Genomic DNA, 57,671 nt, shown 5'->3' on the forward strand with positions numbered 1-57,671 from the left:
ATTTTGCTGAGGCCTCATATATTTTCTGAAAAGAACTTCGAGATACACCAATATTTATCGCATCCGTAATACCATAAACAAAGTTGATTCTGGTTACGGCATCGTCAAGTCCAAAAAAGGTATCAAATCCGTTTTCTATGCTCCCAAACCTATGGGCGACAATGAGTGTTAATTCCTTTTTAGCAACAAGTTTGGTAGATTCAAAATTGACGATTTTTAAGCCTTTAAATGCTGCTGTAGCATATTGCTCTCCAACAGAATCTGTGTCAATCTCGCTTAACAGATCGTCTTCCTGAGCACTTAAAATTAGGCATACAAATAGCATTAGAAATAGTTGTATATATCTCATTTCTTTAAAAATTATTAGATGTCGTGGTATTTATTCTCTTATACTAGAGCAGCTGTTTATTGCTTTATAAACCGTTTGGTTTCTTCACCATTATCTGAAGAAATCTTCACTAAATAGAGACCGTTATTCCAAGTAGAAACATCAATTTTAGACACTTCACTAAGCGATATGGATTGTACTAGAACTTGCTTGCCAAGCATGTCGTAGACTTGTAATGTTCCGTTTGAGTTTTGGCCTTGTAACTGAATATTTAGAGTAGTATTTGATGGATTGGGGTAGAGCTCAAATCGATTTTGTTGCTCAAAACTATTGATACTCAAGGTGCTCCAAAAAGCGACGCCGTCTTGTGAACCGTTTCCGGTATACTCAAAAGGAGGCGCTACATTTATAAAAGTACCGCTATCCCATATGCCTTTGGCCACTGCCACGGACTCTCTCTGATGATTAGCACTTCCCCATTGTATATAGTCTTCCATAGCCGTTGCAGACCCAAAACTATTAGTGTTATACAATCCGAATTCACCGTCGGCCACAGCAAAGTTTATGGAGCTACTGATATTAATTTCCTCGCCTGGTGCTAGGCTTGTAGTAGTGGTCATAGAACTTACCTGTGCATAAGCTGGGAAATTGCAAAACCAATAGTTAGAGATAGGCACCGTTGTAGAACTATAATTTTTAAGTGAAACTGAGTTTGTGGCTGGGTCTAGCTTAGAGATTCTAACACTTCGGAATGTAATCCATTGGTCAGCGCCGTTTTGAGACCCTGTTCCGCTGTAGGCAAAAGGTGGTGCTAAATCAATAAACGTATTTGCGACCCAAATCCCTTTGGCTACAGCTACAGATTCTCTTTGATGATTGGCACTTCCCCATTGCATGTAATCTTCCATAGCAGCAGATGATCCAAAACTGTTAGTGTTGTAAAGTCCAAACTCACCATCTGCTACTGCAAAATTTATGGAACTGGCAATATTTACCTCTTCGCCTGGATCTAAACTCGCTACAGAAGTCATAGAACTTACCTGCGCATAAGCCGGGAAATTACAAAACCAGTATCCTGAAATTGGAACGTTGGACGTGCCATAGTTTTTGAGTGTTACAGAATTAGACGCTGGATCCAATTTTGCAATTCTCACTTGGGCATTTAGACTGCTCAAACAAATTAAAGCTAATGCTAATAATGCGGTTGTTTTTAATTGGTAATTCTTTTTCATGATGTTTTATAGTTTTTGATGTTATTTTTGGTTAGTAATAATACATTGGTCGAGTTTTACCTGTTCTAATAAGTCATCGTACCCAATAACTCGCCCTTTTATTTTAACGTTATCGTTTTTGTCTAGCGCTGTTTCTATCTGCTCAGAGAATTGGCAAAATACCTTGTCATCAATGGTAATAGTATTGGTATTTATGTCTGAAATTAGTCCGCTAACTTCAATGGTTTTATTTAAGAACTTTTGTTCTGCCGTTATTGAATTATCAGCGAATAGTTCTGAGATTTCTGAAGATAACACAGTAAATTCAGCTGTTTCACGCTCAATATCCCTATGATCTTGATAGATATAGTTGTAGCCAATAATCACAGCAATTATTAAGACAATTAAAAAGCCAATCCATTTACGCATAGTTCTAAAATTTAGTTGCAGCCATTTATATATTGTAACCTGTCGTCGTTGCCGACGATGAGATTTATTTCGGTATCATCACTACAGTTTTTAATTTCCTGTAGTATCCAATTATTGTTGCATAATGGCAATGCAGGTACATCAATGATTATTTCTAAATTATTTCCTGTCCCACTCGCTGTCCAAGTGCCGAATACTGTTGTTGTATTCCAGAACACGGACATGGTACCATCAGAAAAGAAATTAAAATCGTAACCCTCATAAGCATCATCATAATCTGTAGCATCGCGCTTTAATCGGTTGACATTCCAGTCCGTGCAATCAATTAAAAGGGCTTCTATTTCTGAAGTTGTACAGTTATCACAATCATCATCACTAAAATCATAATCATCATCTTCATCACACAGGTTAATCGCATTTATGATAGCGGTTTCAAGCTCATTAAAGTTGTTGATATTGGTTTCAGAATTGTCTGCGCGAATTACAGTAATAGGAAAGTCAATAGTGACAATGGTATTCTCATTGATATTCTGGACAAAATCAAAGAGTTGATTGTCATTTTCAAGAATTATGGTTTCTAACAACTCATTATCAGGATTAAAAATTGGTGCTTCAATAGGATACTGAAAATCGACACACTCAATATCATCATCTTCAATATTTTCACCATTACAGGTATTGGCGATATCATTAAACTCTGTTAAGCTGTTGATAAGGACTTCTGAAAAATCCGCCAAAACAATGGTGATTGGAAAATCAATGCTTAAAGTATCGGTATCAGAATCCGACGCATCAAACACACATTCAATTACAGCATAATCCTCTTGAGAAGTTACGGTTATTTCTACGCCATTAACGTTAACCGTATATGGAAAAGCAACATCAAAACAATTGGCTTTATCTACAATATTATCAAGTGAACCGTCATTGGACGTTGTTCGTTCTATTAAGTCAGCGATATTAGAATTAGGACTTAAGACTTCATCTTCAGGGGTCTCAATCAATTCCGTTTCTTCTTCCCGACAAGATGAGAAAACGATAGTGCTAATAATAAATAATAAAATTGCTGTTTTTAGTTTCATGATGGCTATTTTTTTAGTGCCATTTAATATATAACAACTCACTTTTAAAAACTACTGAAACTTTTTTAAAAAAAATATTTCAATACCTTTATCAAAACGATTGACTCTTGCCTAAAAACCTAACTGAGAATATCTGTGAAGAAGTTGTATTTGAGCGTATTTATAATAAATACTCAGATGATGTGCATAATTTTTTATATTACAAATACGGTGCACAATTTAATCCTAGGGATAAGGCTCAGGAGGCCTTCATAAAATTATGGGATAATTGCAAGCAGATTACTTTCACCAAAGCCAAATCATTCCTATTTACTGTAGCTAATAATATGATGTTGAATGAAATTAAACATCAGAAGGTCGTTTTAAATCATCAGAAGACTAAGGCCAAGCATTACACTAACGAAACGCCAGAATTTATTTTGGAGCAAGACCAATATTTAGAGAAGTATAACAAGGTGCTGTCTGGCTTAAAGGAAGAACAGCGCGTGGCCTTTTTATTAAATAAGGTCGAAGGGAAAAAGCATAGTGAAATAGCTGATATGCTAGGAGTGACACAAAAGGTTGTGGAGTACAGAGTTTATAGTGCTTTTAATATTTTGAAAAAAGAACTTGAAAATTTTAAAATAAAATAATCAGGAGAAATACCACTTAAGTTGTTTTATAATTAAGGAGATAGTTTATGGCAGAAGATGATTTATTAAAAAAATGGTTAAATGACGAACTTACAGATGCTGAGAAAGAGGCGTTTCGTAAGCGGGAAGACTATGCTTTAAACCAAGAGATTATAGAGAAGGCCAAACACTTTAAGGCCTCTCAATTTTCGAGGGTTGATGATTTTGAAAGCTTTAAAAGCAAGTATCAAGAAAGCAGGACATCAAAGTCTACCAACTGGATAAAACCATTGTTAAGAATTGCTGCTGTTATCGTAGTTTCTTTAGGTATTTATGCTACATTTTTTAATAATGACTTAGTGGAAGAACGAACCTTGGCAAGTGAGAAAACTAGTATTAGTTTGCCAGATTTATCCCAAGTTACGTTAAATGCAGAAACCCAAATTACTTATAATGCGGACGATTGGAGCTCTAAGAGGCAACTCAACTTAAAAGGCGAAGCTTATTTTAAGGTCGCCAAGGGGAAGACGTTCGATGTCATTACTGAAAAAGGAACAGTAACTGTTGTAGGTACTGAATTTAATGTAAAGGCAAGAGTCAATTATTTTGAGGTCATTTGCTACGAAGGTATTGTAAAAGTGTCTTCAGATTCTATTACGAGGCAGCTATTGGCTGGTGATACGTATCGGATTATGAATGATGTGTTTAGTGAAGATAAAACCAATGCTGTTGCACCACAGTGGACCAATAATAGAAGTCGCTTCAAGTCGGTTCCGTTAAAAGAAGTTATCCATGAGTTAGAACGTCAGTTTAATATTAAAGTTACCTTCAAAGATGTCAATACAGCGCGTTTATTCACAGGTAGTTTTTCGCATAGTCATCTCGAAAATGCGCTCGCTGCCATCACCCAACCTATGAATTTAAATTACAACATTAGTTCATCCAACCAAGTGCTAATTCATGGCAAAACAGATTAAGCGGTATAGTATCGCATTACTTTTTAGTTTCATGTTTTCATTTCAGGCACAATCACAAGAAACTGGGAACAAAAAACCACTGTCTGAAATTCTGAGTACTATAGAGAAGCGTTTTAACATTCAGTTTAATTATGCTGAGGATGTAATTTCCAACATTATCATAACGGTGCCATCCGAATCTTTATCCCTAGAAGAAACCCTTAATTATTTGGAGTTAGAAACTGAGCTTTTATTTAGGATTACAGAAGATAATATGGTTTTGGTTATTACCGATGATTCTCAAATTAGCTTACAGCAATTGTCAGAAGTCATGGTATCTGGCTATATTGTTAAAGGGATTAATAAGTTAAGTAATGGATCGTTCGAAATCGATGTTTCTGACTTTGATATCCTTCCGGGTTTAATCGATACAGATGTCCTGCAGGCCGTACAGGCCTTTCCGGGAATTCAAAGCATCAATGAAACCGTTTCAAACATCAATATAAGAGGAGGCTCTCATGACCAAAATTTAATACTTTGGGACAATATTAAAATGTACCAATCGGGACATTTTTTCGGATTGATTTCGATGTTTAATCCTCAGATTACACAACGTGTTTCTTTAACTAAAAATGGTTCAGCAACAGAATTCACAGATGGCGTTTCTGGGACCATTTCCATGGAAACTGAAAAGGATATTAATAAAACGTTTAATGGGAATATTGGCCTGGACTTTATTGATGCAAACGGTTTTGTAGATGTACCAATTGGTGAAAAATCATCTTTGCAGGTTGCTGCCAGAACCTCAATAAGTGATTTTACCGAAACCCCTACTTATAACAACTTTTTTGAACGTATTTCTCAGGACACAGAAGTAGAGAGTAACACCATGAGCATTGTAAATTCGGATAAAGCTTTTGACTTTTATGATGCTTCTTTACGATGGATTTATCAAATCAATGATAATGAAGAACTGCGTGTTAATTTTATAAATGTCGCCAACGAACTGGTATTTAATGAAAGTACAACGACTAATGCCTTTGAAGATTCAAGGGAAAGTAGTTTAACTCAAAATAGTATTGCAGGAGCCATTGCATACTCTAGAATTTGGAGCGATAAATGGCAAACGATTTTTGAAGGCTATGAAACAGATTATAAGTTAAAATCCATAAATGCCAATATTTTGGATGCGCAACGATTTTTGCAAGAAAACAAAGTATCGGAAACGAGTTTAAAACTAAAAGCTAATTATAGAATCAATAGCAGATTGCAGCTACTTAGCGGGTATCATTTTGTTGAGACCGAGGTGACCAACCTCGATGATGTAGATGTACCTCGTTTTAGACTGTTGGTTTCTGAAGTGGTGCGCACCCATGGCGTTTTTTCACAAATATCCTTTAGGTCTAAAGATAGAAATACGAGGATGTCATCAGGATTGCGATACAATTACATTGATAAATTTAGTAAGCATCTTTTAGAACCTAGATTGAGTTTTTACCATAAATTTTTGAATTATTTTTCTTTGGAAGTCTTGGGTGAATTTAAACATCAAAATACCTCCCAGGTTATTAATTTTCAAAACGATTTTTTGGGAATTGAAAAGCGGAGATGGCAGTTATCTAACGATAGCGATATTCCCGTTATACGAAGTCGCCAAGTATCGATGGGTTTATCGTATAATAAAAGTGGATGGTTGATTAGTGCAGAAGGCTATTACAAAAAAATAAAAGGGATAACGACCCAAAGTCAAGGATTTCAGAATCAATACGAGTTTGCAAGGACAAGCGGATCCAATGAGGTTAAAGGGATAGACTTTATAATCAGAAAACGTTTAAAAAACTTCAATTCATGGCTGAGCTACTCTTATATGAATAGCGATTATGCGTTTGAGGATTTACCAGAGACCAACTTTCCCAGTAATTTTGATATCACACATTCTATGAACTTTGGTATTAATTATACTTCGGATAGACTAAAAGTTTCAACTGGACTAAATTGGAATTCTGGTAGACCGGTAACACGACCTGTTGAAGGTAACGAAATAGTTGATGGGGACATCAATTATGAAGCAACAAATGCTTCCGAACTTAGAGATTATTTTAGAGTAGACATTTCTGCTTTGTACGATTTTAAAATTGGTGCTAAAACGAATGCCAACATAGGGCTTTCGGTATGGAATCTTTTAGATCGGGATAATGTTATCAATAGCTTTTATCGTATTAATAATGCCACGGTAACAGAAGTAGAACAGGGTTCGCTGGGTATAACACCGAATATGGTATTTAGGGTTAATTTTTAAGTTCAAAAGAAAATCTCTTGTGCTAAGCGAAAGGTGTTGGCATGAGCATTGACGATTGTTTTAATGTCTGGGGAATAGCCTCCTCCCATGCTACACATTACAGGGATGTCGGCATTTTTACAAGTTTGTAGCACAAAGCGGTCGCGTTCTTTACAGCCTTCTATAGTCATGCCCAGTTTTCCTAATTTATCGGAGGAAATGACATCGACACCACACAAATAATAAATAAAATCGGGTTGTTGCGCATTGATGAGTTTTGGTAGGGTCTTCTTTAGAATATTAAGGTAAGTTTTGTCTGTGGTATCATTCTCTAAGGGAATATCTAAATCACTTTTTTCTTTTTTAAAGGGATAGTTACTCTTGCCATGCATGGAAAAGGTAAATACAGAGGGGTCATTTTGAAAAATTTCGGCCGTCCCATTACCTTGATGTACATCTAAATCTACAATAAGTAGTTTTTTGGCTAAACCGTTATTTTGAAGATAACGGGTGCCGATGGCTTGGTCATTCAATAAACAAAAAGCTTCTCCGCGATTGGTATAGGCATGATGCGTGCCTCCAGCAATATTCATAGCAATACCATATTTTAGAGCAAATTCAGAGGCCTTCATGGTGCCATCGGCGATGATTACCTCACGCTCTACTAAAACTTCACTCAAAGGAAACCCTATTTTACGAGCAGCACGCTGATCTAAGGTAATATTCACCAAATCGTAATAATATTCGGGTTCATGAACGGCTAATACGTATTTGTCATTGGGCTTTTCTGGTTCAAAAAAATTAGTAGCCGTACAAGTACCTTCGTGACGCAGTTGTTGTGGTAATAGCTCGTACTTCTCCATCGGAAAACGATGGCCTTCTGGAAGCGGATGTTTATAAATAGGATGGTATGCTATTTTGAGCATTTAATTTAAGAAAAGGATATACTTATGCGATCCACGATACAAAAATATCCAATATTGCTAGACAAAAGCTCATATTTTTTATAATTAAAAATATGAGCTTTGCGTAAGAGTGTAGTTTCTAGATAGCGTAAATAGCTATTCTTATGTTTCGTTAGATGATGTGATCTAATTCGTAGCTATTGATTTTTCTTCAAAAATAAATGCACCATTATTGGCAATACCTTCAATAAATAAGGTGATTGGGACTTCTGGTTTTTCAATTTTTAAAGACACAAAGCCATTGGCATCCACTTTAAGATTTGGTCTCCAGTCTATGGTGCCATAATGCTTATAAAAATCATCATTATAATACCTGTATTTTGGTGTATAGAACTTTTTTTGCTCACTAAAGGTCAATGGAAACTCGTAAGCTCTTGATTTTTTACCCAAAAAGCGAGGATGATCAGGGCTTTTGGTGTAAATTTTTATAACGCCTTGTTGCGGTAAAAAGCCACCACCGAGATTGCCTCCGCCAAAATTGAATCTTTCACCAATACCAAATCTATTAATTACAATGTAATCGATATTACCCATAAGGAATCGCGTTAGCGGCGTGGTATCAAATAATAACATGTCATCTAAGACGAATACCGCACTACCTCCACCATTGGTGTTAGGAAATCGCGCTCTAAGTCCCTGAAAGTCATCACCTACAATTAAGCCTTGCTGTGCTAAAAAGTTACTTAAAAATGTATATGAATTTTCTACACTTTGATCAACCACATAGACTCTGCCGTTTGTTCTCGTACTTAATTCGTTTCGTCGTTGCATTGTGGGGCTAAGTCGTGATTTTACAATGACTTCTTCCAACATTTCAATGTTTCTTGAGGGTTTAATCATCACATTGCCGTCCATAGTCATTGGAGCTTCTTCCTTAGCCGTGTTTTCATCATAAGGCATCCCTTGGTCAGTATTGCGCAATGATGGGATATTACTAGGAAAGAACTGTAAATACAAAGAAGCTGGTCGAAGCCTTTTTCTATTATTATTAATGATGTTCGACATTTTCAGTGTATTATCCTCTTCAGGGAATAGGTTTTCTAACCAGTAATTGGTTTTGCCTTTTTCTGACTCTGAAACCTTGAAATGATCATTTCTATCTAAATAATACATGACGTAGTTGGGCTCTCCATTATCATTAAGCTCTTTCGAGGTAAAGTTGGCCTTGACGCTAATACCTTTTTCAAACGGATAAGCATAGGTGTTCGAATTATTAAAGATATTGTTCCAGTCATAGCTACTCCAGCCTTGAGTGATAAGCAGGTTGTCGAGTTCCAATTTTTTGTCTTCGTTGACTTCTGTAAAGTAATACCGCGCCTGTTCTATATATCCTTTAACATAGGGCTGAAGTAAGGTTTGCGATATTATGTTTTGATGACTGTTGTAAGATTTTGTGTCTTGCGGCAATACCGATACACTTAAATTATTAAACTCATAGGGAGCAATATCCTTATAATTAAACTTCAATTTAATAGAATCCTTTTGCTGCTGCACAACAACATTTCGAGATTTTAATATATCTAAGCCTTGGTAATTGAAAAACAAGCGTTCAACGATTGGCTGATTGGTTTCATTAAATAATGTAAAAACATTCATGCCAGATGGAAGTGCGCTTAATTCAAAGGCCTTTATCACTGTCGTTTCAGAATCAAATACAACATCGATAACGTCAATTTTTTTTCCGTTGTGTATGGCCAAGGAATAGGGTTTCGTTTTTATTTGTGCCAAACTTTCGGCATTTGTGACCAAGGCTACAATGGCCTTGTTTCTATGCTTTACTACAGATAGGGTTACACCAATAGGCTCCACAGTTTCATTGAGTCTAAAGTTGTACGCTTTATCCAAATGATTAATTTTAATAGTGTAGTTATTATTGGATTTGGCTTTTAGCAAAAATCGGCCGATACCAAGATGGTTGACTTGAAACTCGGTGATGAGCTGGTTGTTTTTGTCAAAAACTTGGCCTTTAGCCTCAGGAATACCAAGGCCATTGTAATCTTTAATGACAACACCGACACTATTGACTACATTATTTAGAAGATGACCTCCTTCGGGCAAGAATTGGGCATCTATACCGTCTGACATCACTACTGATTTCACAGACTGATTAGCGTTTGGATCAATCACTTTTATGGATTCTATGTGATAACCCCGTTCATTAAAATTACGCATCCAATTCGTGTAAGCCTTAAATGTGTATTGCCCTGAAGAAAAGGTAGAATCTAGTGGGAAGACATTTGATGCCACACCATTCTCAACCTTTAATAGTGCTTTTTTAATGCTTTTTTTGTTTCCGTCTTCAATCGTTACATAGAGATTCGACGTGTACTTGGACGGTTTTTTACTTTGTTTGTCAAATACATAAGCCGTAAAACCAATATCTTCTCCTTTAATGTAAGTGGATTTGTTGAGATGGACATACACCACTTCCCGTGGCGCTTCGGTGTAATCTTCGTAGGCACTGTAAATTTTAGAATCTTCCTGAGCATTGAGGAGGAACAAATTGCACAGTAAAACAACGAAAATAATTTTTGGATTGCGAAAAATAAAATGTGTATTCATAGCGATGGATTTTTCTTTAAGATACAAAAAAGCCATGCTATATCTAAGGACTTTAACTTTAGTTTAAGTCAAAAGTCCTCTCCTCAAAAACAAAAGCGCCATCATTAGCAATACCTTCAATAAATAAAGTAATAGGGACTTTTGGTTTTGCGATTTTTATGGTTGCAATTCCATTTGGGTCAACCGATAGATTAGGTTTCCAATCGACAACGCCATAGTGTTTATAGAAATCATCATCATTATATCTATATTTTGGGGCATAGTAGGTTTTTTGCTTGCTAAATGTTAAAGGAAAGGCATAGGGCTTAGAGGTTTTTCCTGAAGTGCGGAATGGACTTGAATATTTGGTATATATTTTAATCACACCCGCAGGACTGCGCATACCATCACCCAGACCAAATCTATTGATCTCTATATAGTCTACATTAGATAGAAATAGTTCCTCAATTCGAGAAAAATCTATAACAAGTATATCATTTAGATAATAATTGACCCCTGCAATTACAGTTTCTGCCAAAAAAGGATCTGTTATGAGCTCTGCAGTAGCAACGCCAGCGACTCCTGTAGACGTCGTATTTGGGCCGCTCGTACTTCTTCGAAGGTTCCAAGCATGAAATTTCAGATAGTTTAATAGGGTCACATATGAGTTTTCATCCGCTTCACTAACCACCCTTATTTTGCTAAATTTTTGATTACCCAATTTGCTTTGACGTTCTCTTCTTTTGAGGGATGAACTGGCTTTTACAATGACTTCACCCAATCGTTGTTCGCCGTCTAAGGGTTCAATCATTACATTACTATAGCTGTTCATATTTTCTAAATCTTCACTTGTACTTGGGGCTGTTATTAAATCAGAAACGGAGGGAGTGCTCATGCGCAATTTCGGAATTTTTCGGGGGAAAAATTGAAGATAGAGTTGCGCAGGTCTTAGCACATTCTTGCTTGTAATTTCTGATAACTTAATGGTGTAATTTTCCTCAGGGAATAAACGTTTTATGACATAACTCTTTTGATCTACATTGGCTTCCGCTACTAAAAAGCCTTCGTCGTTGAAATGGTACATGATATTATTAGGACGCCCTTTATCGTTAAGGTTATTGGCAGAATAGTTAGCTTTTATTATAATGCCCTTCTCAAAATTATAAGACAGCTCAGGAGCCCCCTTAAATATCATTCCCCAATCATAGCTGCTCCAGCCTTGAGTAATGAGAAGATTATCGAGTTCGAATTTTTTTCTTTCATCGATATCAGTAAAATAATATTTAGCATTTTGGATATGGCCCTTGACATATGGCTGTAAATAGTTATAACTAATGATACTATGCGCACTTTGGTATGACTTGGTCTCTTTAGGTAGTATGGAAGCGCTTAAATGATGCGACATACTCGAGTCAATAGCTTTAAATTTAAGCCTAATGGCAATAGAGTCTCTTGATTTGGTAAGCTTTGTTTCAGTGTCGGATTGTATAGTTGATAAGCCCTGATAATTAAATATTAAGCGTTCGGCAAGGGGCTGATTATTTTCATTAAAAAGTGTCAGTATATGAATCCCAGGGTCACTGTCGAGTTCAATAATCTTTGTCACAACGGGTTGATCATTAAAATAAATGTCCATCAGATCCGCGGTATTACCATTATGCAATACCAAGGAATAGCGCTTGTCCTTAATTGTTTCTAAAGTACTGGCATTGGTAACCGCCGAAACAAAAAATTTATTCCTTAGGCGTTTAACTGACAGTATAATGCCCTTTTTCTGGATGTTTAAGTCTTGATTAAGGACAATAACGGTGTCGTACCCGTCTAGTCTTACCCGATAGTTTTGATTGGCATCCGCAACCATAGCAAATCGTCCAATACCCAATAGGTTGGTTTTAAAAGCGGTAATAATAGTACCATTTTTATCGATGACCTCACCCTTAGCGTAAGGGATGCCACGTCCCTTTTTGTCTTTTATAACCACGCCTATCGTATTTTCTACACCATGCAATACATGACCACTCTCTGGTAAAAATTGAGCATCAATATTACTTTCTATGGCGTTTACGACAGGTTTCGCTACAATTTGATCCTTAATTATTATAGGCGACGTAAAATAATTGTGCTCATTAAAATTATTCATCCAGTTGGTATAGGCCTTAATATGGTAATTGCCTTTGGAGAATAGGGAATCTATTTCAAACGTATTCGAGGCCACCCCATCTTGTACTTCTATGAGTTTTTGTTTTATGATGTTTTGCGTGGCGTCTTCTAAAGTAACATATAGATTAGAGGTTACTACTGAAGGCTTTTTGTCATTTTTATCCAAGACATAGGCCGTAAAACCTAGGGTCTCACCGATGATGTAGGTCGATTTATTTAGGTGTAAATACACCACTTCACGAGGGGCTTCAGTATAGTCTTCATAAGCTTCTAAAATATCCAGTTCTTCTTGGGACGACATGGAAAGACTAAAAAGTAAAAGGAAACAAAACCTAATTTTGGTAAGAAAAGGTATAAAAGATGTATGCATAGTTGTTGGTATTCACTATAAAAATATTGAAAAACCCGGCAATAAAGAAGAACTTTAATACGAGTTTAATATATTAATCCTACGTTTCTAAGGAATTTGCTATCATTATTTCGTATGAAGCATACTTGTTTGAAATTTCCTTTATAATTTTTAAAGCGGTGTTAATTCTGTTTCTTTCACTATAGGTCGCGCCTAATCTACCAAAGAAAAGACTGATGACACCTATAAAAAAGTTAGATTTCGTCTCAAGCGCATCGATATCTAAAGACGGAATAGTTTTGATATAGTTCAATATGAACTCCTCCTTGATATGCTGAAGCAAATAGCTTTTTAGGCTTTCGTTGAATTGGGCAAATGCTTCTATTTCTGGCGTATTGCCACCAGTACGGATAAGGCGTTCTGCTTGGGCCTGTATATCTTTGATCTGCCTGAGTATTGAAGGCGCTGACACTAACTAATCTTTAAGCCATTAGCAACGCCGTCTATACTTGGATTTACAAAGACTAAGTTACCGCCTTCATCTTCGGTCATTAAGATCATACCCTGACTTTCGACGCCTCTCAACTTACGCGGTGCTAAATTCACTAGTACCGTCACGCGTTTACCGATGACCTCCTCGGGTTTAAAGCTTTCGGCAATTCCGGAAACTATAGTTCTGGTATCTATACCCGTATCAACTTTTAAAACCAAGAGCTTTTTTGTCTTGGGCATTTTTTCGGCTTCGAGTATGGTACCAACTCTGATATCTAATTTTGTAAAGTCATCGAAGGTAATCTCTGCTTTTTGAGGCTCAACACTTTTCTTGGCCGCTTCATTGGCTTTTTTGTTAGCCACCAGTTTATCGAGTTGCTTTTGGATCTCAGAATCTTCAATTTTCGAAAAGAGCAATTCGGGTTTTCCAGATTGTATAGCATGCCCTGAAGGTAAAAGTGTATCTTTTATGGCGATGTCACTCCAACTATTGGCTTCAGACTTTAAAATACCTTTTAACTTGTTAGATGTAAATGGTAAAAACGGCTCAGATAACACAGCTAAGGCCGAAGCTATTTGCAAAGCGATAAACATTACGGTCTTGGTACGGTCTTCATCCGTTTTAATAGTTTTCCAAGGTTCCTCATCCGCCAAGTACTTATTGCCAAGCCGAGCCAAATTCATTAATTCTTGGCTGCCTTCCCTAAAACGATAGCGTTCTATAGAACTCGAGATTACAGCAGGATAAGCTTTTAATGCAGCTAGGGTATCTTTATCTACATTATTGTAATCTGAGGGTTTTGGAACAATACCATCATAGTATTTGTTGGTTAAAACCACCACACGATTAATGAAGTTCCCAAAAATGGCGACAAGTTCATTATTATTTCTGGCCTGAAAGTCTTTCCAGGTAAAATCGTTATCCTTTGTTTCTGGGGCATTTGCCGTTAAAGCATAGCGTAAGACATCTTGTTGATTGGGAAAATCTACGAGATACTCTGGTAACCAAACGGCCCAATTTTTAGAAGTCGATAATTTATTGCTCTCCAAATTTAAAAACTCATTAGCTGGGACATTTTCTGGTAAAATATATGAGCCTTCCGCCTTTAGCATGGATGGGAAAATAATACAGTGGAACACAATATTATCCTTACCGATGAAGTGTACGAGTTTAGTGTCCTTATCTTTCCAATAATCCTCCCAGTTTTTACCTTCGCGCTCGGCCCATTCCTTTGTTGAAGAGATGTACCCGATTGGCGCATCAAACCAAACGTAAAGTACTTTGCCTTCCCCACCTTCTACTGGTACAGGAATTCCCCAGTCCAAATCTCTCGTCACAGCTCTTGGGCGTAAGCCATCGTCAATCCACGATTTGACCTGCCCATACACATTAGGCTTCCAGTCTTTCTTGTGGCCTTTTAGAATCCATTCTTTTAAAAACTCCTCGTGTTTATTTAAGGGTAAAAACCAATGTTTGGTTTTCTTTAAGGTCGGGGTATTGCCTGTAATTGCGGATTTAGGATTAATTAAATCCGTCGCATTATGGCTTGTACCACAGTTTTCACATTGGTCTCCATAAGCTTCTTCATAACCGCATTTAGGGCAGGTGCCGATAACAAAACGATCTGCCAGAAATTGATTGGCTTCGGCATCGTATAATTGCTCCGAGACTTCCTCCACAAATTCGTTTTTGTTGTATAAAGTTTTAAAAAATTCAGATGCGGTATCGTGATGAATCTTCGCAGAGGTACGTGAGTAATTGTCAAACGAAATACCAAAATCTTCAAAGGACTCCTTAATAATGGCATGATATTTATCTACAATATCCTGTGGGCTGACGCCCTCTTTTTTTGCTTTTAAGGTTATAGGAACTCCATGTTCGTCACTTCCACAGATAAACGCCACATCATTACCCGTTAATCGCAAATATCTCGCATAAATATCGGCAGGTACATAAACACCAGCCAAGTGGCCAATATGAATGGGGCCATTGGTGTATGGTAAAGCCGCTGTAATGGTATATCGTTTAGACATGATTTCAATATTTTGAAAGCTACAAAAGTACATAATATAACAACAGTTCTAAAAAAAATGTACATTTACAAAAAGCAGTTTTCATGATTTTGAGAAGTCTAGTTTTACTTATAATCCTTACAATTAATTTTGGGTTAAATCATCAGCTCTATGCTCAAAATGAAAATGATAATTCTTCCAAAATGATAACAGATTTGATTCAACCACCATATCTAAAAGCAGGAGATACTGTAGCCATCGTCGCACCTTCTGGAATTCTGAAAAACCGAGAGCGCGAAGTGCAACAGGCCAAGGATTTGCTAAAAAGCTGGGGTTTGTATGCTATAGTAGGTAAGCACGTGTTTAGTAAGGCGAATCATTTTGCAGGTACGGACGATGAACGCTGCGAGGATCTTCAAGGGGCTATGGATGATCCTAAAATTAGTGCTATTTGGTGTGCAAGAGGAGGTTACGGAACCGTGAGAATTTTAGATAAATTGGATTATACCAAATTCAAGGAAAATCCGAAATGGATCATAGGCTATAGTGATATTACCGCTTTGCACAATCAGTTGCACAACCAAGGTTTTGAATCTTTACATGCGCTGATGTGCGTGAGTTTGACTAAAGATTTAAGTGAGGTCGAAACCTCTGTAGAGACATTTAAGTCAGCTTTATTTGGTAAACCTACAGGTTATACATTAGAAGGTACTACTTATAATAGAGTGGGTGAGGCTTCTGGTCAACTCGTAGGAGGGAATCTCACAATGCTACACACCATGTTAGGCTCTAAAGAGAGTATAGATACCTCAGGAAAAATATTATTTATAGAAGAGATTGGGGAGTATAAATACCATATAGACCGTATGCTACAAAGCATGAAGCGCGCTGGCTATTTCAATGATTTGAAAGGTTTGATCGTTGGTGATATGACCAAACTAAGAAAAAATACGACCCTTTGGGGGACTTCAGTAGAACAGCTTATTCTAGATGCCCTATCTGAATACGACTTCCCGATTGCCTTTAATATGCGAGCTGGGCATGAAAAGGATAATAGAGCTTTAGTTTTGGGCAGAACTATAAAACTCGAGGTTGGTAAGACCGCATCTTCAATCATTTTTACCGAATAAATTCATATTCGATTTTGTTCATTCGTCCTAATGAACGTGTTAATGTAAAAAAGTATGACAACCATGAAAATTACAAATAATGGTGTTTTTGGAATATTGGGAAGTATGCCGAGACTATTTTCACTGTCGAGATATTGATATAAAACATATGACATTGCTATAGATACAATTGAAATAGCGATTAAGGCTCTTTTAAATAAACTCTTTAAGGTTTTTTTTCTTTCTTGATTATGGTCGATAGAGGACATGAGATTATTGATAAATTGATCTGATGTTTCTACAGTACTCTTTTGAATGATCTTTTTTAACTGTTCTTCTTTCATAATAAATGTTTTATATCATCACCCAGTAGTTGTCTGAGTTGAAAATTTAAATTTTCCCTTCCACGATGCAGGTCAACTTTAATCTTAGATGTTTTGAATTTAGTAATCTCCTCTATTTCCTTTATGCTCAGTTCGCATAAATAAAATAGTCTTAGAACTAATGCCTCATCTGGTCGCAGTAAGCTTAGAGCTTTGTTGATATAGTGCTTTTGGTCTTTTTCCATCAGAGGGTCACGATCATTAAAGGGCAACATAACATCGCTGTAGTTATCTTTATCTATAGATAGACTTACTTTCTGTCTTTTTAAGGCATTATAGGACGTGTTTACCACAATTCTGTACAACCATGTCGAAAAGGAAGATTTAAACTTAAAAGTCTTTAAATTATTAAATACTTTAATAAAGACATCTTGAAGCACATCTTCCGCAAGTGTTTTATTTTTCAAAATAGAACAGGCGAGAGAAAGTGACACATCTTTGTACTTGTAGACTAATTGTCTAAAAGCATTAGAGTCACCTTCTATCACCTTACGAATTAAATCGTACTCTTCGTTGTGGCTTTTAGTCCTCAAGTTTTTTTCTAATGAAATGTGCAGCTACTAAACCTGCTGCTCCAAAAATTAAAATCGTTCCCCAAACCAAGAGGTCCGTGGTGTCTTCGGTTAAGTCTATTGAAGTAAATATTGAAGATACAAGCAACCCGATTCCCAATCCAAAAACAATACAACCAATATCTAGGTATTTGTATTTTACAGCTCTATTCTCAAGATAGATACCTTGTTTTATCATTTCCTTTTTTATCAAATACGTATATCTGGCAATGATAAAGACTACTGATATGAACCCTAATGCTATGGCTGCAAATCCGATGGCTTCGTTAAAATCTTTCATAATTATTGATTTAAAAATGTTCTCCTAAAAGGTCCTCTAATTTTTCTAAAAAAGGAAATAAATTATCTGAATTTGTAAACATTACAAATCCATAGTTTTGCTCGGGAATAAACATGGTATATGCTTGAAAATCTTGATTATTGCCAGTGTGTAAATGCATGAGCCCATTCGATGTAGGTTTTTGTGCAAATCCAAGGCCCCATCCCGTTTGGCCTGTTTCTTTCAGTAGTGTGTTGTCCTCTCTAAAATGGTTGTGTTCTTTCAACATTTCATCTCTTGTCGCTTTCGTAATGTTTTTTGGATTCATCATCTCAATAAGGAACATGGCATAGTCTTCGGCATTGGAATGCAAACTAAAGCCTGGCCCTACTTTTTTAAATCTATTAATATTTGGATTTACTTGACCTTTTATGTGACCATTGGCAACAGAACTTTCATATTTTGAATCCCAGGTGTATAAGGTTCTGTCCATACCAATAGGCAATGCCGCCTCTTTAATAAATAGAGCATCTAGCTTTGATCCCCAATCTATACCGAGCTTTAAGCTAAACGCAGCTCCCAAATGCTGATAGGCTTCACCAGAATACGAAAAATCTGTACCAGGCTTAAAGGCAATCTTTATAGGCTCACCCTTTACCCAATTAGGAATACCTGTACCATGAGATAAAATGATCCTAGGGGTTAAGATTTTGTAATAGTCTAGAGATGTATCTTCAACTGTACCCTCTTGAAAAATAGGCTCTAAATAGGGATAGATCGGCTGGTCTAAATCTATTTGACCTTTTTCAGCCATTTTCATTAAAAAATAAGCAAATAGCGGCTTAGAAAGTGAGGCCCCTTCAAAAATAGTCCGTTTGGTTACAGGATCTTTAGTTTTTAGATTCTTAACACCAAAAGTATTGTGATAGGCTATTTTATCATCATTTACAATGGCTATAGAAAGGCCTGGTAATTCTAAAGAGTCCATGGTCTTTTCTATATATTCATTTAATGCTTTAGACGAAATGGTATTGCCGTTTGGAACTTTAATTAATGTAGAGTTTTCTTGCCCAAAAACAGATACCGTTAAGATTATAGCTAAGGCTATAATGTATGATTTTACAGTGTTCATTTTTTGATTTTTTAATGTTTATGAATGTGTTTTTTGTGAATTCACATCCATTGGACAAAACCACAAAAAGAAAGGTTACAAAATAATTTTGTCCAGAAGCTTTAATATTGAATATCTTTAGGGTCGAAGTGACTTAAACCATTATCTATCAGCTATGGCCTTTTACGATCTCACTAAAGAAGAACGAAATAAATTGGTTAAAAAAATTAATCAAGAGATTGAAGCTGATTTGTCTTTAGATCAAAACAGAAGTCTAATAAACTATTTTTCAGACGAAGACACTTACATCCGTAAGACCGGATATTTAGCCATTGGTAAAATCTTCTATGCGCGTCCTGAATTACAGTCCAGAATAGTTTCAACATTGAAAGCTCTCTTTCAGTCGGATAATGAACTCATACGACAAACCGTCATTAATGCAGCAGGAGAAATAGGGAAATTTCATTTTGATAAGGTTCAAGCGTTTATGGATAAAGGTTTGTTCGATGATCACCATCGCGTAAGAAATGCAGTTATTGGTTCCATCAAAAAAATGGGCGAGCGCAATCCAGAACCTGTTTTAGCTTGGGCAAAGTCTTATTTAAAGCATCCAGATAAAGAAATTAGGCGTGAGATTTGCCATGGTATTGAACTAAGGGGGCGTACCCATCCGCAAGATATTTTACCTTTACTTAAACAATTAGAACATGATGAAACCAAGCGTGTAACTGACACACTGATTCATGTGCTAGGTCAAATCGCTTACAAAAAAGGCTGCCTGCAAACAGTGGTTACACATTTAAATACGTGGCAAAATAAAGACTTAGTACAAAAAGCTTTGGATGAGATTGTTGATGTACATGAGCGCTATAAAAAATTTGCAGTATTAAGTCAACAAGAGGCTATTGCTTATATTGATGCCAATTATGAAAACAAAAATTGAATTTGATAGTTATTATTTTATTTTTTTAAATTCAAATATTTTCCCCTCCTGATTTACGGTAAAACCCATAGTTTGGTTGTCTTCATTTCGCAAGAATTTAAATGAAGCACTAACAGCTTTCAAGATAAAAACATCCTTATCCGATGGCGTTAGCGTCGCATCATGTTCTGGTGCTTTAGGGTCACTAAGAATTAATGTGTTATCGAAAAGTTTTATTTGGAATGTCCTAGATATTTCTTCGCTTTGCAATTCGTAAATACCAATATAATCTTTCAACAATGCTTTTGAAACCTCTTTTTTACTAAATATTTCAATAGGTTTATTTAAAAGGATACTTGCCACATAGTTTGCAAGCTCCTCTGTTCGGTCAAATTTTGTATTTGCCAAGATGCATACAAAAATATCTTCATGAGGTAAATACAAACCATAGGTTGTAAATCCGAATAAATTACCACCATGTTGTATTGTAGGACTTCCTTGAAGGTTTTTAAGAAAAAATCCGTAGCCATATCCTGTGCCTTCTCCTGAGGCTATAGTTTTTTCGGATGTTAATTGTTGAACTACAAAATCAGAAATAACAGTTTTGTTTACCAGTGCTCTATTCCAAATAAACAAGTCATTTATAGTAGATACAATTCCGCCAGGAGCATACAATGCAGACCCAACTATCTCAGGTCCAGGAAATAGTATGCCGTTTTTACTATTGTAACCTACGGGAATTCTTTTCTTTTTGATGGTTTCATTATACCAAAGTCCTGTTGAGGTCATACCTAAAGGTTCAAAAATGTAGATTTTAAGGTATTCTTTTAAAGATAAACCTGTTGTTTTTTCTAGGGCAGCACCTAATAAAGGATAATTAGAATTACTATAACTCCACTTTTCCCCTGGTCTAAAAATGAGTGGTTCATCTTTGTAATAATTTATTAATTGTTGAGGCGTATGTTCCTTAGCGAGTAAGTGAAACTCGCTTTCGTCGACATCGAAGTATTCTGGAATCCCGGAAGTTTGAGATAATAAATGATGAATGGTAATTGGATACGCTTTTGTTGGATAATACGGTACATATTTTTGAATGGTATCTGTAAGCGCCATTTTCCCCTGTTCAATCAATTGTAATATAGCGGCTGAAACAAATTGTTTGCTCATCGATCCAATTTGAAATACCATATCGGTTTTTAATTTTCGCTTTGGTTTTAGCGATGCCAATCCGTAAGCTTTCTCAAAAATGACCTTTCCTTTTTTGGCAACTAATACTGTTGCGCCTGGTTCGTTTTTTGGATATTCTTCGGTAAGAAATTGATCAATGGTTTTTATATGTTCAGCTTCATTTTGAGCTTGACAAACACTAGTAGATACTGCGATGAGAAGTATTATGAATTTTTTCATAGGTTACTTTTAAAATAATAGATTAGTTTTTTAATTGATTTTGACCCAATTGGTAGTTTGCCCATGCTCATGCAAAAGCATTGATTTATAACCAAAAGTTATTTGGGTATTGAAGTTTTCTAGATAAAAGACAGTCTCACTTTCGGCATGTAATTTCTGTTCGCCATAACCATTGTTGAGAAATAGTGTGTTGTCCTTTAATGTAATATCTATGCTTTTCTTTCCATTTAATTTATAAATACCAGAGTACTCATTTAAAATAGAATCGTCTGCATGGATTTCTTTTCTGAGTTTCCAATTGTCATAAGGTAAATTGAACAAGATTGATGAAACCCCCATACCAATAGACCACACATTCTGATTGTAATTTCCAAAGTTGTTCAACAAAACAATTATAGCGTCTTCTTTCGGATAATAAATAAGTTCCGACATAAATCCTGGATAACCCCCCGAGTGCTTTATATAGTTTTTGCCTGAAAAAACTCCGATTTCCCATCCATAACCGTAATTATTCAAGTTAGGTGTAAAGGCCTGTTTCCATGTTTTCCTTTTAAGAATTTTTTGTTCTGAAACAGCTTTTGCCCATCTAAACAAATCAGTGGAGGTGCTATAAATACTTCCCGCAGAATATGCAAAGGTAGAATCGTAGTGTTTGTAGGGTTTGATATGGTCCTTGGTCCAAAATTGATAACCTTGAGCTCTCGCTGAATTTGGTAAGTTAATGAAATCAAACCCTGAGTCATGCATTTCAAGTGGATTGAAAACAATGTCTCTCACCACCGCTTCGTAAGGTTTTCCAACTATTTTTTCAATAATTAACCCCAATAAAAAATAGGCCGAATTGTTGTAACTGTAATATTGTCCCGGTTCAAAATCTAATGGTTTATTTTTAAAATGGTCAAGAACGAATGTCTTGGGAATAGGATAATTTACTATTAATGAATCTTCTTCACCAACATCAACTGTGTAATTGTATATGCCAGAAGTATGATTCAATAAATGGGATATTTTAATTTTAGAGCCATTTGGGTAATCGGGAAAATAGGAGCGTAGATTATCGTTTAAAGAAAGCCTTCCTTCATCGTGTAGTTTTAGAATTATGGCTGCCGTAATGGTTTTGGTGATTGATAAAATTGGAAACCTTGTTTTGGGCGTATTTTTTTGCTTGGTACTAAAATTCCTAAAACCATAACCTTTATTTAAAAGGATTTTTCCTTTATGGTATATCAATGCGGTTCCATTAAATCGATAGGCTTTATTGGCAGAAGAAAGATAGCTATCTATTTTCTCAATTTTGATATTTCTGAAGTCCTTGTTCTGTCCTTTACAAGGTAAAATCAAAAACACATACAGTAAAGCGGACACCAATTGAATCTTCATCATTGTATTAATTTTAAAGACAAATAAAGTGATGCAGGCCACATCATTCCACTCAAATCTAGATTTGAATAGTATTTAGACTACCGTTTTAAATGTTTTTGTTGAAATTCTTTTGGGGAAAGATTGGTCATTGCTTTAAAGGTTCTTTGAAATGTAGCTTGAGAGTTAAAACCACATTCAAGGGCAATACCTGTAATGGTTAAATGATTGGAATCTTTGTCTAATAAACGTTGTTTAAACTCTTCGATTCTAAACGTATTTATATATTCATTAAATGTTTTTCCGATATGCTGGTTGAGGACGGCCGAAATGGTCTTTTGTGGAATCTCTGTAAGTTTAACAACATCATTAAGTTTAAGAGAAGGATTTAAATACAATTGATCATCCCTCATTAACTGCTCTAAAACCGTTGTTGTTTTTTTTACGGTTTCTTCGGAAATATCTTTTCTATTTGCAGTTTGTCTGTAGGTATTAAAGCTAATGATGTAACCATTAATGCCGAGCCAGTAGACCAATACAATTAAAGGAATGTAAACAGGATACCAGCCAACGGCATCTAATAGTGTATTTGAAAATGCAGGCGTTATATAAGGTACTAAATGAAGCAACCATATTACAGCGAACAAAGTAAAACCTATGGAGAATCGTTTGGCCCAAATCGTAATCACACTACTCTTTTCATGACGTGAAATTAATTTAAGGGCAAGAAATGTATAGACACTCAATGAGATCCACCTTGGAATGTCAATATAGACATTATAAGTATCAATAAAATTGCCCCATTGTTCGTTGCTACCAGAATTAATCCAACCAAAATAGCCGCCAACAATAAAAATCAACGCCGCTAAATACGGAATCAAGTCGAGCAGAATAGTGTAAAAATGTGGATAATCTTTTCTATGTATTTTAAACTCTGGATTAAGCAGCGATTTCACATAAAAATAAATCAATGGTCCAACAGGCATAACAATAACCAAAGGGATGATGGCCTCTAGAATTGCCCACAGAATAGAGTCAGTTCTTACAGTTTCTAAAAAATAGATGTTTAAACAAGCCAGTGAGATCAAAAGGATAATGCTAGCAAGTAGTTTATTGGCCTTTTTATTGATTTTTAGTCTGAATAATAGTACAGATGTTATAATGCCTTGAAGGGTTCCAAGTAGGATAATGATATTCAGAAAATTACTCATTAAGCTTATACAATAAGGTGCCCATTTTATTTGACTAAATGGATAAACTCTATTGTGTAAATTTAGCTTAATTTGCTACAACCTCTTCTAAAACTTTGTTGGATAATTCTTTTCCATCTTTGTCGATGATAACAAACCAAACATTTGTAGTACATTTTCTGTTGATATCGGTGTTGTTTTCACAGTTTTGAGTGGTACCTTTAATTCTATAGCCATCGGCTGTGATTTCGGCAATATAACCATAGTCATTATAAAATTTCCCATAGCATCTTACCTTTTTTATCGGTTTTAATAACAAATATATCGTAGTTGCCTTCACCATAAGAACTTGTGGATCCAATAATTAAATAACCGTCTTCTGTGGCTAATATTGAACTTGCTTTGTCATAACTGCTTCCCCCAAATTGTTTGGACCAGATTTCGTTGCCATTGGGATAGTTCGCAGTCAATAATATTTGTGAAGAGCTGCCATCTCGAGAACCTATAGTAGTTACATTAATAGATCCATCTGCTGTTTCTGTTTTTGGTTGAAATTTTAAATTGGTTTTCTTTTTAAAACTTATGTTTTTTGCACGATCATAGTTTAACTTCATTTCAATTACGCGGTCAAAAAGATCCCTGTAAACTTTTAAATAATAACTATCACCTGCCAGTAAATCGTCTCTATTAAAAATTAAAACGTCTCTCTTATTTCTTTCACTAGATAATTTTAATTCTATAGAATTATCAGAATTTTGTGAGATTTCAAAGCTTATATCGAGTTCTGTATTATGGTAGATTCCAACTAGGGCTTCCAAATCCGTAAATGATGCAGATGGAATGGATGTTTTGTTATAAGTCGATGCATCTCCTGAAGCATAGTATATCATCATCTTATCATCATAAAACCGTACTTTTTCTTTTGAGTCATTAGTAAAATAATAGGTGTTATCATTTTCCTTTGTGAGTTCTAATTTTAAATATTTGCCTTGTCGGAAGAAAATTTTACCATCTTCGTCCACAATTCTAGTTAGAAAACCACTTTTCGTATAATACTGACCTAAAATATTTAAGTTTTCTGTCTTGGCATTAGCTTCAAAGTACTTGGCATCATAAGTTATTTTAGTCTTTTGTTTTGGTAATATTAATGTTGCGATTTCATCTGCTAAGAGGTCACTTCTAACGTTTCCGTTATTACCCAAAATAAAAATAGATAGCTTATCTTCCGGGAAACGAAGTGCAATGGCATTATAGGCATCTGTTACGCCATCATGATAAACAGTTGTTCTTCCTAATCGGCTATCTAATTTTAAACCAAAACCGTAAGTTTTTATGTCACTATTTGGTATTGGATTTTGACTCTTAATTAATAATTCATCATTGTTTTTATTTGCATTTTGTACGGCTAGTTCGAATTTTAATTGATCTCTTAATGTAGTGTACAAAAATCCCTCGCCTGCTGTTTTTGTGACTGAAATTGAATGAAATAATTCACCATAGCCCCAATCCGAATAAGGTGCAGCTTTATTTGGAATAACTCCCATATATCGTTTTATAAATGAGGTTTCGTTCATGCCTAAACCTTGAAAAAAGCTGTCCGAATAGTCAGTAAATTTTTGGCCACTCACCTTTTCAATGATTTTTGCAAGAATGATATATCCTGAATTGCTGTATGAAAATCTAGAGCCTGGTTCAAAGCCAAGATCTTCCTGTTTTTCTAATAACCCCATAACGTCGTCATTGTCTAGCCCGACACGTTTCCACCACACATCGCCTTCCAATCCATATAATTCTACGTAATCTCTTATGCCACTAGTATGATTAATAACATGGCGAATTTTTATTTCATCTTGTACATTTTTATATAAGCTAGGGAGGTATTTTCTAATATCGTCTTCTATGGTTATTTTACCTTCCATTTCTAATTGTAAGATCATTAAGGCCGTAAACTGTTTAGCAGTTGATGCTATATTAGATCTTGTTTTTTCATTCATTTTCACTTGATGTTCAAGATTTGCAAGTCCGCGATATGCCTCATAAACGATTTCGCCATCTTTTACAATGCCAACCATTACTCCAGGACCTTTATCTGTGAATTTTGAATTGATCAAATTATCAATTTGATCTACCGGGATTTGTGCATTGGTTGTAATTACTAATGAATACGTGAGTAATACTAGAATTTTTTTCATGACGTGAATTATTTACAACAAATGTCTAGCTAAAAACCTTACTAAACGCTTCAAATCTCGATTTGAGACCTGTTTTAGGATAAGTTTTCGATATAATCTTTCGGCGATAGGGATGTACTTTTCTTAAATGCTCTATTAAAAGTCGCCTTACTGTTAAACCCTGAATCTAGAGCGATTCCCAATAAGGTGGTGCGTGTATGTTCGCCTTTATTCAGTTTTTCCTTAACAGCCTCTATTCTGTAATGGTTGATAAAGTCGTTAAAGTTCATGTTAAAACCAGAATTTACAGTAGAGGATACCGTTTTTGTAGTAATGTTGAGTTCTTTTGCTACATCAGAAAGTGTTAAACGTGGATTTTCAAAGAGACGTTTTTCAGTCATGAGTTCAGACAATTTTGCTTTCCACGCTGATTGGTCTTTTTCTATAGTTTTTGAATTTCCAATGAATGCTATAGGCTCTGTGTCATCATCAATAAAGACATTAACAGATTGCAACTTTTCCCCTTCTAGTGCAATTTGTTTTATCACATTGCTATAACCCGTAATGGCGATATAATAAAAAATAATTGAAAATGCGATGTAGTACCAAAACTGACTTCCGAAATTTCCCCATTCTGGGTTTATGATAAAAAATAAAACACGAAGAATCTGTAAACCCAAGAAGGCAATCATAAAGTTTCTGATCCACTTAAATAAAATGGATTCGGCATAACTCACTTTCTCAAAAAGTAACTTTCTATAGTTGGAATAGTACCTTAAACTCAGTATTAGATAAGATACCATAGAAATTAATCCTGCCACTTGATACCAATCCGCTAAATCTTTATCTCTTTCATCTGCGTAGAAATAATAGTCATCTAGAATAAGTTTATCTGTAATAAAAACGACCAAGCTATAAATGGCATAAAGAACGGCCGGCATAAAATGCCAATAATCTTTTCGAGATAGTTTAAAACTAATATTTAATAAGCTTTTTGTGTAAAAATAGACCACTGGACCAATCAATAGCACTTGCATAAATGGCACAAAGAACATTATTTCTCTTGTAACCCCACCAGAATACCAACCCGCATAGCCTAGCATGAAGGGTGTGATATACATCGCATAGAGAAATAGTAATATACTCAGCCATTGACTTGCCTTATTATTATAAATAATACCTTTTCTCAGCAGTAGCGCCGAAAATACAATCCCATGAAAAAAGAAAACCAGCAATAATGAACTATAATCATTAAAACTAAAAGGAAAGTCGAATTTTATATTGATGATATTAAAGGTAGCGTTCACTACTTAAATGTAATACTATTTTTCTAATTTTAAAGCTATGGCACAACATAATGATCTTGGTAAAAAGGGTGAGCAACTAGCGGTCAATTTTTTGCTAGAAAACAAGTATACTATTGTTGAACGCAATTACCGTTTTGATAAAGCAGAAATTGATATCATTGCCAAAAAGAATGATGTTTTAGCTATAGTAGAAGTAAAAACAAGGTCTACCACAGATTTTGGCAACCCTCAAGACTTTGTAAAACCTAAACAGATTAAAAATATAGTTAAAGTCGTAGATCAATATGTTATTGAGAACAATTTAGATGTTGAAGTACGATTCGATATAATTGCTATTGTAAAAAAGCCTGGGAGGTTCGAAATAGAACATTTAGAGAATGCCTATTATCACTTCTAGAGATAAATATTTGTAACAATAATCAAAAGACTGTAAAACAAGACATTCACTATTTTATCCTTAGCATCTAGGGATAAAAACCGCTTCATTTCTTTTTTGAGTACATTGAATGTTAAAACGGTGCTGACAAAAACCACACCTAAACCAATAAACCAATAAAGAGACTCTGGATAAGGTAATGTAGCATTTGTTATTAAAAAAATTACAAGCAGGACACCGGCAATTAGAACGCGTTTTTCGTTAGAGGGATTTAGATTATTTCTCAACACTATAGTCTTAGTCTTTGATACGATTAGGGCAATAACTGCGGTCAAAAAAACTAGTGTAAATATCATCTCTTTTTCAATCTTTAATTAAGTTAAATGTAACTATTCTTTTAGATAAAATAAAAACTAAGGGGTATTAACTTCAAAAATGTTTATAAAAATTCATTTCGTCTATATAATGCCACACATTATCGGGTAACATCGGACGAACGTTTCTACCCGCTTTTATTTCTTGTCTTATAAACGTCGAAGACAGCTCCATTATTGGCGCAGAAATGTTAAAAATTTTAGGATGGTCGTTAAATCTCGTGTCAATTTTTCCCTCTGACAGTCTAGGGTACACATAGATGTTATAATTTTCTAGGATAAGTTCGTAGTTTTTCCACTTATGAAAGCTCTTTAAATTATCCTCGCCCATAATCAAGGCAAACTCATGCTCACCAAACTTTTCATGTAAATAGGTGAGTGTGTCTATGGTGTAATTGGGTTGTTTTAATCCGAACTCAATATCACTTGGGCGCAGTTTGGTATAATCTTTTGTAGCACGATACACCATCTCCAATCGCTGGTGATTGTCTAACATGCTACTTTTTTTCTTAAATGGACTTTGGGGTGTTACGACGAACCAAACCTGATCTAAATCACTGTGTTCCGCCATGTGGTTCGCTATGGTTAAGTGTCCAACATGTATGGGATTAAATGTGCCAAAATAGAGTCCAACTTTCATAGCTATTCATTTATAAAATCAGAAACCAGCTGATAAGCCTGTTCTAAGGCATGCTCTAAATCGGAGTTAACGACAATCACATCAAAAAGTGGGGCGGTAGCCAATTCAGCGGGTGCTTTTGCCACACGCATATTAATTTTATCTTCGCTTTCCTCGCCGCGTTCCTTCAATCGCCTAACGAGTTCATTTAAATCGGGCGGTTTTACGAAAACGGCTAGGGTTTGGTCAGGGAATTTCCGCTTTATACGCAATCCTCCAGAGACGTCAATATCAAAGATAACATGTTTGCCCTTAGCCCATATGCGCTCTACCTCTTTCTTTAAGGTGCCATAAAAGTTATCTCTATAGACCTCTTCCCATTCCAAGAATTCGTCAGCCTTAATTTTGTTCTTAAACTCTTTAAGAGATAGATAGTAATAGTCCTTACCATGTTGTTCATTTCCCCGTTTTTCTCTAGAGGTTGCAGAAATAGAAAACTCTAGATTTAGTTCGTCTTGCTTTAATAAATAGCGCACGATGGTTGTTTTTCCCGACCCTGAAGGTGCGGAAAATACGATGAGCTTACCTTGTTTTGATGTTTCTTTTGACACTAAGCGGCGGTTTTAACTAGAGTACATTTAATAATTGTTCCTTAATTTTTTCAAGCTCATCTTTCATTTGTACAACTAATTTCTGCATAGGCGCATAATTGGATTTTGAACCTATAGTATTTATTTCCCTACCGATTTCCTGTGAGATAAAACCTAGCTTTTTTCCATTGGAGTCTTCAGAATTTAGAGCTTTGATAAAATAATCCAAATGATTGTCCAATCTTACTTTTTCTTCGGTAATGTCAAATTTCTCTATATAGTAAACGAGTTCTTGCTCAAAACGATTGTCATCTACTTTCTCCTTTATTTCGGCTATACCTTTTTCTAATCTGGCCCTTACACCTGCAATGCGCTCTGGATCCATAACAATAACCTCTTCGAGCAATTGTCTTATATTGGCAACCCGTTCTATGAAATCCTGCTTTAAAATTTGACCTTCATCTTTTCTATAAGCCACAATTTTTGAAATAGTTCCATCAATGCCTTTGGCTATGATAGTCCACTCTTCTTCATCAATGTCGTCACGCTCTGTAGTAACGGCATCTGGCAAACGAACGGCCATTTTTAGCAATTCTGTCGTATCACCATCGACAACTTCTTTAAGTTGTTTTATATACTCTTTAACTACGGTTTTATTGATTTTTGAGGTGGTGTCCTCACCTGTAATTTCTACATACAGTGAAAAATCAACTTTACCACGAACCAAATGCTTGGCAATACCCTTTCTAATGTCTAGTTCTTTGGCGCGATACATTGAAGGCATTCTGGCATTGACGTCTAAGTTTTTACTATTCAGAGATTTTAATTCTATAGATATTTTTTTGGTAGGGAGCTGTAAAACAGACTTCCCATAACCTGTCATAGATTGTATCATTAATACGATGCGATTAAAGTTGCGCAAAGGTACAAAATTGCGCTGGTATAAAATCATAGCTAAAAAAGCTTGAGATGTTATGCGCCCATACTCTTTTCTCTAACTTTGCTATTCAGTTATAAGTTAGAAAAATGTACAAAAAACAATTTGAAATTCGTTGGAGTGATGTTGATGCTAATGGACATTTAGCCAACTCTGCCTATACCAATTTTATGAGTCATGCAAGAATGTCCTTTTTCGAGGAACATGGTTTTTCTATGCCAGAAATAAAAAAACATGGCGTTGGCCCGGTAGTATTTTATGAACACACCTACTATTTTAAAGAATCTTTCATAGGAGAACCTATTACGGTTGCTACTGAGATTTCTGGGTTGAGCGAAGATGGCATGCTCTTTAAGTTTGAGCATAATTTGTATAATAAGAAAGGGGATAATCTGGCTTTTTCTGAAATTCTGGGGGCTTGGATAGATACAACGGAGCGAAAATTAACAAGGCTTCCAAATCCATTATTGGAGTTGGCACAAAAGTTTCCCAAGTCTAAAGACTTTAAGATACTTACAAAAGAGGATACGCGAAAACATGGTATAAGACCAAAACCATTAGATATGTAGTACTATTTAAATGGCTGATGCTGTTTAAAAGATTTTATTTGTACGTTCTTTACAAACGGCTTTAAAATTTGATTTGGCAGATAGTGTTTGTGTTTACAATAACAGGTCAAGGTTTTTGGTTGTGCGCCTAAGGTACTTTTCATTTCAGAAGCCGTTCTCCCTAAATTAATCTGACTGGATTTAGTTGCGATACCTATCCTTACATAGTCGTTTAAGATTCTAGGGTAAATGGCATAGGTTTTATTGTTGGAGTAATCAATACCTATAAAATGTGCATCAAGGTGATCTCCATTTCGCATGGCAGAGAGGAATCCTACCAGCTTATCTTCTAAGAAATACCCTTTTACAATAAACTTATTTTTATAGGTATTTTTAAGATGTACGTATGTGTCGAGGTTTAAAATCTGGGCATTAAAATCTGCATTGTCAATAGTGTTTTGATATAATGCTTGAAGCTTATTTTTGTGAGCTTTTATATCTTCTTCATTAAAAAACTTAGCATCCAAAGCTTCACTTTTAGCATCAGCCCGATTGGCCTTTACTCTATATTTGGATTTCAATGCATTGATGTAATCGTTAAAGGACTGCCATTCTGGTTTCAGATAAATAATCATATTGGGTTCCACATGCATAGAAGCGTAATCAAATGATTTTAGATGATCTGTAACATAGAGTGATTCGTCTTCAAAATCCTTAATAAAAATAGTGTGGAGCCGCTTGCACCTGTACAATCGCTTTACAGCTTTGGCAATCCCAGTAAAAGTTTCAACTTTTGGAGCACCTTGTTTTAAAAATGTACCGTATTCACCACTTAAAAAAACATTACCGCAAAACAAGACCCTTATATTATTGTTACAAAACATATTATTAACGATACGCCTTAATTTTGGAGACATCCTAATATTCTTGGTAATGGTTTCTATTCCAATGGTCACCAATTGCGTGTAAGCAAAAGCTATAACGTCATTCGCTTTTAGAATAAAAATATAGTTAAATTCAATATCTGTGTTGGCCGCCTCAAAAGCCTTTAAAAACTCGGGAGAATAGTAAATATTCGAAGTACAGTTAAGACGTTCCCAATAGTTTTCTGGGATCTCATCTGTCGCCTTAAATATTTTAGATGTTAGAGACAAATTATTGTACTTTCTTTGGTTTTAAAGACACTAAATATACACCTGTAAAAATGAGAAGCATAGCTAGGATTTTAAAGGTATCTATAAAATCGGCTCCCATAGTGAGTGCAAAAAGACCAGCAATTACGGGTTGAAGGTAAATAAAAATACCCACCGTTGACGCTTTTAGTTTACTGAGGGCAAATGGATTTAACAGATAGGTGCCAAAGGTTGCGCCAATGACTACAAATGAAACAGAGAACGTAATATAAGGGGTAAAACTCTCCCATTTCACGCTCTGTAGTTCGCTATACCCAAATGGGATTAGCATAATCAACCCAAATAAAAATAACCATTTTATAAATGTTAGCGGATTGTATTTTTCCGTTAATTTCTTTACTAGTATAACATAAATACTATAAGAGATAGCATTTAAAAAGATCATGAGATTCCCAAGAGCAACATTATCAGCGGCTCTGGCAGATTTTCCATAAATCGTTAAAACTAAGGCGCCAATTAAACCCAGTACAACACCTAATATTTTGAGCTTGGTTACACGTTCGTTTAAAATAATAGCCGATAAGACCAAGATGATGATAGGCACAATGACCATAATAGCTGATGCATGGATGGGAGTGGTGTATTCTAAGCCCTTGAGAAAAAAGAGCATATTGACAACCACCCCAAAGACTGCGGCTACAAAGAGTTTAATGTAATCTTTTTTCTCAATTTTTTGTTGAGGTAAGAAAATACTTATTAACCAAAACAGCGCTGTAGCCCCAATAACCCTCAATAATACAAACCCTGAGGGTTTAATGAAGTTTCCGTTCATTACGACCTTTGCGAAGGTATAATTCAGACCGTATAAAAGCTGAACCGCAAAAAGAGCTATAAGTGCAACCCTACGACTATACATGTATCGCTTTTTTAGCCGCTTCTACTGTTTTTTTAGAATTGCCAATAAAAATATGATCATTAAAAAGTATAACAGGGCGCTTTAAAAATGTATAATGTTCTAAAATATAATTTTTATAGTCTTCGTCTGAAAGGTTTTTGTTTTTTAAGTCGAGCGATTTATAGAGTCTTGCACGTTTGCTAAACAAACTTTCATAGCTGTCCGTAAGTGCTCTCATTTCTTCAATTTGACCGACAGTGATAGCCTCGTTTTTTATATCCTGAAGCTTAAAATCATTAGGTAAATTAAGCTCGTTTATAATTTTCATGCAGGTGTTGCATGTACTCAAATAATATATTTTTGCCATATTCAAATTGGATTGGATTTAAGACTGCAAAGTAACCGTATTTAAAACGAAAAATAATTACATTTAAGAAAAATATAATTCTATGGAATATTATTCTATTGCCACGATTCTAATTGTGCTTTCAGCTATTTTTGGGTACATCAATGTACGTTTTTTAAAGCTTCCAATCACCATAGGTCTCATGCTTATCACTATTATTTTCACCATGGTTTTGGTAGGGATTGCACAGTTTGATGATACACTTTTGCTCAGAGAAAAAGCATTTATCAATAGTATAGATTTTGAGACGGTTTTACTAGACATTATGTTGAGCTTTTTGTTGTTTGCGGGTGCGTTGCATACCAATTTTGATCAGCTTAGAGTTCAAAGAGGACCTATATTAGCTTTTGCTACCCTTGGTGTTCTTGTATCTACTTTCTTGGTCGGGATTATTATGTTTTATCTTCTGCGTTGGATGGGATTAGAAGTGACCTTTATAAATTGTCTATTGTTTGGTGCTTTAATATCTCCTACAGACCCAATAGCAGTTTTGGGCATATTGAAGAAAGCAGGTGCACCTAAAAAATTGGAAACAAAAATTGTTGGCGAATCCCTCTTTAATGATGGTGTTGGTGTGGTCGTATTCTTAACGATTTTTGCCATAGCTGCTAAACCAAACGCATCCGTAGAATTTTCGGATATTGCGACCCTTTTTGGTCAGGAAGTTATTGGTGGTGTAGCCTTAGGTTTGTTTTTAGGATGGATTACGTATCGATTAATGAAATCCATAGACAATTATGAAATTGAGGTCATTTTAACCATATCTGCCGTGATGGGAGGCACCATGTTAGCCCATAAATTCCATTTATCTGCTCCGCTTGCTATGGTCACTGCGGGATTAATTGTAGGTAACGATACTGTTCGTCAAACAGCGATGTCTGAGACTACAGAGGCTTATGTTGACAAGTTCTGGGAATTGGTGGATGTACTTTTAAACACCATTTTATTTATAATGATTGGTATGGAAATGTTAGTATTGACTTTAGAAGGCAAGTATATTTATGCTGGCCTATTGGCTATCCCAATCATTTTAATGTGTAGATATATGTCCTTGTGGTTACCCATTAAATTCTTTGCAAAGCGATTGGATTTTGTACCTAAGACGAATTTGATTATGACTTGGGGAGGTTTACGTGGAGGCATATCTATTGCTTTGGCCTTGAGTTTAACGAAAGATATGCATAGAGAACTATTCTTGGTGATAACTTATATTGTGGTCATTGTGTCTATTTTGGGACAGGGTTTAACCGTAGAACCTATAATTAAGCGACTGACAAAAAAAACTAACTAGTAAAGTTTTAAGTAGGGTTCCGCTTCATCAAACGGAATTACAAACTCTGTATAACCTTGGTCGTAAGATGCGACTTCGTAAATATTGTAGAGTAAAACCAAGCCATCATCACTATAACCCATATTTTCTGGGAGCTGAAATGGCTCTCCAAAGAAAAAATCTTCCATGTTTATTGGGTCTTTTTCCTTTGTTTTTGATTTTATAAAATAGGTTTTCGCAAGATTCTTAAAATCGTCTTTATTTTTAATAATATCGACGTAATCGAGAATTTCGCCAGTTCTAGCATTGAGATTTAAGAACTTAATTTTATCATTACCATGAGCACCTCCTTGAAATTCATAGGTGCTTATGGCAATACTTATGACAGCGTCGGATTGATAGGTTTTTTCTGTTTCGATATGTAACTCCCAAACAGGTTCTGATGCTTCAGGAAAGTCTTTTTTAAATTCTAGGTATTCTGAGTTGAAGTCCTCTAAGACAGCCTCTAACTTTGTTTTCTTGGTGGCTTCGCCAAGCGAAGTAATTATAGATTCTTCAATTTTAAAGTTTATGATTTTGCTCAATTCGCTTTGTCCTATGGCCTTATCGATGTTGGCAGATATTTGTGCTTCATAAGTTTGGTCGATGGAAGTCGTCTTAAATGTTACTGGTTTAAATTCAGTTTCACAAGAATTAAGAAGGTAAAAAAAGATAAAAATGAATTTAAAACGTTTCATAAGGTTAGATTTTGTTAATGATTCAATAAAGGTATTGCACAGATTTGAATACAACGAATTATCAGTTAAATTTGTTGCTCTAAAAAATGCCTTTATGTAAAGTTTATTTCTATGAGACGTCTAAGGCATTCTAATATGTTTAAAATATGAAATGTGCCGATGAAAATTTAATTTTTTAGGTGTTTCATTTTAAGTAAAATAAATTTTAAATAGATGAAGTTCAATACAAAAACCATACATGGAGGTCAAGAGCACGACCCAGCTTACGGATCGGTAATGCCGCCAATTTATCAAACGTCTACTTATGCCCAATCAACGCCAGGAGGGCATAAAGGCTATGAGTATTCTAGGACACATAATCCTACGCGTAATGCACTTGAAAATGCCTTGGCAAGTATAGAAAATGGAAACTATGGACTGGCATTTGGATCTGGGTTGGCTGCTATAGATGCGGTATTGAAGTTGTTACAACCTGGTGATGAAGTCGTTTCCACCAACGATTTGTATGGGGGTACTTATAGGCTTTTCACGAAAATATATGAAGAGTTTGGAATAAAGTTTCATTTCATCGGAATGGAGAATGCTAATAAGATAGAACAGTATGTTACTCCAGATACCAAGTTAATTTGGGTGGAGACACCAACCAACCCGATGATGAATGTTATAGACATTGTAGCTGTTTCTGAGATTGCAGAAAAGAATAATATTTTACTGGCCGTAGATAACACTTTTGCTACCCCGTATCTACAACAGCCCTTAGATTTGGGCGCCGATATTGTGATGCATTCCGCAACAAAGTATTTAGGAGGGCATAGTGATGTTGTTATGGGGGCATTAGTTGTAAAAGATAAAGATTTAGCGGATAAGCTCTATTTTATCCAAAATGCAAGTGGTGCAATTTGTGGCCCACAAGATTCCTTTTTGGTTTTAAGGGGGATAAAGACCTTGCATATACGAATGCAAAGACATTGTGAAAACGGTAAAGCAGTTGCGGAGTATTTGGCAACTCACCCAAAGATAGAAAAGGTGTATTGGCCTGGTTTTGAAAGTCACCCTAACCACGAAATTGCAAAATCGCAAATGAAAGATTTTGGAGGTATGGTATCTTTCACAACTAAAGGTAATGACTATGAAGAAGCTATTAGAATTGTAGAAAACCTCAAAATTTTTACACTTGCCGAATCCTTGGGGGGTGTTGAATCTTTAGCAGGACATCCTGCTAGTATGACGCATGCAAGTATTCCAAAAGAAGAACGCGAAAAAACAGGAGTTGTAGATTCCTTGATACGCCTTAGCGTTGGGATAGAAGATGAAGAGGATTTGATAGCCGATCTAAAACAAGCCATTGGATAAGTATTAAAAAAAGAAAAGACCGATTTTTTTAAATCGGTCTTTTTTATATGTCTTGAAATTAGTTTAATCTAGATAGTAGATATAGCCAAAATTTAGCCATAAATTCCAATCATTGGCTTTATTGGATGGCAACTTATGATTTAACCCATCTACAAAATCATCAAAATAGTATTGCCATCTTAGTTCTACAAACAGGTCTGATAAGATGGTAAGCTTATAACGTGTTCCAACACTGGCAACCACAGACCAGGTAGAGCCTGAATCTGCACTGATAAAGGGATCTCCGCCAGAAGCATCATCCCAAAAGCTATAAAAATTATTGTTATTCAGGCTATTACCATCACCATAGGTTGTCTCTACGGATGGATTAAAGGACACATAATGTACTCCGAGAGCCGCAAACGGTGCAAATGAGTAGGCGCCAGCAGAAAAAGCTCTGATACTTCTCGGGAAATACTCCAATTGCATACCAACATCCCAGTTTTGAGCTTCGCCAGAATGAGCTCTTAGTCGATCTGCGTTGTCACTAGTTCGGGCATCTTCTACCCATTTCCCAAAATGATTAAGGGTTGTTTTATTCCAAGAAATTTCACTTCTTAACTTAAAGTGGTCGTTGAAATATGTATCTGTAGTATAACAATTACAATCGGCACGGTAGGCAAAATTTATATAGTGTACAATACCTAAAGCAATACCAGTATTGCCCGAATTTGTTTCAAAATCGCTTCGGACACCAAAATCAGATTGAAACGCAACAGCACCAACAAACGCACCTATTTCGTGGGAGAAGCCCAATTGGGCAGATGTTGTTTGTATCGATAATACAAAGACAAACAACAAAAGTAGTTTTTTAACGTGTTTTGCCATATTGGGGATAAGATTAAATTGTTGCCGAACAAATATATAAAAACTCGACGAACTACCAAATAAAACGGACAAAATGCATATTTCTTATTGAGCAGAGAATTTTACCACAATTCTGAAATAATTAAAAAATAATTGAGAATATAAAAAAAATAAGCCGTTATTTTTACAGATAATGTATATTTGCACCCTACAAACCACAATTTCTTAACAATTTTTTATATGAAAGATAAAATTGATGCTTTTTTAGATCTTGTAAGAAAGCGAAATGGACATGAACCTGAGTTTTTACAGGCTGTTCAAGAGGTAGCTGAAACAGTTATACCTTATATCGTTAAGCATGATATATACCATGGTAAAAACATTCTTTTAAGAATGGTAGAGCCAGAGCGCTTAATATCATTTAGAGTTAGTTGGGTAGATGACTCTGGCGAAATACAAGTGAATAGGGGCTATAGGGTACAAATGAATTCTGCTATTGGTCCCTATAAAGGTGGACTACGCTTCCATCCTACGGTAAATGCAAGTATTCTTAAGTTTTTGGCTTTTGAACAGGTCTTTAAAAACAGCTTAACAACATTACCTATGGGAGGCGGAAAAGGAGGTTCTGATTTTGATCCTAAAGGAAAATCTGATAATGAAGTGATGCGTTTTTGCCATGCATTTATGACAGAGCTGTACAGACATATTGGGCATAACACAGATGTTCCTGCAGGTGATATAGGCGTGGGCGCTAGAGAGATTGGGTATATGTTTGGGATGTATAAGAAATTGAACAATACATTTACAGGTGTTTTAACAGGAAAAGGCCAATCTTGGGGAGGCTCTTTGATTAGACCTGAAGCGACAGGATATGGTAATGTATATTTTGCCGATAATATGTTAAAGACTAAAAATGATTCTTTTGAAGGAAAGAACGTTGTGATTTCAGGATCAGGTAATGTGGCACAGTTTGCTGCGGAGAAAGCTATCGAATTAGGGGCTAAAGTACTGACCTTATCAGACTCTGGCGGTTATATTTTAGACGAGGAAGGTATAGATACCGAAAAATTACATTTTGTTATGGAATTAAAGAATGTAAGAAGAGGTCGTATTAAAGAGTATGTTGAGAAGTATCCTAACGCCACTTATGTCGCAGGCAAAAGACCTTGGTCCGTAAAATGTGATATCGCTTTGCCTTGTGCTACTCAAAATGAACTTAATGGAGAAGAGGCCAAACAATTAGTGGAAAATGGTTGTAAGTGTGTCTCAGAAGGAGCCAATATGCCGTCTACTCCTGAGGCTATTCATGAGTTCCAAAAGGCGCGCATATTGTTCGCGCCAGGAAAAGCATCTAACGCCGGTGGTGTTGCGACTTCGGGATTAGAGATGAGTCAAAATTCGTTGCGTTTAAGCTGGACGAGAGAAGAAGTTGATGCAAGATTAAAAGATATCATGGCAGATATACATGACGCTTGTGTAGAATATGGTAAAAATGACGACGGCTCTATAGATTACATCAAAGGGGCTAATATTGCAGGTTTTGTAAAGGTAGCAGACGCTATGTTGGCGCAAGGCGTTGTATAAACGTTTTAAGAATAATAGAGACTAAGCCTTCATTATTTTATGAAGGCTTTTTTATTGGCTTAGTATATTATTAAAGCTATATTATCGTTACTATTAATATATTTGACAAAACAATTCTCTTGATGAACAAAATGAGTTTTAAGGTCTTGCTCCTTTCATTTGCCTTTTCTTTTTTTCTTAAGGGCTACGCTCAAGACTTTTCAGCACTATGGCAGGCACATTATTCTTATAACGATATTGTCGATGTTGTGAACGGTAATAATAAAATTTATGCCGCAGCGCAAAATGCAATTTTTGAATATGATAGTTTATCAGGTGAATTGAAAACAATTACGACTGTCGACGGTTTGTCGGGTGAGCAAATAACCACCATTTATTACAGTGAGGCTTTTCAATCTTTATTAATAGGTTATGAGACAGGTTTAATTGAGATTTATTTTGAAACCGATGCATCAGTGCTATCGGTTGTGGATATTTTAGAAAAAGAAAACATCACTCCCGCGAATAAACGAATTAATGACTTTTATGAGCATGAAGGCTTAGTTTATATTTCTACGGATTTTGGAATTTCAGTGTATGATTTAGAGCGATTAGAATTTGGCGATACCTTTTTTTTGGGAAACGGCGGGGTTCAGATCAATGTAAATCAAGTGACCATTCTAAATGGCGAAATTTTTGCCGCGTGTGGCGATAATAATGGACTTAAGAAAGCAGATTTAAATAACCCAAATCTTATTGATTTTTCACAGTGGCAAACGCTATTACTTGGCAATTTTGGCTTTGTTGATACCATATCGGATAAAGTTTATACCATAGGATTTAATAGAGACCTGATAGAAATAGATGGAGCCATTGTTAATACCTTGTTTAATTTTCCTTCGAATCCCTTGGATACCCAAATATCAGGATTTAATTATATCGTCACTACAGTGAATCTTGTTTATGTTTACGATCAAAACTTAACATTAGTCAATAGTTTTCAGCCAACAGATGAATTCGATACTGATTTTACTTCGGCAACACGAGTAGAAAATGACATTTATATAGGAACGACTGGGTTTGGAGTTTTAAGAACTTCCGATTCGGGAAACTTAGACTATCAAGAGGTAAAACCCAATGGTCCCTTATTTAATGAGGTATTTAGACTAGATGCTGAAACTGGAGTCGTCTGGACAAGCTTTGGGGATTATACCGAATCGTTCAATCCCGCGCCATTCAGGAGAAGGGGTTTAAGTTACTATATTGATGAGGTATGGGAAAGTATACCTTTTGATAGTGTTTTGGGGGCAAAAAATCTAGCAGAGATAGCCATAAATCCATTTAACCCCAATCAAGTGTTTATAAACTCTTGTCAGGATGGCATATTAGAGATTAATGATTTTGAACCTACAATTTTATATAATCAAGATAATAGTGGCCTTGAATCTTTGATACTTCCTGGTGCGCCAAATTTCGTTAGTATTAGACTTTCAACGTCTATCTTTGATAGAAATGGCGTTCTATGGTCATTGACATCACGGGCACCGAACCCTTTAAAATCTTACGATCCCAATACAGGTAATTGGCAGGGCTTTGATTTTTCTACTATAATTAATGATGCCCTGACAGACGAGTTAGGTTTTTATGACATTGCTATTGACAATAGCGGAACCAAATGGATAGGTGGATTTTCTAATGGGCTTTACGCATTCAACGAAAATATAGGGAATGAGCCTCTTAGAAATATAGTCTCAGAAGAACAGAACCTGCCCTTCACTAGGGTAACTGCATTAGCTGTGGATAATAGAAATCAGCTCTGGGTTGGTACTTTTTTGGGTTTAAGAGTTCTATTTAACACTTCGGGGTTTTATGATGATCCCAATCCTACCTTAAGTTCAATCATAGTATTAGAGGATGGTATTCCACAAGAATTATTAGCTGGAGAAACAATTTCGGATATAGAGGTGGATGGTTCAAATAATAAGTGGGTAGGAACGGTAGATTCAGGGGTTTTTTATTTTTCACCAGATGGGCAAAATACCATTTTTCACTTTACAACTGATAATTCTCCCTTGCCTTCAAATCGTATTAATGATATTTCTATAGATTCTGATGATGGGACTGTTTACATAGCGACAGTTGCGGGAATGTTGGCTTTTAGAGCAGGAGGGTCAAAACCCGAGGAGACTCTAGAGGATGCTTTTGTATATCCTAATCCTGTGCGGCCTGAATACAACATATTAGGATTTAATGACCTAAACGATATCAATAAGGGTATCAAGATAAGCGGTCTTACCGAAAGGGTTAATATTAAAATTACCGATATAGAAGGTAATTTAGTTGCTGAAGCACAATCTAATATCAACTTAAGGTCTTCTACTGCCAACTATAATTTTGCTATCGATGGAGGTACCGCAATTTGGAATGGTAAAAACCTAGCAAATGCCATAGTACGGACAGGTGTTTATTTAGTGATGATTTCGGACTTGGATTCGTTTGAAACCAAAGTGCTTAAGGTCCTTATTGTCCGTTAGATATGCTAACAAGAAATAATAGTATTGTCCTTTCCAAACTTAAATACAAGGATAACGATCTTATTGTAAAGTGTTACACGCAACAAAGAGGTGTGGTAAGCTATATATTACGTGGGGTTTTAAAGTCTAAAAAAAGCCAAAAAAAAGCCATTTATTTTCAAGCTTTATCCCAACTTCAAATTGAGGAGAATTATAAACCAAACCGATCACTTCAAAATATAAAGGAGGTGAAATTTAACTATATATACAAGAGTCTCCACAACAATATTTATAAGAGTGCCATTGTTTTGTTTTTATCAGAAATTCTTTCATCTGTGCTTAGAGAAGAGGAAAAGAACGATGCGCTTTACAACTATATAGAAACAGCCTTGCAATACTTAGATAGTGAGGACCAGTATTCAAATTTTCACTTGCTGTTTTTGTTAAGACTTACGCGATATTTAGGATTTCAACCAGAAAATCATAACACAGACTATCCCTATTTCAATTTAGAATCTGGAATTTTTGAAGTGACTCCCTCTGGAATTTATTCCATTACAGGTGAAAATTTAACATTGCTAAAACAATTGTTGGGCATAAATTTTGATGCTATTCATATTATAAAAATTAATGCAAAGCGAAGACAGGAATTTTTAAATATGTTATTGTATTATTTTGAGTTACATTTGGATGGTTTTAAAAAACCAAAATCATTGCAAGTGCTTAATGATGTATTTCATTAAGCAATTTTTTACGAAGAGATTTTAATGAAGATGTGCATGAAAATGAAATGTAATATCATTTTTAGTGTTGTTTTGTTTCTTCTTTTACAGCTATCGTTTTCCCAAACCATTACTGTTTTAGAAAAAGGCGTTAATGAGCCTATTCCAGGTGTTGCTTTGTACAATTTAAAGAAGACCAAGTACGTCGTAACGGATAGTGTTGGAAAGGCCAGCCTCGATAAATTCAACGCTCGTGAAATCATATTTTTTCAGAATTTGTTGTATGAAAAACTGCAACTCAGAAAGTTTGAAATTGCTGAAAATAATTACACGATTTATTTAACTCCCAAAATAGAAGGGCTCGATCAAATCGTAATTTCAGTCTCCAAATTTGAACAGAGTAAACGCGATATTCCCCAGTCTGTAGTTAGCCTGAATGCCAAAGATATAGTATTGACTAACCCCCAGACAAGTGCTGATTTACTGGACAATTCGGGGAACATATTTATACAAAAAAGCCAGATGGGAGGAGGTAGTCCGATGATCCGTGGTTTTTCGACAAACAGGTTATTGATAACTGTTGATGGCGTAAGAATGAACAATGCTATATTTAGAGGGGGAAATCTTCAAAATGTCATATCTATTGACCCATTATCCATTCAAAACGTAGAGGTTACTTTGGGTGCCGGATCTGTGGTTTATGGAAGTGATGCCATTGGTGGCGTTATGAGTTTTTACACCAAAAAACCGCAGTTGTCTTACAAGGACGAATTGCTTGTAAATGGCAATGCTTTGCTAAGGTATAGTACGGCTAATAGGGAAAAAACAGGACACTTTGATTTAAATCTTGGCTATAAGAAATGGGGTTTTTTAACTAATGTAAGCTATACGGATTTCGATGATTTAAGAATGGGGAGTCATGGTCCTGATGCGTATTTGAGACCGGAATATGTTATAAGACAGAATGGCGAAGACATTATCGTACCTAATGACGACCCTCAGGTTCAAAAACCTACGGCTTATAGTCAAATCAATTTGATGCAAAAGGTGCATTATGAGCCCTCCGATAACCTCAAATTTGATATGGGTTTGTACTTTACGACAACTTCAGATTACCCCAGATATGATCGTTTGTTGCGTCCTCGTGGAGAAACGCTTCGTTCGGCAGAATGGGAATATGGACCGCAGCAATGGTTAATGACAAACTTGCAAGTCACGAAAATGAGCAGTAGCTCTAATTTGTACGACAAAATTCAAGCTACTGTCGCCTATCAAAATTTTAAAGAGAGCAGAAGGGACAGAGACTTTCAGTCGCCATTGAGAGAAGTCAGGGAAGAAAATGTTGATGTGATGTCCTTTAATTTAGATTTAGAAAAAAAGCTGAGCCCTAAAACAAGCTTTTCTTATGGCTTAGAATACCTCTACAATACCGTTGGGTCAGAAGGGCAAGAAGAAAATATAGACACAAATACAACCGCTCAAAATGTAACGCGTTACCCTAACGGTGCTACATGGCAATCCTTTGCAGCCTATACGAGTTTTAAGTATAAACCCCATTCAAAATTTGTTTTTCAATCGGGCTTAAGATACAATCAGGTTATTGCGAATGCCGATTTTACAGAGAATAATGCCTTTTTAAATTTGCCTTTTAATGATACGAAAGTAAATACAGGAGCACTAACAGGAACTGCTGGAATTATATGGTCTCCCAGCGATATGATTCAGTGGAAGTTAAATGCTTCGACAGCATTTAGAGCTCCTAATATAGATGATATTGGAAAAGTATTTGATTCAGAACCAGGGTCTGTTGTGGTACCAAATAATGACTTAAAGGCAGAGTATGCCTATGGTGGTGAGCTAGGATTGAGATTGAATTTTGATAATAAGGTTATGATAGATATGGCAACATATTACACCTTTTTAGATAATGCTTTAATACGAAGGGATTTTGAGTTAAATGGTGATACCGAAATCATTTATGATGGAGAACTGAGCACTGTACAGGCCATTCAAAATGCTTCAAAAGCCTGGATATATGGTTTTGAGGTTGGTCTAGAGGCTAATCTCTCTAAAAACTTAAAATTGCGCTCACAATACAATGTTATTGGGGGAACCGAAGACAATGATGGTGTTGAAGTGCCGGTGCGGCATGTGGCCCCCTATTTTGGAAGGACCCATTTAATTTGGGAAAAAAACAACCTATTATTTGATGCCTTTTTAGTTTACAACAATGAATTATCATTTAATCAACTCGCCCCTTCAGAACTCTCTAAAGACTATCTATATGCTAGGGATTCGAACGGAAACCCTTATGCCCCATCGTGGCATACCATTAACTTTAGAACACAATACTATTGGGGGGATAAATTTACGTTGACCGCAAGTTTGGAAAACATAACCGATCAGCGTTACAGACCTTACTCATCTGGTATTGCCGCTGCTGGGCGGAATTTGATTTTATCCTTTAAGTATGCACTATAAAAAAAGGGGACATAAAGGCAAAATGAGGGCTAAGTAGTTCTTTTTCTAGGGGTCGGATTAACTAATAACCGACCGTAAAGAGGTATTAAAACTATCTAATAAACAGTTGGTTGGTCGCTTCAAATTATGAGCAAAATGTTATATTTAAGATTGTGAATCTACAAAAAACATATACCGTCGATGAAGCGCAAAAAAAGCTAGAAAGGTATTGTGCTTACCAAGAAAGGTGTCATAAAGAGGTAAAAGCTAAATTGTTAGAAATGCGTATGATTCCGGAAGCGATAGATCAAATCATAGTACATCTTATTGGACATAATTATCTGAATGAAGAACGTTTTGCCAAGACATTTGTAAGAGGGAAATTTAGAATAAAAAAATGGGGAAAAAATCGATTGGTCAGCGAATTAAAGCACAGAGACATCTCAAGGTATGCTATTGAAAGCGCTTTAAAAGAAATCGATGAAACAGAATACGATTTAACCTTAGACAATCTGATTAAGAAGCGCTTAGGGCAAGTCAAAGAAAACAATGTTTACAGGAAAAAGAGAAAAGTAGCAGATTACGCATTATACCGAGGGTGGGAGTCGCACCTGGTCTACGAAAAATTAAAACAGTATATATAAAAAAAGCCTTTTCAGTCCCGAAAATTATCGAAAGAAAAGGCCTATTTGCTTATTGGTGTATGGTCTATAAATTAAACGTTGCCCCTAAGTTTATAGTGAATTGATTATGCAATTCTTCAGCTGGGGACAGATTATCGTTGTATTTGGCAAATGGTGTATTGAGCTCTGTATAAATACCAAAGCCTTCTGAGAAAAAGTAACGTGCACCCAAATGACCTCCAAAATTTTTAAGACCCAAATTTAGACCGGGATACAAATCAAAATTATCATCGATATTCAAAACATTACCAATATTAGCATTAAAGCGTGCCTTAAAATCGAAGCGATCCCCAAAATCGGCTTCTAGAGCATCTTCCACACCAAGTAAATATGTTGATGTTAGACCTATGGAAATATTCTCACCTATACCATAATCATAAGATACATTAATACCTGTACCATTATCTTGAAAATTAGCACCAACTTGAAATTTCTGGTCTCCTTTTCCTTCAAATGCTTGGGAGTAGCCTAGACTTACAAACAATAAGGCTGCTATTAAAACGATTTTTTTCATGATTTGAGTTTTAAAAATGAGGGCAAATATACAAATTGAATTCAATTTGTATTAAAAAATCTAGGCAAAACGATTGGTGTTGGTAATGGCCTTTTCGTTTTTCCAGTCAATCCATTTTTGTCCTCTAAACCGACGCATTAAATTATCGTAGTTACGCATCAAGAAGATATTATATAAGGCCTTGCCGAAGTTTTTAGGGTTTCTGGCAATAGCCCTTAGGCTCATAGAAAACCCAGGTGTTAAATACCGCATATAGTGCCAATAGCCTTCTGGCATGTAGAGTACTTCCCCGTGATTTAGATTGCAAACCCAACCTTTGGCATGTTGTAGCGCAGGCCATTTTTCAAAATCAGGATTGTAAAAGTCGATGTCCTCTCTTGTAATTAAAGAATGCGGTACTTTATATAAATATTTGTTCTGTTTTTGATCAAACAAGATGCATTGTTTTTTACCTTCAAAATGAAAATGGAAAATGTTAGCCAAGTCGATATCATAATGCATAAATGTATAGGAGTCTCTACCGCCAAAGAAAAGCATAGGTAAACCTTTCATGAGGCGCAAGCCAAAATCGGGATAATTAAAATCATTTTGTAATTCTGGGACTTCCTTTAATATATTCCACAAGAAGATTCTGTATTTGGTAGGTTCACGCTTTAGCAAATCGACATAATCACTCATTTTCATAGTCGCGTGCGCCTCATTAAACCCCTCTTTATAATCGACTGGCCTATCGTCATAAAGCGGAACCGTTTTGTCACCGGCAATGGTTTTCATGTAGTCTAAACTCCATTTGGAATGGGCAGGCCAATCCTCAATAAAACGTTCTATGACTACAGGTTTCTGAGGTTTAAAGTAATGCTTTATAAAATCAGCTTTGCTGATGGTTTCAACACGAGGTATGTCTTGAAGGTTCAATTGCAATGGTTAAGCCTTTAGTGCGCCAAAGTTAATAAAACGTTACCAAAGTTTAGTTATTGTTAAGCGTAATTACTTTAGTGCTTTTGCTTTTAGTTTGGCTTCTTCGTTACGTTCAATTTTGTGATCTGGTCGAGACCATTTTGGTTTTTCGCCCAATGATTGGTATTGAGAGTCCTCAGCTTCGACGGTTGTGGGCTGCATTTTTTTGATAAATGGCTTCTGTGGATTCAGTCCTAAGAGCTTAAACATTTCCATATCCTCATTGACATCTGGATTAGGTGTTGTCAATAATTTATCACCTGCAAAAATAGAATTTGCACCGGCAAAGAAACACATCGCTTGGCCTTCTCTGGTCATTTGTGTTCTCCCCGCACTTAAACGCACTTGAGTCTCAGGAATAACAATACGTGTGGTGGCAACCATGCGTACCATATCCCAGATGGAGACAGGCTCTTGGTCTTCTAAAGGAGTACCTTCTACAGAGACAAGTGCATTAATAGGAACGGATTCTGGCTGTGGGTTTAGCGTCGATAAAGCCACTAACATCCCAGCGCGATCTTCAACCTTTTCACCCATACCAATAATACCACCTGAACAAACTGTAACATTGGTTTTACGGACATTATCAATAGTCTCCAAACGATCTTCATAGCCTCTTGTCGAAATGATTTCTTTATAATAATCTTCCGAAGAATCCAAGTTGTGATTGTAGGCATACAATCCAGCTTCTGCCAAACGCTGAGCTTGATTTTCGGTAACCATCCCTAAGGTGCAGCACACTTCCATATCTAGCTTATTGATGGTGCGGACCATTTCCAATACCTGATCAAACTCTGGCCCATCCTTGACATTTCGCCAAGCCGCTCCCATACAAACTCTCGAGCTCCCCGAAGCTTTCGCACGCAGGGCTTGCGCCTTGACCTGTTGAACACTCATAAGATCGTTACCTTCAATATCGGTATGATAACGCGCTGCCTGTGGGCAATACCCACAATCTTCAGGGCAACCACCGGTTTTGATGGAAAGTAAAGTGCTTACCTGAACGGTATTGGGGTCATGGTGTTTTCTATGAATCGTCGCTGCCTCGTAAAGCAGTTCCATTAAGGGCTTGTTGTATATCTCTAGTATTTCGTCTTTGGTCCAGTTGTGTCTAACTTCGCTCATATGAATTGATGTCTTAGTAAAACAAAAATAGCTATAACCATTTAGATTCGCGTTCTGTTGCATCTAAAATATCAATATTTAATAAAGATGCCAATTCATGAGCTTTTTTAAAGGCGTCTTCTTTATCATAAGTCACATAAGCTGTAATCTTTTGGTTTCTATTGTAGAATAAATTCAGTTTTATAATGTCATTTGAGACGTTTGCTTCTGCGGATCTTGCTCTAAGGGTTGTCGTTTCCGTAGTTTTAAAAACGGATATGTATTCCACATCATCTGGAAGTGGTTTCCACTTACCAAAATTCAATCCAAATATGGACTTGATGTTTCGGTATTGCATTTTATCAAAATCTATTTCAGAGCCTTCTTTAAGAAGCAAGTATACACCTATGCCAATACTAATAAAGCCACCAAGGCTGGTCACCAGTAAATAGACACCCACAGTTATTGCAGCATAACCAAGTATTAATTCCCATAAGGGAAGGGGTCTTTTAAAAGTAAACGTGTTCACAACAGTATGAAATTAAAAAGCCCATTGATAGCAATGGGCTTAATTTTAGAAATTAGTCTTCAGACGTCTCAATTTCGGCATCATCCGCATCTATCTCCTTTTTGTCTTTACCCTTTAAATACTCAGGTAAATCCATACCAGCCATATTAAACATTTCCTGTAGCGGAGGTACGGCTTTGTACATACCGGAGATAAAGTTCGAAGTAGACGATTTGCCGTCTGCACTATTACCATTTTCCCAAACGGTAACTTTATCGATTTTAATGTTTTTAATGGCTTCGGCCTGAGTCTTCACCAATTCTGGTAATTTATCAGCAATTAAAAGCAATACGGCATCTTTAGAATTATTGCCTGCAGCTTTTACAATCTCGTCTAAACCAGCAGCTTGCTTGGTTAAAACTTCATAGAGCCCTTTGGCTTCAGCTTGAGCTTTAAACAATATCGCATCAGCTTCACCTTTAGCACGTCTTCTAATGCGCTCAGCTTCAGCTTCGGCATCGATCTCAGCTTTCTTTTTAGCGATTTCGGTTGGGACAATAACATCGGCCATTTGCGATGATCTTTCACGTTCGGCCCTTGCCGATTCAGCTTGTTGCTCTGCAGCATAAGACTCTTCCAAAGCTTTTGCAGCTTGTACTTTTTCTGATGCTATGGCGACGCGCTCTGCTTCAGCTTCGCGCTGACGACGCAGGGAATCGGAGTTAGCTACCGAAATTTTAGCGGTGTTTTCACCTTCAACTGCTTTTGCGTTTGCAGCAGCAACTTGTGTTTTTTCATCTTGTACAGCATTGGCTTCACCAATGGCACCGTCCCTGTTTTTCTCAGCTACGGATTTACGTGCCGCATTAATGGCATGTGCTGCTGCTTCCTTACCTAGGGCTTCGATGTAGCCAGACTCATCAACAATATCCGTAATGTTTACGTTGATTAATTTTAAACCAACTTTCTTTAATTCTGATTCAACAGATTGCGAAATATTAGTTAAGAACTTATCGCGATCCGAATTAATTTCTTCAATATCCATTGAAGCCACAACTAAACGCAATTGACCAAAAATGATTTCTTTTGCTAACTCTTGAATGTCTTGTAATCCAAGACCGAGTAAACGCTCTGCCGCATTTTGCATGACACCAGGTTCGGTTGAGACACCAATAGTAAAACGCGATGGCACATTGACACGAATATTTTGCTTGGAAAGCGCATTCACCAGATTAACTTCAATTGAAATCGGTGTTAAATCCAAATATTCATAATCCTGAATTACCGGCATAATAAAGGCTGCACCACCATGAATACATTTCGCGGATTTTCCACCACCAACTTTACCATAAACAACAAGGATACGATCTGAAGGACAGCGTTTATAACGTCTTATCAACACGATTAGGATGAGTACAATAATTAGGGCTGAAAAAATGAGGACCATAGGACCTCCAATGCCCTCCATAATGTTTTCTTGAATAAGTAATGTCATGGAATTAGGATTTTAATGGTTAATATGTTTTTGATTTAAGTGTTTTAACTATTTAATAAATGGTTTCCACCACTATCTAGTTCTTGAGCTTTAGTATCTAAAGGTTCAATAGGTTTGCGTGTATGGTCTACAATGAGAATACCGTTAGACGTCACATCAACTACCTTTATAATAGTGCCTGATTTTAAATCGGTCATGGCGTCCGTTAATGCATCGAGCTCTCTCATGGTACCTTGAACATTAACACTTACCTTTCCCATACGACTGCGATCGGCTCCAATGGTCAAATACACCTCACCAACAGCATCGATGGCATTATCATAATTAAGTGTGCCACTATCGACGAGCTTACCCATGAAATAAAACAGAGAAGCTACGACAATCATCATCAACAGGCCACAAACCGTAGAAATAACCAAGGTCAATGGCGTTGAAAGCCCAGCATCGAGACATGCAATGCCACTCCAGCCAAAAATGGTAAAAAAGCTAACGACATTTTTGAAAGTTAGAAATTGAAAACCGATACCAGAATCACCATCAATATCCGAATCAACATCGCCCATATCGTCGGCATCGCCACCAACAAAAGCCAAGATCATGACGATAATAAAAACCAAAGACGCTACTATGGCTATTGACCAATAGATTTTAGGTAGCAATTCTAAATTTGAAAACCAGTCTAGCATAATTTAGTGAGTTAACGATTAAACAATAGTTTTACTTTCATAAATATCTCATTTTGAAAGTATGACAGACACAGCGTTACCACCAAATCCGACGGCATTAATCATTATTTTTGAAATCTTTTTTGGAGTCGGTTGATCCAAATAAGGAATGTCAATAAATTCTTGATGGTTAAGCATAAGTATGGCCATTTCTATACTGAGCATTCCGGAAGCTCCAAGACTATGACCGATCTGTATTTTGTTAGTAGTTAAAGCAGGAATTTTGTTACAAAAAATCTGTTTTATCGCATTATATTCTGCTAAATCTCCTTTTATGGTGCCTGGTGTGTGCGTTATAATAATGTCAATATCATCAGGATTGGTCTCCCCTAAAGCCATAGCCATAGAACGTTGAAAACAGTCCGCATTGGTAGACAATGAGGCATTGTGTTCTAATAATTCCGTGCCATACCCAAAGCCTTGGATAATGGCTAAGGCATTATTGGTTTTTCCTTGCTCTAAACAAGCCATGGCTGCAGCTTCGGATAAAATCATAGTATTTTCCGTTTTCTCTAAATCTAGAGCTTTACATGGAAAAGTATCGTTTTTGCGTGCATAAATCTTTAAGGCCTGCATTTGTGCAATGGTAAATGGAGTTAAAGGGGCCTCGGTACCACCAACGAGAAACTTACGGCACATGCCTGAGTTGAGCCAAGCCATACCATTTAATAGGGCATGCAAGGCCGTAGAACAGGTGATGGAATGCGAAATCTCAGGACCTTTAGTCTGTAAGTCGTGTGCCACCCAAGAGGAAATGTTACCAAGTGTTGTGGTCGGTGAGCTCAGCGTTTCTGCCGTATTGCTATTTAAAAAACTTTCGTAATATTTCTCAAACAAGCCTGTGGCGCCTCGAGAGGACCCTATATTGATTCCAAAATTATCATTAGTGGGCCAGCCAGCTTGCTTTACGGTGTGCCTTGCCACAAAAATGCCATATAAAACGGAATTGTCGAGCTGTTTATATTTAGGATTTGAACGTCTAAGCGTATCGATTTGCTGTTTAATATCGGCGGGTAATTCTGCCATGAGCCTTCCATTTTTTTCGATAAAAAAATGGGGTTTGGAAACGTAGTTGTTCCAAATCGTGTCTTTATTAAGACCTAAAGGCGAAATGGATGCTATTGCGGTTATAGAGATGGGTTGATGCATATGTGTATCATGCTGAACTCCTGTCTGCCTACAAGCAGGCGTTTCAGCATCGCTTTGTAAAAATTATGTGACCCTAAAACATCCCGATTTTGATAGCTGTCGGGACTGTCGGCACAGGGTGATGTTTAATTAGGACAAAAGTAGTGTATAAACGTTATTTTAAAAACCAACTTCAGCTATTTATGACTAAATTGTAACATAATGAAAGTAGAGGGGACTTACATGTAAAAATCAATCGGTATTATGGAAGAACACAGACCAAAAAGTTGGTTGTCTAGAAATTGGGGCTGGGTCCTTGGTGGCGGCTGTCTCACTTTGATTATTATCGTTATTGCGTTCGTCGGAAGTATTTTCTTTGGGGTCTCCAAGATGTTTACGTCTTCCACACCTTATAAGTATGCCATGGAGCAAACAACGACAAATGACGAGGTCGTCAGTTTACTCGGCGAGCCCATTGAAAGTGATGGGATAATGCAAGGGAATATTAGTTTAAAAAACGATGATGGAGAAGCGGATTTTACAATCCCGATTAAAGGACCTAAGGGTGGCGCAAGTATTGTGGTGGTGGCAACCAAAAACAATGGCGAATGGATCTATGAAGCCCTTTATGTTCAGATTAAAGACACTAAAGAAGAGATAAATCTTTTAGACAAGGTTTTAGAGGGTAATTAGGGCAAATAAAATTTTTGCCCTAATTACTTATTTAGAATTTTAAATAGATCTGATAGCCTACTTGTATTTCGCTATAGCCGTTAGTTTCCCATTCGGAGGTATTCGTGTAACGATACCTAAAGAAAAACTTATTGTCACTATCCGCTGAAGGTGTGTAAAAAGCTCCAAGTTCATAACGCTGCAACCATCTTTGATCTTCTAGAGCAGATTGTCTACCATTTGGATCATCTAAGAAGTTGTCTGCCGAATATACCGTAAAAAATTCTTCGTTATCTGGTACTATGGTTCTGAATGGCCTGAAACGTAGATAAGCACCAAAACGTTCTTCCGGACGAATTCTAACGATGACATCTGGATATAAGCGAATCATATTGACATCCTTTTCTAGTTGTCTAATGGTTGCTTCTGCATTTTCGTCTGTAGGGTTTGGAACATCATCGACAACTTTAACTCTTCCATAATGCACGCCCCCATTAAGCTCTACACGCGTTTTTATTAGTGGAAAATCAAAAGATGCAATATTGAGATCCACGCCAACAGAAACATTTTCAAAACGTATTAAATCTAAATAGGTGATATAATTATCTGTCTGAGGTTCGTTATTGACAAAACTTTCCGTTTTAAGTACCTGTAATTCGCGATCTTCTTCATTGAGTTTAGCCCAAGTTAGATTAAATATCGCATAATTGGCAAAGCCAACATTTGAACTTCTACCTGTTCCTAAGGGCATGCGTTTTGTCCATAAAGGCACTTGTTTTTCTACCTCAAACTGTACCAAACCATTGGGTTCATTTTCCTTAAATCCATTAAAATCAGTAAAAACTTTAGCGTTTAAAATCTTAGATGATTTTTCTTTTTTAAGTTCTACTTGTTTCTCATCATTTGGATCATGCAGAGGTAATTTAACGACTTGGTTTTTTGGGCTAAAATCTAAGCGATCATTTTGATGACGCTGAATGTATAACTCAATGACATTGGTTAGCGGTAATGAAAATACTTTTTCGCTTCCTTCAAAGGCATATAGATCATAATTGTCAAGATCCGCAAAGTCTGTTTTTGAACTAAAACCAATTGGGAATTCATTTTCAAACTTTAATTCTTTGCCTAATACGTTTTTTAATAGTTCCTTGACATAAGGCTCATCATAGAAATAGATTATTGCGGTATCCAAGCTTATATCTCTGTAATACTTTTTCCTGTAGTCCCTAATGGAATTAACAAGGGCAATTTTATCAATACTAGGAAGAATAATTTCACCTGTAACTGTGATATGTTCGATAAAACCACTGTTAATATCAATTTCAATATTACTAACTTTAAAATCCCAAAGAGGCACTTTGGTCAATTTACTATGATTATCAGCAAGAAAAAAGTTAATCTTATTTTGATATGACCTCATTCTTGAAGAGAAGAAAGATTTGTCAGATTCTTTATTCTCAATGTAAGATTTTAAAGTGTTTATGTAGGTTTGATTAAATTGAATTTTGTCTTCAATTAGTGCTTTAGATTTCGCATATTTATCTTCTTTTTTTGACAGGTAACTTATACTATTGGCATTAATCCGTTTGTTTTCGGCTTTTAGAATGTCCATTTCTTTTTTGTTTTCTGCTATATCATTTTCAATGGCCGTTTTTTGTTTTTCGTAATTCTCTATTTCGGAATTACGATTAGATATTAACTCTTTATAAGAGTCGATCTCTTTTGATAAGCTTTTGTGACATTTTTCATTTGCGATTTTATAATTTTTCAGCTTAATGTACTGATTGGCAAAACTTTCATTTCCATTCCCTTCAGCAAAATTGGAAAACTCATATATATTATAGAGTTGCTTTATTTTTTTTGCAATGTGTTTTTTAAAAAGGACTCTCGCTCTTCTTCTTTTTCCTTTTTTTAAGTTTTGGTAGTATTGAACAAATTCTCCTAAGAAAGACTTTTTATATACGGTTATCTCATCACCTGTAATATTATTTTGATTTGGGTCTGGGCATGTGGATGTCGTCGTATTTGGATTATTTTCTTCTTTATAATTTTTATCTTCTTTTTTTAGCGCCGCTACGCTACAATTTTTACTTATTTTGGAATAGATGTCTTCAGGTTCTTTATTATCTCTTGTTAACCTATGATTTACCTTTTCTGGCTCGCAATGTTCTTTTGATAAGAAATTCATGAACTCATCAAGGTTAATGGTTGCATATTTGCCGGTTAGCTTTAATTTTATAGGTTTATCAGAACCTTGAAAAAATGTTCCTTTGCTCTGTTCTTCATAACTGTATATTAACTTCCTAATTATTTTGGATTGCCTGTCAAAATAATCATCAGTATCAAGTCCATTAATTGTTTTTTTAGTAATTGTTACCATGTCGTTATATTTCAATATTCCGGCCACGGGTTCTGTATCATATTCAAAGGCTGTTACGACTAAAGCATTGAAAAACTGATATATATTCCTAACATTTTGTATTGCTTCATTTCTTTTATTGAGTTGAGTAGCTAGTTTTTCATTGGATTTTTCCTCATCTTCTTTTTTTTCTTCGTCAGTATTTTTAAGTGGTGCAAGGATGGATTTAAATATTTCATATTCTTTTTTAGATTCATCCATGTCAACAATACTGTTGATGGCATCCACTAAATGACGTCTAAATGAATTTTCAGTAAAGGGAAAAACCTTAAAGGTAATGTCCTTGTCTTCATCATTTTCGCCTTTAGTTTTAAGGGTTTCGTTCTTCTCGTTTTTTAACGTGAATGTGATACTTTTTGGGTCTTCTGCGGAAGCATAAATTAATATAGTTTCCGTTTTATCGTCTTTGGTTACAGAATAATTATAAGGCTGCAGTTGCTTTTGGGCGTTAATACCAAACGCAACAAATAATAGGATTAGAGTTATTTTAAGCTTCATGGGATTAGTTGTGTTTGGTTAGGTTTAGTTCTAAATGGCGCGATTCATTATTTTCATTGAACACAAAAACTCCTGTTAAATTATTATCAGTTAATGAAAAAGAATCATTTTCGGTGTTCATTACCGACGATAAATTATTAGCTTCTCTGTCCATGATATGGCCGCTTACCTGATTTGAAGTGTTGAAATTTCCCCTGATTTGAACAATGTTATCCTCGGAAGTATTATGAATAAAAAAACGAAATTGCCCTTCAAAATCTATAAATCCAGTACAGGTAAGGCTTCTTACAAAAGTTGGTTGTGAAACCTCATCTGAAGTAGGGATTAAAATGTTAAGCTCGCCCGTATAAAGACCATTGAGGTTATGGTCTAATGCTTCATTATTAAAGTTGATAATTGAAGCAATTAAATTATTATCAGAAAATAAATTGTCTGACATTTCGAGCGTAATAGAATCAGACAAAATATTGGGGGAGATAGGATCAAACATGTCACTTTTAATAAAGGAAATATTTTCGAAATTCTGATTCATATCCTTAAAGGCAAATACCGCATACTTGCCTGAAAAATCTCCATTACTAATATTTTTTAAGTTTAGTGTGTTTGAATAAGGAACAATCGATTCACGGTTTTCGGATAGCTGGGAAAAATTAAAACTGATTCTGTTAGGGATATTAAAAGAATAAGTTTTCGCCTTTAGTTCAGGTACTTCGTAGTTGTCTTGCTCACAAGATATTGACAATAAACAAATGCCAATACCTAATAATAAGGCATAGGGGTGACTTTTACTCATAGTTAGGTTGGTTAGAGTTAACAAAAAATTTTCAATAAACACTTCCGGGGTGGAAGTCGGGTCAACAAGAACTAGAATAATCCTTAAGGGGAATTACTTAAAGTTATGAAAAAACTGATACGAGGAAAAAAAATGTATTAAAAATCAATAATTATACGATGTCAAGGCTCTTTTCTATGGTAAAATACACCTTTTTCAACTCTTCATCCGTAATGATATATGGCGGTTGAATGTAAATAGTATTGCCTAATGGACGCAAAAACACACCATTTTTCATAAAGAAAGCCAGCAATTTATCACGTAAATCACCATAACGATTGGCCTTGGTGTTGAGGTCAATGGCCAAAATAACACCGATACTTCGAGTCGATTTTACTTTTGGATGTACTTGAATTTGCTTTTCAAAAGCCTTATGTGATTCTGAAATGCGTTGGATATTATTTTGAATGGCTTCCGTTTGCAACAAGTCTATACTCGCCAAAGCCGCAGCACAAGCCATGGGATTGGCAGAATAGGTATGGCAATGCATAAAGCCTTGCCCAATGGAATCGCCTAAAAACGCCTGATAAATTGTTTCGGTACATGAGGTTATTGCCATTGGGACCAGTCCGCCTGTTAAGGCTTTGCTTAAACAAATAATATCGGGTTTTGTCTCGACATAATCAGAAGCAAAGTAGCTTCCAGTTTTTCCAAAACCGGTCATCACTTCGTCGGCTATGGTTAAAATACCATGGGCTTTACAGCATTTTAGAATCTGGTTAAGCCCATCCGCATTGTGAATTTTCATCCCAGCAGCCCCTTGTACCAAAGGTTCATAAACAAATCCAGCAACAGCTTCTGAAGCTATAATAGCCTTTAATTGCGATAAGATAGCGTCGGTGTTCTTCCCATCAGGTACAGGAATACGTTTAATAGCCATTAAGACATCTTCGAATGGGCCGTTATAAACCGACAATCCAGAGACCGACATGGCCCCAAAGGTATCGCCGTGAAATCCATTTTCAAAGGCAATAAATGTCGACCGTTTTTCACCCTTATTGAAATGGTATTGCAAGGCCATTTTTATGGCAGCTTCCACAGCGGTAGAACCATTGTCGTTAAAAAAAATACGATTTTGACCCTCCGGTAGAATTTTAATTAGGACTTCCGAGAGTTTCACCGCAGGTTCGTGGGTGAAGTCGCTAAACATAATTTGGTCTAGTCGCTGCATCTGGAGATGTACCTGTTCTATGATATAGGGATGACAATGCCCGTACATACAGGTATACCAAGAGGAAATGGCATCGATATAGTCATTGCCTTCTTCGTCTGTTAATATACAACCCTTAGCTTTGATTATGGCCAAACTTTCAGGATGGGTCTGGTGCTGCTTTAGCGGATGCCAAAGGTGTTTTTTATCGCGTTCTTTTAAACTCATATAATTTAGTCATTCCTGCGTGATCACTGAGCGCCATGCCTTCCAAAATCTAGTGCGGCGGACAGGTAGTCGAAGTGAAAACAGGAATCTATTTCTTTTTACATTCTATATATCAGTATTCAGCATAAAGCATCTTTTTTGCCTACTGCCAATTGACATTTGGAGTTTACTATTTGTTATTTTAGATTTTTCGAAAAAATCTTTGCATATT

The 57,671-nt window shown here is 36.0% G+C and carries 53 protein-coding genes (2 of these 53 running past the window's edge); 15 read left to right on the forward strand and 38 right to left on the reverse strand.

Features of this window, described 5'->3' with window-relative positions:
• The 4 genes in view from ACO052_RS04810 to ACO052_RS04825 are tightly spaced (at most 56 nt apart) and all read right to left on the reverse strand, a layout consistent with a single transcriptional unit that may run on beyond the window.
• Nucleotides 1–349: the 5' portion of a DUF5777 family beta-barrel protein gene (locus ACO052_RS04810; protein WP_422106862.1), read on the reverse strand. The gene continues 506 nt to the left of window position 1, outside the view; only the first 349 of its 855 coding nucleotides appear in the window; the start codon lies at nucleotides 347–349; the stop codon falls past the left edge of the window.
• Between the two features lie 56 nt (nucleotides 350–405).
• Nucleotides 406–1,560 (reverse strand): T9SS type A sorting domain-containing protein, encoded by a 1,155-nt coding sequence (locus tag ACO052_RS04815; protein WP_422106863.1) that lies wholly within the window; start codon nucleotides 1,558–1,560, stop codon nucleotides 406–408.
• Between the two features lie 21 nt (nucleotides 1,561–1,581).
• Nucleotides 1,582–1,968 carry an OB-fold protein gene (locus tag ACO052_RS04820; protein ID WP_422106864.1) on the reverse strand — a complete coding sequence of 129 codons (387 nt, stop codon included), beginning with the start codon at nucleotides 1,966–1,968 and terminating at the stop codon, nucleotides 1,582–1,584.
• A gap of 11 nt (nucleotides 1,969–1,979) precedes the next feature.
• Nucleotides 1,980–3,050, reverse strand: coding sequence for a hypothetical protein (locus ACO052_RS04825; RefSeq protein WP_422106865.1), 1,071 nt, complete (start codon nucleotides 3,048–3,050; stop codon nucleotides 1,980–1,982).
• Nucleotides 3,051–3,157: 107 nt separating this feature from the next.
• Between ACO052_RS04825 and ACO052_RS04830 the strand changes: the two genes are divergently transcribed.
• Genes ACO052_RS04830 through ACO052_RS04840 form a run of 3 tightly spaced genes read left to right on the forward strand, consistent with a single transcriptional unit; the run spans nucleotide 3,158 to nucleotide 6,916 of the window.
• Nucleotides 3,158–3,682, forward strand: a complete 525-nt coding sequence (locus tag ACO052_RS04830; protein WP_422106866.1) for an RNA polymerase sigma factor — start codon at nucleotides 3,158–3,160, stop codon at nucleotides 3,680–3,682.
• Between the two features lie 47 nt (nucleotides 3,683–3,729).
• Nucleotides 3,730–4,638 carry a FecR family protein gene (locus ACO052_RS04835; RefSeq protein WP_422106867.1) on the forward strand — a complete coding sequence of 303 codons (909 nt, stop codon included), beginning with the start codon at nucleotides 3,730–3,732 and terminating at the stop codon, nucleotides 4,636–4,638.
• Nucleotides 4,622–6,916, forward strand: coding sequence for a TonB-dependent receptor plug domain-containing protein (locus ACO052_RS04840; protein ID WP_422106868.1), 2,295 nt, complete (start codon nucleotides 4,622–4,624; stop codon nucleotides 6,914–6,916). The genes ACO052_RS04835 and ACO052_RS04840 overlap by 17 nt, the downstream gene beginning before the upstream one ends.
• A 2-nt stretch (nucleotides 6,917–6,918) precedes the next feature.
• Here ACO052_RS04840 and ACO052_RS04845 read toward each other — a convergent pair whose 3' ends face one another.
• From ACO052_RS04845 to metG, 5 genes are all read right to left on the reverse strand, one after another.
• Nucleotides 6,919–7,821 carry a histone deacetylase gene (locus ACO052_RS04845; RefSeq protein WP_422106869.1) on the reverse strand — a complete coding sequence of 301 codons (903 nt, stop codon included), beginning with the start codon at nucleotides 7,819–7,821 and terminating at the stop codon, nucleotides 6,919–6,921.
• 165 nt (nucleotides 7,822–7,986) lie between these two features.
• On the reverse strand, nucleotides 7,987–10,422 hold the full coding sequence (locus ACO052_RS04850; RefSeq protein ID WP_422106870.1) for a hypothetical protein: 2,436 nt from the start codon (nucleotides 10,420–10,422) through the stop codon (nucleotides 7,987–7,989).
• A 58-nt stretch (nucleotides 10,423–10,480) separates the two neighbouring features.
• The gene (locus ACO052_RS04855) at nucleotides 10,481–12,862 is read right to left on the reverse strand and encodes a hypothetical protein (protein WP_422106871.1); all 2,382 of its coding nucleotides are present in this window, start codon (nucleotides 12,860–12,862) and stop codon (nucleotides 10,481–10,483) included.
• Between the two features lie 148 nt (nucleotides 12,863–13,010).
• Nucleotides 13,011–13,382 (reverse strand): hypothetical protein, encoded by a 372-nt coding sequence (locus ACO052_RS04860; RefSeq protein ID WP_422106872.1) that lies wholly within the window; start codon nucleotides 13,380–13,382, stop codon nucleotides 13,011–13,013.
• Complete coding sequence (gene metG / locus ACO052_RS04865) at nucleotides 13,382–15,436, reverse strand: methionine--tRNA ligase (protein ID WP_422106873.1); 2,055 nt, start codon at nucleotides 15,434–15,436, stop codon at nucleotides 13,382–13,384. Before metG ends, ACO052_RS04860 begins: the two co-directional genes overlap by 1 nt.
• Nucleotides 15,437–15,618: 182 nt before the next feature.
• Between metG and ACO052_RS04870 the strand changes: the two genes are divergently transcribed.
• Nucleotides 15,619–16,545, forward strand: a complete 927-nt coding sequence (locus ACO052_RS04870) for a S66 peptidase family protein (protein WP_422106874.1) — start codon at nucleotides 15,619–15,621, stop codon at nucleotides 16,543–16,545.
• A 2-nt stretch (nucleotides 16,546–16,547) separates the two neighbouring features.
• Here ACO052_RS04870 and ACO052_RS04875 read toward each other — a convergent pair whose 3' ends face one another.
• Genes ACO052_RS04875 through ACO052_RS04890 form a run of 4 tightly spaced genes read right to left on the reverse strand, consistent with a single transcriptional unit; the run spans nucleotide 16,548 to nucleotide 18,870 of the window.
• Nucleotides 16,548–16,868, reverse strand: a complete 321-nt coding sequence (locus tag ACO052_RS04875) for a hypothetical protein (RefSeq protein ID WP_422106875.1) — start codon at nucleotides 16,866–16,868, stop codon at nucleotides 16,548–16,550.
• Nucleotides 16,865–17,440, reverse strand: a complete 576-nt coding sequence (locus tag ACO052_RS04880) for an RNA polymerase sigma factor (RefSeq protein ID WP_422106876.1) — start codon at nucleotides 17,438–17,440, stop codon at nucleotides 16,865–16,867. The genes ACO052_RS04875 and ACO052_RS04880 overlap by 4 nt, the downstream gene beginning before the upstream one ends.
• Nucleotides 17,430–17,759, reverse strand: coding sequence for a hypothetical protein (locus ACO052_RS04885; RefSeq protein ID WP_422106877.1), 330 nt, complete (start codon nucleotides 17,757–17,759; stop codon nucleotides 17,430–17,432). Before ACO052_RS04885 ends, ACO052_RS04880 begins: the two co-directional genes overlap by 11 nt.
• 10 nt (nucleotides 17,760–17,769) lie before the next feature.
• Entirely contained in the window at nucleotides 17,770–18,870 is a 1,101-nt protein-coding gene (locus ACO052_RS04890; RefSeq protein ID WP_422106878.1) for a serine hydrolase domain-containing protein, read from the reverse strand.
• A gap of 154 nt (nucleotides 18,871–19,024) precedes the next feature.
• Here ACO052_RS04890 and ACO052_RS04895 point away from each other — a divergent pair, with 154 nt between their 5' ends.
• Nucleotides 19,025–19,792, forward strand: coding sequence for a HEAT repeat domain-containing protein (locus tag ACO052_RS04895; protein WP_422106879.1), 768 nt, complete (start codon nucleotides 19,025–19,027; stop codon nucleotides 19,790–19,792).
• A 12-nt stretch (nucleotides 19,793–19,804) separates the two neighbouring features.
• Here ACO052_RS04895 and ACO052_RS04900 read toward each other — a convergent pair whose 3' ends face one another.
• From ACO052_RS04900 to ACO052_RS04920, 5 genes are all read right to left on the reverse strand, one after another.
• Nucleotides 19,805–21,178 (reverse strand): serine hydrolase domain-containing protein, encoded by a 1,374-nt coding sequence (locus ACO052_RS04900; RefSeq protein WP_422106880.1) that lies wholly within the window; start codon nucleotides 21,176–21,178, stop codon nucleotides 19,805–19,807.
• 30 nt (nucleotides 21,179–21,208) lie between these two features.
• Entirely contained in the window at nucleotides 21,209–22,561 is a 1,353-nt protein-coding gene (locus tag ACO052_RS04905; RefSeq protein WP_422106881.1) for a serine hydrolase domain-containing protein, read from the reverse strand.
• 77 nt (nucleotides 22,562–22,638) lie between these two features.
• Nucleotides 22,639–23,748, reverse strand: coding sequence for a helix-turn-helix domain-containing protein (locus ACO052_RS04910; RefSeq protein ID WP_422106882.1), 1,110 nt, complete (start codon nucleotides 23,746–23,748; stop codon nucleotides 22,639–22,641).
• A gap of 248 nt (nucleotides 23,749–23,996) precedes the next feature.
• Entirely contained in the window at nucleotides 23,997–25,919 is a 1,923-nt protein-coding gene (locus ACO052_RS04915; RefSeq protein WP_422106883.1) for a serine hydrolase domain-containing protein, read from the reverse strand.
• Between the two features lie 74 nt (nucleotides 25,920–25,993).
• The gene (locus ACO052_RS04920) at nucleotides 25,994–27,205 is read right to left on the reverse strand and encodes a helix-turn-helix domain-containing protein (RefSeq protein ID WP_422106884.1); all 1,212 of its coding nucleotides are present in this window, start codon (nucleotides 27,203–27,205) and stop codon (nucleotides 25,994–25,996) included.
• Between the two features lie 37 nt (nucleotides 27,206–27,242).
• Here ACO052_RS04920 and ACO052_RS04925 point away from each other — a divergent pair, with 37 nt between their 5' ends.
• On the forward strand, nucleotides 27,243–27,602 hold the full coding sequence (locus ACO052_RS04925; RefSeq protein WP_422106885.1) for a YraN family protein: 360 nt from the start codon (nucleotides 27,243–27,245) through the stop codon (nucleotides 27,600–27,602).
• Here the strand turns inward: ACO052_RS04925 and ACO052_RS04930 are convergent.
• The 4 genes from ACO052_RS04930 to ACO052_RS04945 all read right to left on the reverse strand — a co-directional run bounded on the left by ACO052_RS04930 (nucleotide 27,599) and on the right by ACO052_RS04945 (nucleotide 30,059).
• Nucleotides 27,599–27,937 carry a hypothetical protein gene (locus tag ACO052_RS04930; protein ID WP_422106886.1) on the reverse strand — a complete coding sequence of 113 codons (339 nt, stop codon included), beginning with the start codon at nucleotides 27,935–27,937 and terminating at the stop codon, nucleotides 27,599–27,601. The two genes, ACO052_RS04925 and ACO052_RS04930, sit on opposite strands and share 4 nt — an antisense overlap.
• Nucleotides 27,938–28,010: 73 nt before the next feature.
• Entirely contained in the window at nucleotides 28,011–28,595 is a 585-nt protein-coding gene (gene nadD / locus ACO052_RS04935; protein WP_422106887.1) for a nicotinate (nicotinamide) nucleotide adenylyltransferase, read from the reverse strand.
• A 2-nt stretch (nucleotides 28,596–28,597) separates the two neighbouring features.
• Nucleotides 28,598–29,185, reverse strand: a complete 588-nt coding sequence (gene gmk, locus ACO052_RS04940; RefSeq protein ID WP_422106888.1) for a guanylate kinase — start codon at nucleotides 29,183–29,185, stop codon at nucleotides 28,598–28,600.
• Nucleotides 29,186–29,201: 16 nt separating this feature from the next.
• Nucleotides 29,202–30,059, reverse strand: a complete 858-nt coding sequence (locus tag ACO052_RS04945; RefSeq protein ID WP_422106889.1) for a YicC/YloC family endoribonuclease — start codon at nucleotides 30,057–30,059, stop codon at nucleotides 29,202–29,204.
• Nucleotides 30,060–30,190: 131 nt separating this feature from the next.
• Here ACO052_RS04945 and ACO052_RS04950 point away from each other — a divergent pair, with 131 nt between their 5' ends.
• Nucleotides 30,191–30,670 carry an acyl-CoA thioesterase gene (locus ACO052_RS04950; protein ID WP_422106890.1) on the forward strand — a complete coding sequence of 160 codons (480 nt, stop codon included), beginning with the start codon at nucleotides 30,191–30,193 and terminating at the stop codon, nucleotides 30,668–30,670.
• A 2-nt stretch (nucleotides 30,671–30,672) separates the two neighbouring features.
• Here ACO052_RS04950 and ACO052_RS04955 read toward each other — a convergent pair whose 3' ends face one another.
• From ACO052_RS04955 to ACO052_RS04965, 3 genes are read right to left on the reverse strand one after another with little or no spacing between them, the layout of a single operon-like run.
• Nucleotides 30,673–31,803, reverse strand: a complete 1,131-nt coding sequence (locus ACO052_RS04955; protein ID WP_422106891.1) for a hypothetical protein — start codon at nucleotides 31,801–31,803, stop codon at nucleotides 30,673–30,675.
• Between the two features lies 1 nt (nucleotide 31,804).
• Complete coding sequence (locus tag ACO052_RS04960; RefSeq protein ID WP_422106892.1) at nucleotides 31,805–32,698, reverse strand: DMT family transporter; 894 nt, start codon at nucleotides 32,696–32,698, stop codon at nucleotides 31,805–31,807.
• Nucleotides 32,691–33,044 carry an arsenate reductase family protein gene (locus ACO052_RS04965; protein ID WP_422106893.1) on the reverse strand — a complete coding sequence of 118 codons (354 nt, stop codon included), beginning with the start codon at nucleotides 33,042–33,044 and terminating at the stop codon, nucleotides 32,691–32,693. Before ACO052_RS04965 ends, ACO052_RS04960 begins: the two co-directional genes overlap by 8 nt.
• Nucleotides 33,045–33,126: 82 nt before the next feature.
• Here ACO052_RS04965 and ACO052_RS04970 point away from each other — a divergent pair, with 82 nt between their 5' ends.
• The gene (locus tag ACO052_RS04970) at nucleotides 33,127–34,374 is read left to right on the forward strand and encodes a cation:proton antiporter (RefSeq protein ID WP_422106894.1); all 1,248 of its coding nucleotides are present in this window, start codon (nucleotides 33,127–33,129) and stop codon (nucleotides 34,372–34,374) included.
• Here the strand turns inward: ACO052_RS04970 and ACO052_RS04975 are convergent.
• A complete protein-coding gene (locus ACO052_RS04975) occupies nucleotides 34,371–35,090 on the reverse strand; it encodes a DUF3298 domain-containing protein (RefSeq protein WP_422106895.1) in 720 nt (239 codons plus the stop codon). The two genes, ACO052_RS04970 and ACO052_RS04975, sit on opposite strands and share 4 nt — an antisense overlap.
• 213 nt (nucleotides 35,091–35,303) lie before the next feature.
• Between ACO052_RS04975 and ACO052_RS04980 the strand changes: the two genes are divergently transcribed.
• Nucleotides 35,304–36,443, forward strand: coding sequence for a cystathionine gamma-synthase (locus ACO052_RS04980; protein WP_422106896.1), 1,140 nt, complete (start codon nucleotides 35,304–35,306; stop codon nucleotides 36,441–36,443).
• A gap of 63 nt (nucleotides 36,444–36,506) precedes the next feature.
• On the opposite strand, the gene ACO052_RS04985 is transcribed toward ACO052_RS04980, so the two are convergent.
• Nucleotides 36,507–37,310: a THC0290_0291 family protein gene (locus ACO052_RS04985; RefSeq protein WP_422106897.1), complete on the reverse strand. Its 804-nt coding sequence runs from the start codon at nucleotides 37,308–37,310 to the stop codon at nucleotides 36,507–36,509.
• A gap of 219 nt (nucleotides 37,311–37,529) precedes the next feature.
• Between ACO052_RS04985 and gdhA the strand changes: the two genes are divergently transcribed.
• From gdhA to ACO052_RS05010, 5 genes are all read left to right on the forward strand, one after another.
• Nucleotides 37,530–38,873, forward strand: a complete 1,344-nt coding sequence (gene gdhA, locus ACO052_RS04990; protein ID WP_422106898.1) for an NADP-specific glutamate dehydrogenase — start codon at nucleotides 37,530–37,532, stop codon at nucleotides 38,871–38,873.
• A 122-nt stretch (nucleotides 38,874–38,995) separates the two neighbouring features.
• A complete protein-coding gene (locus ACO052_RS04995; RefSeq protein WP_422108045.1) occupies nucleotides 38,996–41,386 on the forward strand; it encodes a two-component regulator propeller domain-containing protein in 2,391 nt (796 codons plus the stop codon).
• Nucleotides 41,387–41,388: 2 nt separating this feature from the next.
• Nucleotides 41,389–42,108, forward strand: a complete 720-nt coding sequence (gene recO, locus ACO052_RS05000; protein ID WP_422106899.1) for a DNA repair protein RecO — start codon at nucleotides 41,389–41,391, stop codon at nucleotides 42,106–42,108.
• 42 nt (nucleotides 42,109–42,150) lie between these two features.
• Nucleotides 42,151–44,568 carry a TonB-dependent receptor plug domain-containing protein gene (locus tag ACO052_RS05005; protein ID WP_422106900.1) on the forward strand — a complete coding sequence of 806 codons (2,418 nt, stop codon included), beginning with the start codon at nucleotides 42,151–42,153 and terminating at the stop codon, nucleotides 44,566–44,568.
• Nucleotides 44,569–44,720: 152 nt separating this feature from the next.
• Nucleotides 44,721–45,191, forward strand: a complete 471-nt coding sequence (locus tag ACO052_RS05010; RefSeq protein WP_422106901.1) for a regulatory protein RecX — start codon at nucleotides 44,721–44,723, stop codon at nucleotides 45,189–45,191.
• A gap of 64 nt (nucleotides 45,192–45,255) precedes the next feature.
• On the opposite strand, the gene ACO052_RS05015 is transcribed toward ACO052_RS05010, so the two are convergent.
• From ACO052_RS05015 to ACO052_RS05045, 7 genes are all read right to left on the reverse strand, one after another.
• Nucleotides 45,256–45,744: a DUF6646 family protein gene (locus ACO052_RS05015; protein WP_422106902.1), complete on the reverse strand. Its 489-nt coding sequence runs from the start codon at nucleotides 45,742–45,744 to the stop codon at nucleotides 45,256–45,258.
• 60 nt (nucleotides 45,745–45,804) lie between these two features.
• Nucleotides 45,805–46,665, reverse strand: a complete 861-nt coding sequence (locus tag ACO052_RS05020) for a cupin-like domain-containing protein (RefSeq protein WP_422106903.1) — start codon at nucleotides 46,663–46,665, stop codon at nucleotides 45,805–45,807.
• Nucleotides 46,666–46,731: 66 nt separating this feature from the next.
• The gene (bioB, locus tag ACO052_RS05025; RefSeq protein WP_422106904.1) at nucleotides 46,732–47,826 is read right to left on the reverse strand and encodes a biotin synthase BioB; all 1,095 of its coding nucleotides are present in this window, start codon (nucleotides 47,824–47,826) and stop codon (nucleotides 46,732–46,734) included.
• Nucleotides 47,827–47,857: 31 nt separating this feature from the next.
• Entirely contained in the window at nucleotides 47,858–48,334 is a 477-nt protein-coding gene (locus tag ACO052_RS05030) for a hypothetical protein (protein ID WP_422106905.1), read from the reverse strand.
• Between the two features lie 52 nt (nucleotides 48,335–48,386).
• Nucleotides 48,387–49,760: a flotillin family protein gene (locus ACO052_RS05035; protein WP_422108046.1), complete on the reverse strand. Its 1,374-nt coding sequence runs from the start codon at nucleotides 49,758–49,760 to the stop codon at nucleotides 48,387–48,389.
• A gap of 92 nt (nucleotides 49,761–49,852) precedes the next feature.
• The gene (locus ACO052_RS05040) at nucleotides 49,853–50,494 is read right to left on the reverse strand and encodes a hypothetical protein (protein ID WP_422106906.1); all 642 of its coding nucleotides are present in this window, start codon (nucleotides 50,492–50,494) and stop codon (nucleotides 49,853–49,855) included.
• A gap of 48 nt (nucleotides 50,495–50,542) precedes the next feature.
• Entirely contained in the window at nucleotides 50,543–51,682 is a 1,140-nt protein-coding gene (locus ACO052_RS05045; RefSeq protein WP_422106907.1) for a beta-ketoacyl synthase N-terminal-like domain-containing protein, read from the reverse strand.
• A gap of 243 nt (nucleotides 51,683–51,925) precedes the next feature.
• On the opposite strand from ACO052_RS05045, the gene ACO052_RS05050 reads away from it, so the two are divergent.
• Nucleotides 51,926–52,354: a cytochrome c oxidase assembly factor Coa1 family protein gene (locus tag ACO052_RS05050; protein ID WP_422106908.1), complete on the forward strand. Its 429-nt coding sequence runs from the start codon at nucleotides 51,926–51,928 to the stop codon at nucleotides 52,352–52,354.
• A 31-nt stretch (nucleotides 52,355–52,385) separates the two neighbouring features.
• On the opposite strand, the gene ACO052_RS05055 is transcribed toward ACO052_RS05050, so the two are convergent.
• The 4 genes from ACO052_RS05055 to bioD all read right to left on the reverse strand — a co-directional run.
• Entirely contained in the window at nucleotides 52,386–55,250 is a 2,865-nt protein-coding gene (locus ACO052_RS05055; RefSeq protein ID WP_422106909.1) for a hypothetical protein, read from the reverse strand.
• A 4-nt stretch (nucleotides 55,251–55,254) separates the two neighbouring features.
• Nucleotides 55,255–56,043, reverse strand: coding sequence for a hypothetical protein (locus ACO052_RS05060; protein WP_422106910.1), 789 nt, complete (start codon nucleotides 56,041–56,043; stop codon nucleotides 55,255–55,257).
• A 151-nt stretch (nucleotides 56,044–56,194) separates the two neighbouring features.
• Nucleotides 56,195–57,460: an adenosylmethionine--8-amino-7-oxononanoate transaminase gene (gene bioA, locus ACO052_RS05065; protein WP_422106911.1), complete on the reverse strand. Its 1,266-nt coding sequence runs from the start codon at nucleotides 57,458–57,460 to the stop codon at nucleotides 56,195–56,197.
• A 176-nt stretch (nucleotides 57,461–57,636) separates the two neighbouring features.
• A protein-coding gene (gene bioD, locus ACO052_RS05070) for a dethiobiotin synthase (RefSeq protein WP_422106912.1) crosses the window boundary here: on the reverse strand, nucleotides 57,637–57,671 show its 3' portion. The gene runs 577 nt beyond the window's last position; the window shows 35 of its 612 coding nt (coding positions 578–612); the start codon falls outside the window, past its right edge; its stop codon occupies nucleotides 57,637–57,639.

It is taken from the genome of Winogradskyella sp., from assembly GCF_965228925.1.
In the GTDB taxonomy this organism is placed as follows: domain Bacteria; phylum Bacteroidota; class Bacteroidia; order Flavobacteriales; family Flavobacteriaceae; genus Winogradskyella.

What these genes read in the sequence shown, in the direction of transcription:
- ACO052_RS04815 (WP_422106863.1), bottom strand. Translation starts at nt 1,560, where the DNA reads ATGAAAAAGAATTACCAATTAAAAACAACCGCATTATTAGCATTAGCT.
- ACO052_RS04820 (WP_422106864.1), bottom strand. Translation starts at nt 1,968, where the DNA reads ATGCGTAAATGGATTGGCTTTTTAATTGTCTTAATAATTGCTGTGATT.
- ACO052_RS04825 (WP_422106865.1), bottom strand. Translation starts at nt 3,050, where the DNA reads ATGAAACTAAAAACAGCAATTTTATTATTTATTATTAGCACTATCGTT.
- ACO052_RS04835 (WP_422106867.1), top strand. Translation starts at nt 3,730, where the DNA reads ATGGCAGAAGATGATTTATTAAAAAAATGGTTAAATGACGAACTTACA.
- ACO052_RS04840 (WP_422106868.1), top strand. Translation starts at nt 4,622, where the DNA reads ATGGCAAAACAGATTAAGCGGTATAGTATCGCATTACTTTTTAGTTTC.
- ACO052_RS04845 (WP_422106869.1), bottom strand. Translation starts at nt 7,821, where the DNA reads ATGCTCAAAATAGCATACCATCCTATTTATAAACATCCGCTTCCAGAA.
- ACO052_RS04850 (WP_422106870.1), bottom strand. Translation starts at nt 10,422, where the DNA reads ATGAATACACATTTTATTTTTCGCAATCCAAAAATTATTTTCGTTGTT.
- ACO052_RS04855 (WP_422106871.1), bottom strand. Translation starts at nt 12,862, where the DNA reads ATGTCGTCCCAAGAAGAACTGGATATTTTAGAAGCTTATGAAGACTAT.
- metG (WP_422106873.1), bottom strand. Translation starts at nt 15,436, where the DNA reads ATGTCTAAACGATATACCATTACAGCGGCTTTACCATACACCAATGGC.
- ACO052_RS04870 (WP_422106874.1), top strand. Translation starts at nt 15,619, where the DNA reads ATGATAACAGATTTGATTCAACCACCATATCTAAAAGCAGGAGATACT.
- ACO052_RS04875 (WP_422106875.1), bottom strand. Translation starts at nt 16,868, where the DNA reads ATGAAAGAAGAACAGTTAAAAAAGATCATTCAAAAGAGTACTGTAGAA.
- ACO052_RS04885 (WP_422106877.1), bottom strand. Translation starts at nt 17,759, where the DNA reads ATGAAAGATTTTAACGAAGCCATCGGATTTGCAGCCATAGCATTAGGG.
- ACO052_RS04890 (WP_422106878.1), bottom strand. Translation starts at nt 18,870, where the DNA reads ATGAACACTGTAAAATCATACATTATAGCCTTAGCTATAATCTTAACG.
- ACO052_RS04895 (WP_422106879.1), top strand. Translation starts at nt 19,025, where the DNA reads ATGGCCTTTTACGATCTCACTAAAGAAGAACGAAATAAATTGGTTAAA.
- ACO052_RS04900 (WP_422106880.1), bottom strand. Translation starts at nt 21,178, where the DNA reads ATGAAAAAATTCATAATACTTCTCATCGCAGTATCTACTAGTGTTTGT.
- ACO052_RS04905 (WP_422106881.1), bottom strand. Translation starts at nt 22,561, where the DNA reads ATGATGAAGATTCAATTGGTGTCCGCTTTACTGTATGTGTTTTTGATT.
- ACO052_RS04910 (WP_422106882.1), bottom strand. Translation starts at nt 23,748, where the DNA reads ATGAGTAATTTTCTGAATATCATTATCCTACTTGGAACCCTTCAAGGC.
- ACO052_RS04915 (WP_422106883.1), bottom strand. Translation starts at nt 25,919, where the DNA reads ATGAAAAAAATTCTAGTATTACTCACGTATTCATTAGTAATTACAACC.
- ACO052_RS04925 (WP_422106885.1), top strand. Translation starts at nt 27,243, where the DNA reads ATGGCACAACATAATGATCTTGGTAAAAAGGGTGAGCAACTAGCGGTC.
- ACO052_RS04930 (WP_422106886.1), bottom strand. Translation starts at nt 27,937, where the DNA reads ATGATATTTACACTAGTTTTTTTGACCGCAGTTATTGCCCTAATCGTA.
- nadD (WP_422106887.1), bottom strand. Translation starts at nt 28,595, where the DNA reads ATGAAAGTTGGACTCTATTTTGGCACATTTAATCCCATACATGTTGGA.
- ACO052_RS04945 (WP_422106889.1), bottom strand. Translation starts at nt 30,059, where the DNA reads ATGATACAATCTATGACAGGTTATGGGAAGTCTGTTTTACAGCTCCCT.
- ACO052_RS04950 (WP_422106890.1), top strand. Translation starts at nt 30,191, where the DNA reads ATGTACAAAAAACAATTTGAAATTCGTTGGAGTGATGTTGATGCTAAT.
- ACO052_RS04960 (WP_422106892.1), bottom strand. Translation starts at nt 32,698, where the DNA reads ATGTATAGTCGTAGGGTTGCACTTATAGCTCTTTTTGCGGTTCAGCTT.
- ACO052_RS04965 (WP_422106893.1), bottom strand. Translation starts at nt 33,044, where the DNA reads ATGGCAAAAATATATTATTTGAGTACATGCAACACCTGCATGAAAATT.
- ACO052_RS04970 (WP_422106894.1), top strand. Translation starts at nt 33,127, where the DNA reads ATGGAATATTATTCTATTGCCACGATTCTAATTGTGCTTTCAGCTATT.
- ACO052_RS04975 (WP_422106895.1), bottom strand. Translation starts at nt 35,090, where the DNA reads ATGAAACGTTTTAAATTCATTTTTATCTTTTTTTACCTTCTTAATTCT.
- ACO052_RS04980 (WP_422106896.1), top strand. Translation starts at nt 35,304, where the DNA reads ATGAAGTTCAATACAAAAACCATACATGGAGGTCAAGAGCACGACCCA.
- ACO052_RS04985 (WP_422106897.1), bottom strand. Translation starts at nt 37,310, where the DNA reads ATGGCAAAACACGTTAAAAAACTACTTTTGTTGTTTGTCTTTGTATTA.
- gdhA (WP_422106898.1), top strand. Translation starts at nt 37,530, where the DNA reads ATGAAAGATAAAATTGATGCTTTTTTAGATCTTGTAAGAAAGCGAAAT.
- ACO052_RS04995 (WP_422108045.1), top strand. Translation starts at nt 38,996, where the DNA reads ATGAACAAAATGAGTTTTAAGGTCTTGCTCCTTTCATTTGCCTTTTCT.
- recO (WP_422106899.1), top strand. Translation starts at nt 41,389, where the DNA reads ATGCTAACAAGAAATAATAGTATTGTCCTTTCCAAACTTAAATACAAG.
- ACO052_RS05005 (WP_422106900.1), top strand. Translation starts at nt 42,151, where the DNA reads ATGAAATGTAATATCATTTTTAGTGTTGTTTTGTTTCTTCTTTTACAG.
- ACO052_RS05015 (WP_422106902.1), bottom strand. Translation starts at nt 45,744, where the DNA reads ATGAAAAAAATCGTTTTAATAGCAGCCTTATTGTTTGTAAGTCTAGGC.
- bioB (WP_422106904.1), bottom strand. Translation starts at nt 47,826, where the DNA reads ATGAGCGAAGTTAGACACAACTGGACCAAAGACGAAATACTAGAGATA.
- ACO052_RS05035 (WP_422108046.1), bottom strand. Translation starts at nt 49,760, where the DNA reads ATGGTCCTCATTTTTTCAGCCCTAATTATTGTACTCATCCTAATCGTG.
- ACO052_RS05040 (WP_422106906.1), bottom strand. Translation starts at nt 50,494, where the DNA reads ATGCTAGACTGGTTTTCAAATTTAGAATTGCTACCTAAAATCTATTGG.
- ACO052_RS05045 (WP_422106907.1), bottom strand. Translation starts at nt 51,682, where the DNA reads ATGCATCAACCCATCTCTATAACCGCAATAGCATCCATTTCGCCTTTA.
- ACO052_RS05050 (WP_422106908.1), top strand. Translation starts at nt 51,926, where the DNA reads ATGGAAGAACACAGACCAAAAAGTTGGTTGTCTAGAAATTGGGGCTGG.
- ACO052_RS05055 (WP_422106909.1), bottom strand. Translation starts at nt 55,250, where the DNA reads ATGAAGCTTAAAATAACTCTAATCCTATTATTTGTTGCGTTTGGTATT.
- ACO052_RS05060 (WP_422106910.1), bottom strand. Translation starts at nt 56,043, where the DNA reads ATGAGTAAAAGTCACCCCTATGCCTTATTATTAGGTATTGGCATTTGT.
- bioA (WP_422106911.1), bottom strand. Translation starts at nt 57,460, where the DNA reads ATGAGTTTAAAAGAACGCGATAAAAAACACCTTTGGCATCCGCTAAAG.